Here is a 43,627-nt window from a genome sequence, read left to right on the forward strand (position 1 = left end):
AGTAGAATTATACAAAGACGGAATAGCCACCGGTACTGTAAAAGAGCTGACCCAAGCCAATAATTGGACAGTTACCTTTGAGCAATTGCCAGTCTCTGCGACACTCGGCGGCGCAAACCATGAGTATAGCATCAAGGAAGTTGGAGAAAGTTCAAACACCATTCAACTTGCAGGAAAATGGTATGGAGTCAGTTACGAAGGAAGCATGCAAGATGGCTTCACGCTCACCAACCAAGAAAAGACTGCATGGACCCCAATGATCCCACCGACCCGAGATGTCAAAGTAACAAAAGAGTGGAAAGGATCAGACGGCAACAAGACAGCAGCACCTGTGGACAGCGTCACAGTAGAATTATACAAAGACGGAGCCGCAACCGGTACTGTAAAAGAGTTGACCCAAGCCAACAATTGGACAGTTACATTTGAGGCATTACCAGTCTCAGCGATACTCGGTGGCGCAAACCATGAGTATAGCATCAAAGAAGTTGGAGAAAGTTCAAATACCATTCAACTTGCAGGAAAATGGTATGGAGTCAGTTACGAAGGAAGCATGCAAGATGGCTTCACGCTCACCAACCAAGAAAAGACTCCATGGACCCCGATGATCCCACCAACCAGAGCTGTCAAAGTAACAAAAGACTGGAAAGGATCAGACGGCAACAAGACAGCAGCACCTGTGGACAGCGTCAAAGTAGAATTATACAAAGACGGAGCCGCAACCGGTACTGTAAAAGAGTTGACCCAAGCCAACAATTGGACAGTTACCTTTGAGCAATTGCCAGTCTCAGCGATACTCGGCGGCGCAAACCATGAGTATAGCATCAAGGAAGTTGGAGAAAGTTCAAACACCATTCAACTTGCAGGAAAATGGTATGGAGTCAGTTACGAAGGAAGCATGCAAGATGGCTTCACGCTCACCAACCAAGAAAAGACTCCATGGACCCCAATGATCCCACCGACCCGAGATGTAAAAGTAACAAAAGAGTGGAAAGGATCAGACGGCAACAAGACAGCAGCACCTGTGGACAGCGTCACAGTAGAATTATACAAAGACGGAGCCGCAACCGGTACTGTAAAAGAGTTGACCCAAGCCAACAATTGGACAGTTACATTTGAGGCATTACCAGTCTCAGCGATACTCGGTGGCGCAAACCATGAGTATAGCATCAAAGAAGTTGGAGAAAGTTCAAATACCATTCAACTTGCAGGAAAATGGTATGGAGTCAGTTACGAAGGAAGCATGCAAGATGGCTTCACGCTCACCAACCAAGAAAAGACTCCAACAAAACCTTCTACACCAACACCGAATGATCCAGGATCTAATAAACCAGGGGCACCAAATAAAAGTAATAACAAGCCATTACCTAAAACGGGAGATGGAAGTAGCATATCCCAATATGCATGGATAATGTTAACCTCAGGAGTATTACTGATGTTCATAGAATATAGACGTAAAATCAAGTATAGTAGAAATAAGGAATAACTACACTACTGTAAAGTATAGTGCTTAGAAGTCATTGAGTTAACTTACTTGAATAAATTTTATAAGTTTATAGTCGCAAGGGAGAACTAAAGGCTCTTTGTCAACTGTAGTGGGTTGATGTCAGCTAACATCTGGAGAGGACCGAATTGGTTCTCTCCTTTTTGATATTCAAAGTGATGAGAATGCGTTTTTTGAAGTTGTCAAAGTTCCTAAAACCAAAAGCGTTGCGCTTGATGACCTTGATAAGGTTGTTAGTAGCCTACGGTTTTGCGTTAGAATAGGGTAATTCCATAGCGTTGATAATTTTATCTTTGTCCTTGAGAAAGGTTTTAAAAACAGTCTGAAAGATAGGATTTATACAAGAAATTGATTCTTCAATGAGTCCAAAGAAATGGTCAGCTTGTTTCTCTTGAAAATGAAAAAGCAAGAGTTGGTAGAGGTCATAGTGTTCTCTGAGTTCTTGAGAGTAAGGGAGTAGCTTTTCAAGAATCTCTTGATTTGTCAAGTGCATGCGAAAAGTCGGACGATAAAAGCGTTTATCGCTGAGTTTACGGCTATCTTGTTGAATCAGTTTCCAGTAGCGTTTCAATGCTTTGTATTCATGCGATTTTCGATCCAATTGATTCATGATTTGAACACGAACACGACTCATAGCCCGGCTGAGATGTTGCACAATGTGAAAGCGATCGAGGACGATTTTAGCGCATGGAAAAAGTTGTCTAGCCAAGTCATAGTAGGGACTAAACATGTCCATGGTAATGACTTTAACGCCGGTTCGGACCTGTCTGGAATAGCGCAGAAAGTGATTGCGAATCGTTGCTTGGGTCCGTCCATCTAAGATAGCTACGATTTTTCTGGAATCAAAATCCTGTGCAATGAAGCTCATCTTTCCTTTCTTGAAGCTGTATTCATCCCAGCTCATGTGTTCTGGAAGGTAGCTAAGGTCAGTCTTGAACTTGAATTCTTTCAATTTACGAATGACGGTGGAAGTAGAGACAGCCAAGTTTTCAGCGATAGCTGTCATAGGGACTTTGTCAATTAGTTTTTGAGCAATTTTCTGGTTGACGATGGTTGCGATTTGGTGATTCTTCTTGACTAAGGACTATGGTAATAGCGGAAAATATGTTATACTTATTGACAAAATCTGTCTGTGGAGGAATGCTTATGAAACAGTTCTATGATAAATTAATAAAAACGCGTCATTATCTTCATCAGCATCCGGAGTTGTCTGGGCAAGAGTATGAAACGACGGCTTTTCTAAGTCGTTATTTGAGAGAGTTGGGGATTAAAATCTTGGACTCTGGTTTAGAAACGGGCTTGATTGCCGAAATCGGTCAGGGAGAGCCAGTGATCGCCCTTCGAGCAGATATTGATGCCCTGCCTATTTTAGAGCAGACAGGTCTGCCTTATGCCAGTCTGCATCCAGGTGTTATGCATGCCTGCGGTCATGATTTCCATCAGACCAGTCTTTTAGGGGCAGCGGAGTTGCTCAAGGCTATGGAAGAAGATTTACAGGGAACCATTCGGCTGATTTTTCAGCCAGCCGAGGAAACCTCTCAAGGAGCCAGTCAAGTTCTGGCTACGGGTTTGCTGGATGATGTGGTTGCGATTATCGGTTTTCACAATATGCCCCAGTTAAAATCTGGGCAAATGGCCTTGAAGTCGGGAGCCATGATGGCAGGTGTGGAAAAGTTTAAGGTAATTGTTGAAGGAGTCAGCAGCCACGCGGCTCGACCGGATTTGGGAGTGGATACGGTTCTGACTCTGACCAGCATGATTCAAAATCTCCAAGCTCTGGTTTCTCGGACTGTCTCGCCCTTTGAGCCAGTTGTTTTGTCTGTGACTCATATTGAAGCTGGGGCGACTTGGAATGTCCTGCCGCAAAATGGCTTCTTTGAAGGAACCATTCGTTGTTTTAGTCCTGAGTTGCAAAAGCGTTTGAAAGCAGATTTTATCCGTATTGTGGAGCATACTGCGGAGAACTTCGGTGCTAAGGTCACTATTGTCTGGGATCAGACTCCGCCAGTGACCTACAATGATCCAGAATTGGCCGAGCTTGTTTTTGAAAACTCCCAGAATATTGGGGAGCTATTGCCTGCCCAGCCGTCTTCTGCTGGAGAAGACTTTGCCTTTTATCAAGAAAAAATTCCTGGTGTTTTTGCTTTTATCGGCTCAAATGGTGCAGCAGATGCACCTGACCTGCACCATGATAGCATGACGATTGACGATACAGCCTTTCAGGTCTCTGTTCCTTACTATGTCGAAAACGCCCTTTTTCTCCTTCAGCACTATAAGAAATAACTATAGTCTTCTATAGAAAATAAGAACTAGGCAAGGTCACTTTCTTTTGTTATTATAGAAAAGCAGGATTTCTATCGCCTGAAAATAGTTTGAACTATCGAATCAGTGATAAAGAAAATCTATCGCCCTGATAAAAAACATATAATGGTCAAGATTTTCTAAATCTGGTATGATAGAATCAAGCTTTTAGGAGAAAATAGGAATATGAATATTAAAAAACTATTGAAACATACTGCCACAGCAGCGGTAGGAAGTCTTGCGTTGGGCTTGCTGGTGGCTTGCTCATCCTCATCAAGTAATGACAGTGCTTCAAAGAAAACGACGGTCGAAGTAGGAACGGTTGGAACGACCAAGCCCTTCTCTTATGAAGATAAGGACGGGAAACTGACAGGTTACGAAATTGAAGTACTTCGGGAAATCTTTAAAGATTCAGACAAGTACGAAGTCAACTTCAATAAGACCAAATGGGCTTCCATTTTTTCTGGTTTGGACAGTGATCGTTACCAAATCGGTGCCAATAATATCAGTTATTCTGAAGAACGTGCTGGCAAATACCTTTATACCAATCCATACGCCAAAAACCCAACGGTCTTGGTGGTTCGTAAAGGGGTGAACATCAAGTCGCTAGATGATATCGGTGGCAAGTCTACTGAAGTTGTTCAAGGTACTTCAACAGCCAAACAGCTGGAAAAGTACAATGAAGAGCACAGTGCTAATCCGACAACCATCAATTATACAGATGGAACGATTCAGCAGATTCTAGCCAATCTGAACGACGGCCGCTCAGACTACAAGATCTTTGAGCGTATCACGGTGGATACGATTATTAAAGAACAAGGCCTGGATAATGTTGAAGTGATCGAACTTCCAAGTGACCAACAGCCCTATGTCTATCCGCTCCTTGCCTCCGGACAGGAAGAGCTCCAAACCTTCGTGAACAAACGAATCAAGGAACTCTATGAGGATGGGACGCTTGAAAAATTATCAAAAGAATTCTTTGGGGGCACCTATTTGCCAGATGCCAAGGATATCAAATAAGTAACGATTCTCTCTTCCGTGAGGTATAAGAGATTGGTTCCTTTCATTCATCATCAATAAAAAATATATATTAAGGAGATTTTCTTATGAAATTGAAAAAATGGTTTGGCGCAACAGCACTTTTCGCTGCTGCAGCATTTGGTTTGGCAGCTTGCTCGTCTTCAACATCACAAGGTGACGATAGCACAGTGACTGTAAAAGTCGGGGTGATGAGCCTCAGCGATACAGAAGAAGCGCGTTGGAACAAGGTTCAGGAAATCCTTGATAAGGATAAAGCGGGAGTTAAATTAAACTTTACTCAATTTACAGACTATTCTCAACCTAACCAAGCGGTTCGTGATGGTGATGTGGATATCAACGCCTTCCAGCATTACTACTACCTGCAAAACTGGAATAAAGAGAACAATGCAGATTTGGTTTCTGTAGCGGATACTTATATCGCACCAATTCGTCTTTACTCTGGTACCAAAGATGGCAAAAATAAATATACTGATGTGAAAGACATTCCAGAAAACGGCAGCATTGCTGTGCCAAATGATGCGACAAACGAAAGCCGTGCCTTGAACCTTCTTCAAGCAGCTGGTTTGATTAAGTTGGATGTGGATTCGACTGAGCTTGCGACTGTTGCCAATATCAAAGAAAACAAGAAAAACTTGAAAATTTCTGAATTGGATGCTTCTCAAACAGCAGCTTCTCTTACTTCTGTAGATGCAGCGGTTGTCAATAATACCTTCGTTCGCGAAGCTGGTATTGACTACAAGAGCGCTCTTTACAAAGAACAGACTGATGAAAACTCTAAACTTTGGTACAACCTGATTGCTGCTAAGAAAGACTGGGAAAAATCTGACAAGGCAGATGCTATCAAGAAAATTATCAAGGCTTATCAGACTGACGAAGTCAAAAAAGTCATTGAAGAGTCTTCAGACGGTATGGATCAACCAGTTTGGTAAGATTTTATAGAAAATAATTGAAGATAGAAAGGGCGGGGAATGGATTTCTCCAGCCCTTTATCTGCTATTAGTTAGAGTTTTTATCGGCAGAGATGATTTGGCCATTTTTAAAAGCAGAGCCATGGGCTTACAGGACGGTCAGTCTTTGCTCTTTACTAAATCATAGCGGATAATCTTTAGACAAATGCGATTAGTAGGAGTTATACATGCCTTTCTCAACTGAGAGTGAACAAATTAAAAAGTTTGAAAATGATGAGGTAGCCCAACACTATTTTGAGGTGTTGCGGACCTTGATTTCTAAAAAGTCTATCTTTGCCCAGCAAATTGGGCTCAAGGAGGTAGCTGCCTATCTGGGAGAAATTTTCACTGCTGCGGGTGCTAAAGTGATGATTGATGATAGCTACACGGCTCCCTTTGTATTGGCAGAGTTTCAGTCAGACAATCCTGAGGCCAAGACCATCATTTTCTATAACCACTATGATACGGTGCCAGCTGATAATGACCAGCCTTGGACCAACGATCCCTTTACTCTGTCGGTTCAATATGGTGTCATGTACGGCCGCGGGGTCGATGATGATAAGGGGCACATTACTGCCCGTTTGACAGCGGTGCGCAAGTATATCCGAGAGCATGGTTCTCTGCCAGTCAACATCATCTTTATGATGGAGGGAGCAGAGGAGTCAGCTTCGACAGACTTGGATAAATACCTGGCCAAGCATAAGAAACGTTTGCGGGGAGCAGATTTGCTGGTCTGGGAGCAGGGCACGCGTAATAATCTAGGCCAGTTGGAAATTTCTGGTGGGAATAAGGGCATTGTCACCTTTGATATGTCTGTTCACAGTGCAGAAGTCGATATTCATTCTAGCTACGGCGGTGTTATCAATTCTGCTTCTTGGTATTTGATGAATGCCATTTCCAGCCTACGAAGTGCTGACGGTCGAATTTTAGTTGAGGGCATTTATGAGCAAGTACAGGAGCCCAATGAGCGAGAGCTGGCTTTGATTGCCCAGTATGCTTTGAAGACACCAGAAGAATTGAAGGAAATCTACGGCCTCCAGCTTCCAGTCTTGAAGGAGGAAAGGCAGGAATTTCTCCGTCGCTTCTATTTTGAGCCAGCCATTAACATTGAAGGTTTTGGTTCGGGCTATCAGGGACAGGGGGTTAAAACCATCCTACCAGCACATGCATCTGCCAAGATGGAAGTGCGCTTGGTGCCAGGCTTAGAGCCCCGTGATGTCTTGGACAAGATTCGCAAGCAACTGGACAAAAATGGCTATGATAAGGTAGAATTAACCTATACACTGGGAGAAATGAGCTATCGTAGCGATATGAGTGCTCCATCTATCCTGAATGTAATTGAACTGGCCAAGGATTTTTATCCAGAAGGCATCTCGGTGCTTCCAACCTCGGCAGGAACAGGACCCATGCATACAGTCTTTGAGGCTTTGGAAGTTCCGATGGCTGCCTTTGGCTTGGGAAATGCCAACAGTCGGGATCATGGTGGCGATGAAAATGTCAAGATTGCCGATTATTATACCCATATTGAATTAATCAAGGAGTTAATCAGAAGTTATGAGCAATGAAATTATCAAATTAGACCACATTGATGTCACTTTCACTCAGAAAAATCGTGTCATCAAAGCGGTTGAAGATGTGACCATCCACATTAATCAGGGAGATATTTATGGTATCGTAGGTTATTCCGGTGCTGGAAAGTCCACTCTGGTGCGGGTTATCAATTTATTACAGAAACCATCCGACGGGAAAATTACCGTTGATGGGACAGTGCTGTATGATAAGGGCAGTGTCCAGCTGAATGCGGCTCAACTGCGGGAAAAGCGAAAAGATATTGGGATGATTTTCCAGCATTTTAATTTGATGGCCCAGATGACAGCCAAGGAAAATGTCGCATTTGCCTTGAAGCACTCCTCCCTGTCTGCTACTGAAAAAGAGGAGAAGGTTCACAGGCTTTTAGAATTGGTAGGTCTGGAAGATCGAGCGGATAATTATCCGTCTCAACTATCTGGCGGGCAGAAGCAGCGTGTGGCGATTGCTAGAGCCTTGGCCAATGACCCGAAAATCTTGATTTCAGATGAAGCGACTTCGGCTCTGGATCCTAAAACAACTAAGCAAATTTTGGCCTTGCTTCAGGATTTGAACCAAAAGTTGGGGCTGACGATTGTACTCATCACGCATGAAATGCAGATTGTCAAAGATATTGCCAATCGTGTGGCTGTTATGCAGAACGGGAAATTGATCGAGGAAGGCTCGGTCTTGGATATTTTTACCAATCCGCAGAACGAATTGACCAAAGATTTTATCACCACGGCAACAGGCATCACTGAAGCGATGGTTAAAATCAATCAGCAGAAGATTGTCCAAAATCTGCCGGCAGATTCGGTTTTGGCGCATTTGAAATATTCCGGTACGGTGACAGATACAGCCATTATCAATGATATATACAAGCAGTATCAGGTGTCGGCCAATATTTTACACGCCAATATTGAGATTTTAGACCATGTACCTGTCGGGGAGATGGTAGTTATTTTATCAGGAAATACTGAAAATCTTGCGGCAGTTCAGAGCAATTTACAAGCTGCTGGCGTAGAATTAAAGGTGCTTAAGGGAGGAATTTAGATTGATAGACTTTATTAAAACATTTTTGCCCAATGTCTATAAAATGGGCTGGTCGGGTCAGGCTGGCTGGGGAACAGCGATTTATCTGACCTTTTATATGACAATTATTTCCTTTCTGATTGGTGGGATTCTAGGCTTGGTGGCTGGACTTTTCCTTGTATTGACAGCGCCGGGTGGCATTTTAGAAAATAAAACAGCCTTTTTCATCTTGGACAAGGTAACGTCCATCTTTCGGGCGATTCCTTTTATCATTCTCCTAGCTTTGATTAATCCTTTTACACGGATGATTGTGGGGACAGGGATTGGGCCAACAGCAGCTCTGGTGCCTTTATCTCTGGCAGTCTTTCCTTTCTTTGCCCGTCAGGTACAGGTGGTTCTATCTGAATTAGACCGCGGTGTGATTGAAGCGGCGCAGGCAGTTGGTGCCAACTCATGGGATATTATCGGGGTTTATCTACGCGAGGGCTTACCAGATTTGATTCGGGTGACAACAGTGACCTTAATCTCGCTAGTCGGTGAAACAGCCATGGCAGGAGCGATTGGTGCAGGCGGTCTTGGAAATGTAGCGATTGCCTATGGTTATCAGCGTTTCAATCAAGACGTGACCATTTTAGCAACTGTTTTGCTCTTGCTCCTCATTTTCTTTATCCAGTTTTTAGGAGATTTCCTAACTAGAAAAATCAGTCATCGCTAGACAAGACTTCCATTTGGAAGTCTTTTTTGCCATCATAATAGATTAAAAAGTCTGAAAATTTAATTTACATTCTTTTTCCAGAATGCTATAATGATTAAATGCAGGTAAATAAAAGTAGGATAGTTGCTTAATCTATTCTGTAATTTGCTTCAATTAGGCAGGTTGTCTTTCTAGACTATGGGAGTGGAAGGTAACTTGTATCAAGAATTTTATTTGCAACTGACTAAAATGAATGAAGACTTCTATCAGGGGGAAACATGACACAACAAAAAGAAAAAATTTCTAGGGCGCGAAGGAAAGAACTGACAGGGCGCTTAAAAGAACAAATTCGACCCAAGCTGAAACTGGTCTATTTGTCAGCTTTTTTGTCTTGGGGGCAGTTTTTGATGCGGATTCTGAGTTTTGCCTTGATTGCGAAAGTTTTGGCTGACTTGTATGATGGGATTGTCATCTCTCTTCCTCAGGTGTTTTGCTGGCTGGTGTTTTTCAACGGACTAGGCTTTGCCATCTCTCTTTTGGCTAAACGCTATCAAGGATTGGCTTCGCAATTTGCCAGAGACAGACTTAAAGCAGCTTTTTTTCAGGCTTTTATAGACAAGGATGGGGAATTTAAGGACGGCCGGACAGCTGCGGATATTTTAACAGTGGCTTCGCAAGGGATTGACAGCTTAGATACTTACTATTCCTACTACTTATCGCTCAATTTGCGAACTTATTTTAATTGTCTGACAGTACTAATCATTGTTTTCTTTCTTTTTCCTTTGGGAGGCCTGATTTTTATCCTATCTTTGCCTTTCATACCTGTTTCCATCATGCTGATGCAGAAACGTTCGCGCAGGATCATGGCTCGCTATTGGGCTTCTTATATGGATGTGGGGAATCTATTTTTAGATGATCTGCAAGGACTCAATACGCTTTATTCTTATCAGGCAGATGGTAAATATGAGCGAGAGTTTGCTGAACAGGCAGAGGATTTTCGTGATGCAACGATGGAGCTTTTGGGTTTTCAGTTGCAGTCTGTTGGCTATATGGATGCAGTCATGTATTTGGGGATTGGGATTTCTGGCTTTGTTGCAGCAGGTATGTTGGCTGCGGGAAACTTATCGCTCTTTACCATGATTTTCTTTGTGTTGATAGCGACTGAATTTTTCGCACCGATTCGTGAGGCAGGATATGGGATGCATCTGGTCATGATGACGACCCAAATGGCAGATCGGATTTTCAGTTTTCTCGATTCGGTAGAAAAAAGACCTCAGGAGTCTGCTGTGGAGCTGCCAGCCTTTGACCGACTTAGAGTGGACAAGCTGACATTCGGCTTTGACGGCCAGTTCCTATTTAAAAATCTGTCTTTTGAGCTTAGTCGCGGACAGGTTTTTGCTATTGCAGGTGAGAGTGGTCGAGGAAAGACGACCTTGGCTAAGCTGTTGTTGGGAAAACTCCGAGCGAGTTCGGGCAATATTTTCTTTGGTTCTAAGTCTCTAGAAGGCATATCGCAGCAGTCTCTTTATCCACAAGTCATGTATGTATCATCAAATAGTACTCTCCTGAATAGCAGCATTTTAGAAAATTTGCAGTTAGCAACGGACTTGTCTCAGTCAGAGATTGAAACTTGGCTGGCTGAAAAAAAACTACTATCCTTTATTGATAAACTGCCTCAGGGACTGGCTACTCCAGTGGGGGAAAATGGGAATCAACTGTCGCCTGGACAGCGTCAGCAGCTTATTTGTGTACGGGCCATGTTAGCCAAACGTTCTCTTTATATTTTTGATGAGATCACTTCCAATGTGGATCAGGAAAATGAGTCTCTCATCTACGAACTGCTGGATTTATTGGCTCAAGAAGCTCTGGTTATCGAAATCACTCATAAAATGAAGCAAGTGGGGAAAGCATCGGAAGTACTCTTTTTAGGAAAGGGAAACCTTGCTTTAGGACGGCCAGAAGACTTATATGCCAATAATAAGGAATACCATCAGCTAGTTGACACGCAGAAAGAATTGGAGGAATTGACAAATGGGAAATAAAAGAATTTATCCAACACGTGAAATCCTCACTCGACTCTTGCAGGTCATGAGGCATTTGGTCCCCTTTATTGGGTTGGCTGTGCTTTTTGCAGTGCTGGGTTTTGTCACAACGCTGGCAATTCCAAGTTTGTTGATCATTTTGGGCTTTTCTGCTCTTAAGAATCAGGCGCCGTCTGCTTGGTACGTGCTAGTCTTGATAGGATTGGCTTTAGCCAGAGGGCTCTTCCGCTATGGAGAGCATTATTTTGGTCATTATGTGGCATTTCATTCCTTGGCGGATCTGCGGAAGCTAATTTTTGCCAAGCTTCGTCGGTTGGCACCGGCAAAACTGGATCGGCAGGACAGGGGGAAACTGCTCAAAATGATTGGAGAGGATATCGAGGCCTTAGAAATCTTCTTTGCTCATACGCTGGCTCCGATTTGTACAGGTATCTTATCAGCTCTTTTAATAGCGACATATTTTGCTGGCTTTTCTCTTTGGTTTACTCTGATAGCTCTAGCGACTTACTTTCTGCTAGCTGTGGCTCTGCCTCGGAAATTTGCTCTTGACTTAGAGCATTTTCTGCAGGAGCAACATCAAAGACGCACATCTTATATTTCCTTCTTTTTGGAGAGCTTGAAGGCTATGGGGGATTTGGTCCAGTTTGGCAAAGTTCAGGAACGCTTTAAGTTTTTATCTCAAAAAAGTCAGCAGGTCAATCAGTTAGAGCGCCAGATTGCACAAAAACAATTTCTTCAACAGGCTCTAACATTTTTAGTCGTGGGTATGGCGGTCATGCTTTTTGCCCTTACTGCTCTCTATCAGGTTCAGGAGAGGCATCTGCTTCTAGAAAGGGCTGTCCTAGCTTTGGTTGCTTTCTCTAGCTCTTTTGCTCCCTTTTTGGAACTGGGGCGTTTGCCCCTTGGTTTTAAAAGAGCCATGAATGCGGGCAGCAATGTCTTTGGTCTTTTGGATGAAAAAGAGCCTACTCAGACTGGGCAAGCATCAACCGTCAGCTTAGAGCAGATTTCGACGGAAGATATACATTTTGCTTATGACAATCGCAATGTTCCAATTTTCGAGCACCTTTCAGCTCATTTTGAAAAAGGAAAAATTATCGGCTTGGTCGGATCTAGTGGTTGCGGGAAATCTACTTTGATGAAACTGCTCATGCGTTGGTATGACCCACAAGCTGGCAGGATTGTCTTCACTGGTCAGGATTCACGAGATATTGGCCGCCAGCATTTGCAAGCTTCCTTTGCCTATGTGCCTCAAACTGCTCAGCTCTTTCATCAGTCTTTGCGGGAAAATCTGCTTTTGGGGAAATCCGACATCAGCGATGAAGCAATTTGGGACTTGGCAGCAAAATGTCGGATCAAAGAGCGCTTGGAAGGTTTGCCTGAGGGATTGGATACGATTGTTGATGGAGAAAGGGATTTTTCTGCTGGGGAGCGTCAGCGGTTGGAACTCATGCGAGCCCTGCTCAAGAAAGCAAATTGCTATATTTTTGATGAGCCAACCAGCAACCTAGACTCCCTCAATGAAGCAGCTTTTCTCTCCATTGTTAAGGAAGAATGCCAAGGGATGGTATTTCTGATCTCCCATCGCTTGTCAACAGTAGCTTTTGCGGATGAGGTTTATGAACTAACACCTTCTCAGTTAAAAAGGATTAGATAAATGAAAAAATTAAAAGTCAAAGATATTATGCTGACGGGAGCTTTTGCTGCCCTCTACATTCTCTGCGTCGGGCTAGGCGTACTTGTTGGAAGCTTTTTTGATCGCTCTGGCAATATGATGTTCGCTCCAGCTTTCGCTGCAGTTTTTGGAGGAACAGTCTATATGCTTCTGCAAAGCAAGATTAAAAAATTTGGGGCAATCAGTCTCTTGGGGATGGTGATGGGAGCCTTTTTCCTCCTTTCGGGCCATTTCTTTATCGCTTTTCTGCCGGGTCTGGTTTTTGGACTTTTGGCGGATTGGGTTGCGGGATTGGGGAGGTATGAAAATAAATCCCTGAGCCTCCTGTCGTTTGTTGTCTTCTCTTTTGCTAATTCAGGCCCCATTATTTTCATGTGGCTGGCGCGTCAGACCTATATTGATAGCTTGATAGCGCGTGGAAAGACAGAGGAATATATCAATCGGATTCTGCTGCCTGTAGACTTCCCAACGATAGCTGGTTTTGTTGGAATGGTTGCTGTCGGTGCTCTAGTTGGTGGACTTTTTGGTCAGTATCTAGTGAAGAAACACTTTGTTAAAGCAGGGATGGCTTCATGAAATTAGACGTCCGTAGCAAGGTTCTGCTGGTCTTATTTGCTAATCTGGCTTTTCTGCTTAGAGTTACGGGCTGGCCTGAAACTGTGCTAGTTTTAGGGCTGGCTCTAATCACTGCTCTTGTGGATAAAAAGAAAATGTCCCTCTATTATCTGAGTATCTATCTGCTCTTGTTGGCAGTTGATACTTTTTTACTGGATTTGCTGCCGTTTCTGCCCATTCGTATGCTGACAACGATTGCGACAGCTGGGCGTTTTATGTTGCCCTCTATCATGGCTGGAAGCTTGCTTTTGACAACCTCCAGCGCCTACGATATGATACATGGACTCAGAAAATGGTACTTGGCAGAGAGTCTACTCTTGACTTTAGCTGTAATGCTACGATTTTTACCAGCGATTAAGGCAGATGTCAAAATGGTCAGCCGTAGTTTGCGGCTAAGAGGGATGTTTCTACAAAAACGAAGCATCTTCCTGCATCCTGTTCGCTATTTTGAGTATATGATTGTTCCGCTTCTAATGTCTCTCTTGCGGACGGTACAGGACTTGACTATAGCCTCTCTGACCAAGGGATTAGCCCTAAAAAGAGGTAGCACAGAAACCTTTGTTTCTCGCTTCAGACTGTTAGATTGGAGTATTTGCCTATGGATGCTAGGTATGCTAGTTTGGATGATTCACCCTTGATTGCTGCAGATTCTTTGACTTTTTCTTATGAGAATAGCAGAGCAGACAGTCTGCAAGTAGACCGCTTACAGCTTCCTAAAGGGAGTTTGACAGTGCTCTGTGGGGTCAGTGGCAGCGGCAAGTCAACTTTCCTGCATCTCTTAAATGGCTTGATTCCGGATTACTATAGAGGTGATCTAAACGGAAAACTGTGAGTTGCAGATCTGGAAGCAGGTCAGCAATCGGTCGAAGATTTATCTGTGGCGGTAGCCTCGGTCTTTCAAAATCCAGCCAATCAATTTTTCCACAAAATGGTCAAGCATGAGTTGGTCTTTCCTAGTGAGAATCAGGGGAAGCCGAGCCAGCAGATTTTGGCACAATTGAGTAGGCTGACTCAGGACTTTGCTTTGGAAGGCTATCTGGAGCGGGATTTATTTAGCCTGTCAGGAGGAGAACAGCAGCGTGTAGCCTTATTGACAGCTATCATGCAGGACACTCCGATTATGGTCTTGGATGAACCGACGGCCAATCTGGATCGGCGGGGAATTGAGCAAGTGAGAGAGCACCTAATAGACTTGAAGGCCCAGGGCAAGACTATCTTGGTGGCCGAGCATAGGCTGGATTATCTGCGAGATTTTGCTGATAGTTATCTCTATTTTGATCAGGGGCGGTTGCAGCGTATCTTTTCTCAAGCAGAGTTTCTGGGCTTGTCGGATCAGGAAAGGTGTGCTCTTAGTCTGAGAAGTATTCGTTTGCCAGAATTCAAGGCAGCAACTGGTTTCCCCTTCTCTGATGGACTGACAGTTGAAAATTTACAGCTAAGAGCTGGTACTCAAAATCTATCTTTTATCCCCAGATTTAGTTTTCCGACTGGTCAGATTACGGCAATTATAGGACCGAACGGAGCTGGTAAATCTACCTTAGCTGCCTATCTAGCTGGTCTTTTAGACGATGATGATACCCGCTATGAGCTCAATGGTTCAGCCTTGTCTGCAAAAGACCGTCTGCAAAAAACAGCTTTGGTCATGCAAGTAGTGCAGCTCCAGCTTTTTGCGGATAGTGTCGAAAATGAGCTGAAATTGGGGAATCACAGCTCACCGGAAGAGCGGGCAGAAATCTTATCTCAGCTGGGTCTGGCGGGGATGGAAGAGAGCCATCCGATGACTCTGTCAGGCGGAGAACAGCAGCGCTTATTGATTGCTAGCCAGATCTTGTCTGATAAGGAGATTTTCATTTTTGATGAGCCAAGTTCGGGTCTGGACTATCGCCAAATGCGAGCAGTCGCGGAAGTCTTACAAGATTTAAAAAGGGCTGGCAGGATTGTTATCCTCATCTCTCATGACGAGGAATTGCTGAATCTGACAGCGGATCAGCTGCTCGAATTGACCGATGAGCAGAAGCAGATATTTTCAGAATAATTCATCCAATAAGACTTTTTCTATAGCGAAAGGGTCTTATTTTTGGTAAAATTAAGAGGTTAAACATTGAGATATTAAGGACACTTGTCATCTCAAGAACAGGGCATGTTTGGTAGCTTAAAGTTTAGTTTTGAGCTTGGAAATAAAGCGTCCGATGGGAAGCAGCAACAGTAGGTCAAGCTGAGGTCAATCTTGTTTGCTCTATTTGCAACCTTTTACACTCCCACAGGGCTGTTGAAGCCAGTATTTTCCTTAGCTTTGGGAAAACTTCTCAACCTGAACCTAGAAATACAGGATTGAGGGAGCTAAAAATCTTTGATTGTCTGAGTTTTGCCCAGCCTCGCTAACGACGTAATAAAAGCTAGGCTGAATACTTACACTAAGCCAGGAGTGATTTTTTTTGAAAGGCAGGAGAATGAAGAAAAAAGTGATTTTTGCTGTTGTATTCTTATTTTTAATGGTAGCTATTGCCCTCTCTATCCATCGTTCTGTAGATAGGAGGACGTTTTCTTATTCAGCAGCAGCTGTTGGGAATCCTTTGATGGGCTATGCACCTTCTGCGCAAGAATCAGATCTTTCAGATGACATCAGCCTGCTATATGTTGAGGTTACTTGGAGAGAGTTGGAGCCTGAGAAAGGCATTTATAGATGGGATGCTATTGAAAAGGCAAACCAGTTTAAAAAATGGCGAGCAGAAGGCAAGCATTTTGTGCTGCGTTTTGTGCTGGATTATCCTGGGGAAAAGCAGCATAAGGATATTCCAGACTGGCTCTATGATGAATTAGCGGATCCAGGTGACTGGTACGATTCATCATATGGCAAAGGCTTTTCTCCAAATTATCATGATAAAAAGTTAGTCAGCTACTATCAAAAAGCTGTTAAAGCATTGGGAGAACGCTGGGGGCAAGACAGTTTTATCAGCTATATTGAGCTGGGAGGATTGGGGCATTGGGGAGAATGGCATGTTAATCTGGAGGCTGGAATCCGTCCACTGCCAAATGACAGCATCCGAGAGCAATATGTGACGCCTTGGCTGACGGCTTTTCCAGAAGCCAGTTTCTTGATGCGACGCCCCTTCTCGACAGCGAAAAAATATGGTTTCGGTATTTACAATGATATGGCTGGTGATGCAGCAAGCACGCAGGAATGGTTGGACTGGATAAAGCTAGGTGGAATCTACGACCAAACAAATGAAAAATCTCTGACAGCCATGCCTGACAGTTGGAAAACAGCGCCAATCGGCGGAGAATTGACCAGCAGTCTGTCTATGGAGCAACTCTTGGTTTCTGATTTGCAGCAGACAGTTGATTTGGTAAAGACCTCTCATACAAGCTTTTTAGGTCCTAAAATTGCTGAGGCAGTTGATGGGGATAAAAAGGGATATGACAAGCTTTTGCAACATATGGGTTATCGTTTGTGGATTTCGTCTGCAAAGCTTCAAAGATATGGGGGCGCTATAAAACTGATTACTACTTGGGAAAATGCCGGTGTTGCCCCTTTTTATAAAAACTGGAAAGTCTATGTATATGTGCAAGATAATTCGGGGACAGAGATTGAAAAGACAGAACTGCCGATTGAGCTGCCAAAGGTCCTTCCAGGCGAGCAGGTAACGGTTGCTGTCAATCTTTCAAAGCTAAAATCAGCAGAAGCAGTGTGGCAAAAGTATCAAATTTCTGTCGGAATTGTCGATCCCATGACAGGAGAGAATGCTATTCACTTTGCCGTCGCTGGTCAAGAAAATCAGAAGCGGCTCATCTTATTCACAAAAAATTGGGATGCAGGTTGACTAATACTGAAAGAGAATCTATTTTAGACGAGATAAATCGACGAAGGTAGAACTGGAGTTCATCAAGGATATTTAACACCGTCAAAATAGATTTTTTTTGGACATCAGAGGAGTTCTGCTCATTTTTCGATAGCAGTACGTCATTTTTTTCTTGATTTTTAAAAACGACAAGTGTAGAATATATTACGAACTACAGTTGTAGAAAAAACGACAATATTGCATGGAATGAGGAGAGAAACAAAGATTATAAAAACGCTAATAAAACTCATTCAACTTCTATTTTTAACAAATTCTTATTCGGAATTGAATGCAACGATATCAGTCACAAATCTTGTGATCAATTCGATATGTAGTTTAAATTAACATAGAGAGTCTGAGACAAAATAGTTCTCAGTCACAAAAAAGCTAGAGATTCCCAATTATGGAACTCTAGCTTTTTAAATTTGAACCGTTCTCTTATTGTATTTAAGGAGATTATTGGCCATGAGCACTAAACCCATGTCAATTTTCACCTGACGCTTGCCTCTTAGGTTACATCTCTTGTAACCCAAATAAGCCTTTATCTGCCCAAAGACAGGTTCCACATCAATCTTACGTTGATTGAAAATCTGTCTACCTTCGGGAGATAAAAGCGCTTGGCATTCTTTAGCTTTTAAGTGTTGATAACGTTCGTTGATATATAGTCCCTTTTGAGGGGCTGATTTAGGTTCATCAGCGTAGTAAACCTTGATTTCCTGTTGAAAGTCCGTCTGTGTTTTCTGATGTTTGATATGATGAAAACGATAGCACCAGCCATCAGGATGTGTATAGCTATCCTCCTTGTCACACATATATATGTGTGTCATGTATTGAAAATATACAAAATGTCAAAAAAATACAATGAGTAGAAAATATTATAATTTTAATTTGGTAAATTATTTTATTATTGAAATCAGTTTGTTATAATGTTCTGATAAAATTTTCTACAGAGTCAAATTGGAGTAAAAAATGACACTGTTATTAACAGGAGACCTAAATTATTTTTCCGAAGAAAGTCTGTTAGAGGCTTTTCCTGAGGAGCGCTTGTTTATACTGGGCAATCTGGCCAAGCCTTTAAAGAAGATTAGACACCTTCCATTGGATGATTCGACGGACTTGCAGCTCCTTTTTAGAACATACGATATTAATCAGATTATCTATTTTTCAGCTTCTCTAAATGCTATTTCTGAAATGAACACTGAAATGTATCAGCTAAGAAGGATTTTGGATAATCTCAAAGCGTCCGCTTCTCTTCGTTTCCTTTATGTAACGGGACCGGATCGCCATTATCAGAATGATAGCAGTCGGCGGATTATCCTGTCCAGTGCGGAGGAACTTTGTCAGTATTATGCGAGGACCTATCACTTTTCTTTTAAAATTATTCATTCACTGCACCTGTATAATCTTTTAGATGAAGAGGATAGTCTTGGACAGCTGCTTTCCAAGCTCAAGCATGGGAAAGCAGTTGATTTCAAAGTGAATCCGAATCAAAGAGCTTATTATATCTATCCCAAAGATTTACTGGTGCTCTGTTATCGTGTACTAGACTGCTGGGATGATGAATTTGAATGTCTTTTGATTTCGGATTCATTTCATATCACCTATGCTGAGTTGTTCTCAAAACTAGATTTGGCTGGGGCTGATATCTTTTCTGATGCTTTGCCCATCAGGGAATTGCAGGTGGCGGATACTTCTTTGAGAGAGCACTATGGCTGGTTCCCGAAAGTTACGATTTTAGATGATCTGGAAGATTTTGTCTACCAGACCCAGGAAAAGAAGGACCTACCCAGGTGGCGGCAGCTACTGATGCTCCTTCATTCTCAGAATATCTATGGCCGCTTCCTTCAATTTTTCTTGCTGTTTGCTATGAGTGAAGTTCTTTCTTATACCTTGGGACAGCAGGTTTACTTTAAAACAGTTGATTATCGTCTATTTTTTATCATGGCAACGGCTTTTATCCTCGGGACAAAAATGGGCTTGCTGGCAGCTGTCTTGGCAACCGTTGGCCTCCTTACTCAAAATGTTATTAGCGGATCCAGTAATTTGTCTACTCTTTTCTTTGAACCATCCAATTGGATTCCCTACATGGTTTACTTCATTTCTGCCATGATTAGTGGCTATGTCAAAGAGAAGGGGCAAGATGAGTTTGCTTCCTTGAAGTCTGAAAATACGGATCTGCGTCAGCAGCTGGAAGCGGAAAAGTATTATATAGATGACTTGCTGACAGAAAAGGCGGAGTTGTCCTATCAGATTTTGGGACGGCAGGATAGCTATGGGAAAATCTATCGCTTCTTGGAGCACTTGGATACGCCTTATTTGGATATCTTTGTCGTGCGTCTACTGCAGTATCTGTCAGAAATCTTCCAAACAGAGTCGATTTCGATTTATTCTGTGCAGCAAGGTCGGCTGGATAAACTGCAATTTTCATTGGCTGTTTCACCTGCTCAACCGGGAGACATGGATAAAGTAGCTGCCATTTTTACCCATATCGAAGAAGAAGGTATCTGGTCAATCAGCATTTAAGAAAAGCTTATCCTATGTACATGTCAGCTTTAACAGCAAACGGTAACAGGAACTACTGTATCTTCATTGAGGATGTTTCTGCGGAGCGATTAAATCTATACCATAAAAACCTCTTTAAAGTTTTGATGGGCCTTGCTAATCGCAGTTACCAGCAGCAGTTAACAAATCATCGCTTGCTAGAAAATAATGGCCGGCAGTCAGAGCTTGTTTTGAGCGAAAGTGATTTTTATCGCAAATTGCTACAGATAAAAGAAATGGACAGTCCTTATTTTAATGCTCAGATTTTACACCTAGCAGTAGCTGACAACTTGCCTTCTGCCCTTGTCCAGCTTTTGGTCTCAAAATGGTCCATGTTTGTCACCATAGGTCTGATCCGTGACGATTATTATCTCTTATACAATGCCCGTGCAGCCGAGTCTTTATTGGACTGGCGCGAATATTTGACTCAGCGTGGAGTAGAAATCGTAGGGATTCAAAATCTTGAGGAAACCATTGAAATCATCCAGTTTTCACAGGATTTGTCTTAAAGAAGAGGAGTATGTTTTACATGCTGATACCTATTTTTTTATTTTTGCATTTGCTCATTGTTTTCTTGGTTTTGAAGGAAGAAAAGAAAGGTAAACTGTTTTTGAATCCTTTTTTGCTAGTGCTTCTCTGCATGTTTCCAGTTTTGGGAGTCATTACAGTGTTGGCTATCAACTTAGAAAACGCTAAGGCAGAATCAAGGCAGGAACTGAGTTTTGAAGAAGTCATTCCCTGGCTGTCAGATGAAGCTTTTGATGGGGAGATGGATACAAAAGGTGCAACAGATATGGAAGTCAAGGAAATCATTCCTTTTCAGGAAGCCTTGCTGCTGAATCATGCCAGTATCAAACGCGCCTTAATTATTGACCTTATCTTTGAAAAACCGGATCAATTTGTTCCCTTGCTACACCAAGCCCGTTTGAATGATGATATTGAGGTGGTTCATTATGCCACGACAATTTTATCAGAATTAACGGCTAAATATGACACAAAATTGCATAGCTTAGAAAAGAAGATGCGGCAAGATCCGGACTCTCTGCAGGCAAAGAAAGCCTATATCTCCTTCCTACAGCAGTACATGGACAGTCAGTTGGCAGAGGGGTATTATGAAAATACACTGCGACACCGCTATGCTGAGTTGGTTTCTCGTCTGCAGAAAGAAAATATCATGCTGGAGAAGTCTTGTTTTGTCAGGTTGGGAGAAATGTATCTAAAATTTCAAGATATGCAGCGCTTTTCAAAGCTCTTAAATCAGATGCAGCAGCTCTTTCCTGAAGAAGAGGAGACCTGGATGCTGAGGCTGAAAGCGATTGTGACTTGGAAATCTCAGCAGGAATTGTCCGATTTTTTCCATGAATTAAAGGAAAATCATATTTATCTGTCTGCGAAAAATCGAGAATTCTTAGCGGTTTGGCAGCAAGAAAGAGAAGAAAATGTTTAAAAAGAAAAGGATTCGTTTTACAAGTATAAGGACTATTTTTATCGTTCTTGTACTCATATCAGTCGGTCTGTTCATTGAGAGAAATGGAATTCGTTATCAGACGAAAAATGACCAGTCGTACTACTTGAAGAATTCACAGATAAAAACGAAAAAAGCTGCGCTTTCCGAGGTTGCAGTTACGAATTTACTGATTTATGATTCGAGAAACCAGACTTCCGCAAGTGCGATTGATAATTTTAAACAGATTTTTGAAGATATGAAGGTGGGAACAACCTATGTTGACATTGCCACAGAAGAACTTCCTGATTATTCTGCTTTTCAATCTGTTACAGTTTTAACGCCTGACTTGGAACCCTTGGGAGAAAAAGTAATGCAGTTAATGGAATGGGTGGAAAATGGCGGTAATGTCATGTTTGCAATGACTCTTCAGAAAGACAACATCAGCTCGATTATTGAGCATAAGCTAGGCATTACTTCTTCTTCCTATGATTATGCTGTTGTGGACAAAGTCTATATTGAAAAAGGTTTTATGATAGGAGATCGACAAAGTTACACAATTGATGAAGCCTTTGAATCAGCCTGGGCGGTTGAATTGGATGACAAGGCCCAAGTGTATATGACAACGGCAGATAAGGCTAAAGTTCCGCTTGTGTGGACCTACAACTTAGGATATGGACGGATGTGTCGTAGATAATTTTGGGCTCTATGTCAAGGCTATGCGTGGCTTTTATTCAGCCTCCTACTCTTTGTTGGGTGATGTAGGGGGTTATCCTGTCATCAATTCTTCCTCCTTTACCCTGGACGACTTTCCTTCCCCTGTCCCAAACAGAAATGCGGAATATATCACACGTGATTATCAGATGAGTGTTTCTGATTTTTATATCAACATCTGGTGGCCTAACATGGTTAAGCTGGCCGATAAATACGGTCTCAAATATACAGGTGTAGTCATCGAAAACTATGAAAATGACACCAGTGGCCAGGTCGAAAGGCAAGCTGATACCTCTCGTTTTACCTATTTTGGCAATATGTTGTTGCAAATGGGAGGAGAGATTGGCTATCATGGCTACAACCACCAGCCTTATAGTTTATCCAATGTTGATTACGGAGATGCGTTTGAGTACCATGTTTGGCCCGATACCAAGGCCGTTGCCAATTCTTTAAACGAGTTAATAGACTTCACGGATAATCTCTTCCCAACCGTTGAAAAATCAGTCTATGTTCCACCATCAAATATCCTCTCTCCTGAAGCTAGAAAATTTGTAGCTGCCAAATATCCACAGATCAAAGTCATTGCTAGCTCTTATTTCTCTAAGGATTTTGAATACGAGCAGGAGTTTGAGGTTGCCGAAGACGGCATCATTGAGGAGCCGCGAATCAGTTCGGGAACGATTATTGATGATTACATCAAACTGACCATGGTGTCCGAGCTCAATATGCACTATGTCAGTCATCATTTTATTCATCCAGATGACCCTTTGGATGAGGACCGTGGGGCAAAGATGGGTTGGGAAAAAATGTTTAGCAATTTGTCTAAACAGATGGCCTGGCTCTATAAAACAGCTCCCGTCATTCGCAATCTGACAGAATCTCAGATGGGCGGAGCCATTCAGCGCTATTCCGGTATTACCGTCAGGAAGGAAGTGGCGGATAATCAGTTCACTTTCCATCTAGGGAACTTTGTGGATGAAGCCTACCTGATGGTGCGGATAAATGAAGGGAAAATCGGAACCGTCAAAGGAGGTCAAGTAGAGCATCTGACAGGAAATGTCTATCTGCTTCATGCAACCAGCGACAAGGTGACCATTCAGCGCAAGTAAGCTACACATTCTGAAGGATTGAAAGGAAAAAATGTGAGAATTTGTTTGATCTTAGAAGGGTGTTATCCCTATGTCAATGGGGGCGTTTCCTCATGGATGCACCAGTATATCACAGAAATGACCGAGCATGAGTTTGTACTACTTACACTAGGAGCCTACTCAAAAGATCGCGGGAAATTTAAGTATCAGCTACCAGAAAATGTAGTCGAAATTAAGGAAATGTTTCTAGATGGAATCACTGATTTGGACGAAGCTCAGCTAGAACTGCCAAGGAGTTTAAACGACAGGGAAAAAGGGGCTTTGAAAAACCTCATTGCCTGTCAGTCTCCGGATTGGGCTGTGTTATTTGAACTTTTCCATGTCGGTCAGCTCCAACCGCTGGCATTTCTGCAGAGTCAGGTATTTTTAGATCTGCTGACAGAAATCGTTGCAGAAAACCATCACCATCAAGCTTTTGCGGAATTTTTCCATTCGACGCGTTCTATGCTCTTGCCGGTGCTTTATCTGATGACTCAAGAACTGCCCAAGGCGGATATCTATCATTCCATCGCAACAGGCTATGCGGGACTCTTGGCTAGTCTGGGCAGTTATCTCTATCAGGTGCCCCTCTTCTTGACCGAACATGGGATTTACACGCGCGAACGGGAAGAAGAAATTCTACGTTCTGATTGGGTCTTGCCGACTATGAAAAAGCGTTGGATACAGTTCTTTTATATGCTGTCCAATCTCATTTACGATCGGGCAGTCCGTGTGACCAGTCTCTACACCAAGGCCAAATTCATCCAAGAAGAAGTGGGCTGCGATCTTGAGAAATGCCAAGTCATCTCGAATGGCATCCATTACGATCGCTTTGCCAATATCCCTCTGAAAAAAGAAGATGGCTGGATTGATATTGGAGCCGTTGTCCGCATCGCTCCTATCAAGGATATCAAGACCATGCTTTATGTCTTTTTTGAGTTATCACAGAGGGTACCCAAGGTACGGCTGCATATTTTAGGTGCTGTAGGCGATGAAAGCTACTATCAGGAATGCCTTCAGCTCATGAAACAATTGGACATAAAAAATGTCGTGTTCACTGGTCAGGTAGATGTTATTCGTTATATGGAGAAGCTGGATTTTACCATTTTAACCAGCATCTCAGAAGCCCAGCCCTTGTCGGTCATCGAATCAATGGCGGCCAGACGCCCTTGTGTGACAACCGATGTTGGCTGTTGTCGCGAATTGCTGGAAGGCAACAAGGAGGACAAACTTGGAAGGGCTGGTTATTGTGTTCCGCCTACCTATTGCTGCTTTTAAGGCTGTTGGGGAATCTGTAGAGCAACCTCTGAGATATTACCATAACAATATTTCTGGTACCCTTTCTTTGCTGGAAGTAATGGTCAAGCATCATGTGAAAAACATTGTTTTTAGTTCCAGTGCTACGGTTTATGGCATGAATAATCAATCCCCTTTAACAGAGGATTTACCCACATCAGCGACCAATCCTTATGGACAAACCAAGCTGATGATCGAGCAAATCTTAAATGATATAGCGCAGTCAGATCCAGAATGGTCAGTGACCATTCTCCGTTACTTTAATCCCATAGGAGCTCATTCCAGTGGTTTGATTGGAGAAGCACCAACAGGAATTCCTAATAATCTAGTTCCCTATATTACACAGGTTGCGGCTGGAAAATTAAAGGAAGTGAAGGTGTTTGGTGATGACTATGATACACCCGACGGGACAGGCGTACGTGATTATATTCATGTTGTTGACCTAGCAAAAGGCCATGTCTTAGCCCTCAAACAAAATCTAATAAGCCAAGGAAGTGCAATTTATAATCTTGGTACAGGTAAGGGCTATAGTGTGCTAGATCTGATTAAAGTCTTTGAAAAGGTCAATCAGGTAATAGTTCCCTATAGTATCACATCGCGTCGTTCTGGCGACATTGCGACTTGCTTTGCTGATGCCAGTCGAGCTCGAAAAGAACTGGGCTGGATAGCTGAAAAAAGCTTGGAAGACATGATGCGGGATTCCTGGAAGTGGCAAATCAGTTTGCACGATTGAGTAGATAAATCGACAAAAGCTGTGGGACAAACGTGGTTTAAAAAGCTTTGGCAATAGCAGCATATCATATCCTAGGTGCGACATTTGTCTTTAGCCAGGAGCAGGTCTTAAAGTAAAGGGCAGTCGTTCTCCTATGACGGAGAATCACTGGGCCGGATAGCAGACGATGTTCTTTCTTTTAGGGGGAAGTTGGCAATTGGAAGGCTATATCTTTCGGAAATGTTCTCTTATAAAAAATTTTTATGGCTGAAGCTATAGCAAAAAGAGCCTAATTTTGGTAAGATTAAAGGACTTGGAAAAGATAGGCGAGTAAGCCTAGGAGGAATAAAATGAACAATCTATTAGTTCTACAATCGGACTTCGGTCTGGTAGATGGGGCTGTGTCAGCTATGATTGGAGTGGCTTTAGAGGAATCGCCGACGCTAAAAATCCATCATTTGACCCATGACATCACCCCTTACAACATCTTTGAAGGAAGTTATCGGCTCTTTCAGACAGTGGACTACTGGCCAGAAGGAACGACTTTTGTCTCGGTCGTAGATCCAGGTGTTGGTTCCAAACGTAAAAGTGTGGTTGCCAAGACCAGTAAAAATCAATATATCGTGACCCCTGACAATGGAACGCTATCCTTTATCAAAAAGCATGTCGGCATCGTAGCCATTCGTGAGATTTCTGAAGTGAAGAACCGCCGTAAGAATACCGAGCATTCTTATACCTTCCATGGTCGAGATGTTTATGCTTATACTGGAGCTAAGCTGGCCAGTGGGCATATCCGCTTTGAAGAAGTTGGACCTGAGTTGAGCGTTGAGGGAATTGTGGAAATCCCTGTTGTGGAGACAGGAATAGCTGATAACTTTGTCAGCGGAGCTATTGATATTTTAGATGTTCGCTTTGGCTCGCTTTGGACTTCGATTACTCGTGAGGAATTCTGCACGTTGGAACCGAACTTTGGCGACCGTTTTGAAGTCACTATTTACAACAATGACATGCTGGTCTATCAAAACCAAGTGACCTATGGCAAATCTTTTGCAGATGTCCGAATCGGTCAGCCGATTCTCTATATCAATTCACTTTATCGGGTTGGTTTGGCTATCAACCAAGGTTCCTTTGCCAAGGCCTATAATGTTGGAGTTGGTGCCTCTTGGCACATTGAGATTAAGCGCATAGAAAATTAAAGGAGAAGAAAATGAATAAGAAATTTTTAGATACAAAGTTTACCATTAAGGAAGTTGTTGCAACAGGAATTGGAGCTGCACTTTTCGCAGTCATTGGTATGATCAGTGTTCCGACACCAGTGCCCAATACGAGTATTCAGCTGCAGTATGCCGTTCAGGCACTCTTTAGCGTCGTCTTTGGTCCACTTGTCGGCCTCCTGATGGGCTTGATTGGCCACGTTATCAAAGATGCCATGGCTGGCTATGGTCTCTGGTGGTCTTGGATTATCGCCAGTGCACTCTTTGGTTTCATTGTTGGTTTATTTAAAAAACGGATTCGAGTGGCAGAAGGTGTCTTTGAAGTTAAAGATATCATTAGTTTCAATATCATCCAGTTTTTGGCGAATGCCTTTGTCTGGCTCTTGGTCGCTCCAATCGGGGATGTATTGATTTATAGCGAACCAGTCAATAAGGTTTTTGTTCAAGGCTTTGTAGCAACTCTGTCCAATGGTTTGACCGTTGCTGTGGCGGGAACCTTGCTGTTACTGGCTTATGCTCGCACTCAGACAAAATCAGGAAGTCTCAAAAAAGATTAATCATAGTAGTTTCTATCTAAGAATAGCTGCCTTTATGACTGGGCAGCTTTTTTATTTGCGAGTGGTGAATCATACAATTGTCCACTAGGAACTGGAAAATTTAAGAAATTCATGACATACTAAAAACGATTACAAGATAAGATGATATATTTATGCCAGCTCAAAGACAAGAACAGATTTTAGAATGAGTCTTGCCAATCTGACCCTTGTAGATTCCTCCAGCCTTTTTTGAAAACGCTTTAATTTTGTGCTTTTGTGCTATAATGGAAAAGAGGAATTGATAATCTGTAAAGAGCATCTCTTTATCGTTCGGCTTTCGCTAAGTTTCTTGATGGAGAGGTTGTTTTTTCATAATCTTTGAAGTAGATAACTGGAAATGATGACGTTGTCATAGGAAAACTGCTTATGTAGTAACAGGGTGAGTCGGTAAGTTAGCTACTGACGAATCAACATCAACCGAAGATTTGAATAGTTTAAAGTCCTTTGGTCTCTTATGTGACTCCGCTATTTCGAACGTGTCTACAGTATTTTAGCATTAGTAGCAAGTGCTCTGACGGCTGGATTTCTTAACCTCTAAGGTCTACGTATGGTTTGGGTCCAAATTGTTTCAGTTGAGTTGGTTGTGACTTGCAATTTTTTTATTTCTTGATTCTTAAAACAGAACCCTTTTAATTTTTAGGCTCAGGGATTATCGAATTCCAATGTATATTTTAGGTGAAATTAGTCAGTTTGGCAGAATGGCCTTCATGATGACCGTTGTTGTGTTTGTTCTACTTGTTGTTATGGCAAGTGCTATGTTTAATAAACGCTTAAATAAAAAAGCGGAGGAGGGCATGTAGTATGAAATTTTTCTTAGATACAGCTGATGTAGCGGCTATCAAAGCGATTAATGAATTAGGTGTTGTGGATGGCGTAACAACTAACCCAACAATTATTTCACGTGAAGGACGCGATTTTAAAACGGTTATTCAAGAAATCTGTAATATTATAAGTGGTCCTGTTAGTGCAGAGGTTACTGGCTTGACAGCGCCTGAAATGATTGCGGAAGCACGTGATATTGCTAAATGGGCTGATAACGTTGTTGTCAAAATTCCAATGACAACGGAAGGCCTAAAAGCTGTCTCCGTCCTTTCAAAAGAGGGAATCAAAACGAATGTTACTTTGATTTTTACAGTTTCACAAGGACTCATGGCTATGAAAGCTGGCGCTACTTTCATCAGTCCTTTTGTTGGGCGTTTGGAAGATATTGGAACAGATGCCTATCAACTGATTGAAGATTTGCGCACGATTATTGATATTTATGATTTTGAAACTGAAATCATCGCAGCTAGTATTCGTAATTCAGCACATGTTGAAGCTGTTGCAAAACTTGGTGCTCACATTGCAACCATTCCGGATAATTTATTTGAAAAAATGACGCAGCACCCACTGACTACCAATGGAATAGCACAGTTTATGAAGGACTGGGAAACATTTAAAAAATAAGTTTTGGGGTAGGTATGGGAAATAGCAGTCTCTGCCTCTGGCTAAATTTCAAGCAAGCCTTAGCAACCTAGAAGACATTGGCTCTTTGTCAACAGAGCTAGGTTGCTGTTAAGCTAAGATTTGGAGAAGACCAAACTGGTCTTCTCTTTTTGATGTTTAGAACTATGAAAATTACTTTTGAAATAATGTTAAAAATAAAAGACAAAATGACATTTATATATTGCAATTTTTAAAATATATTGTATAATGGACTTATGAAGATGAAAGGAGCATAGATATGAATAAGAAAGTGAATGATCTGCTTATACTGCTTATTTGTCTTGTATCGGCGACAATTCTACTATTTGTTGGCATGATTCAGAAAATTCAAACCTTTATCATACTTGCTTTTAGTGATGTCGCCCTTGGCTGCACTTTCTACGCTATAGGCGGGCAAAAGAAAGATGATAAGGATGGTGACCATGGCAAAAAATCTTAAGCTCAAGATGGCACGGGCTGAGCATGACATGACCCAAGGCGATTTGGCTGATGCTATTGGCGTGACTCGTCAGACTATTGGCCTGATTGAGGCAGGCAAGTACAATCCCAGTCTCAGTTTATGCTTGGCCATTTGCAAATGCCTCAATAGAACGCTGGATCAGTTGTTTTGGGAAGAATAGTAAGAAAGTGAGAAAGAAGATGAAGGACAGAATACAAAAAGTCTATACAGATGAACGGACTGTACAGCTTGAGAGAAAATTAGGAAATGAAATAGCTTTTTTTGCTATCATTTTGCTCGTTATTTCTATTTTTATCAAAATCATGATTTGGCATGTGCCAGTAGAAGGCTACTTACCAGAAATCTTGATTATTTTAGGGATGGAGCTATATGCAGGAATTCGGAGCTGGCAGCTGGGGCTAGACATCAGACGCCATCATCCAACTAGTAGTGTTCGCACACTCAGAAGTCGTTTGGCTAACGGAGCTAACCTAGCGATTGTAATCGTGGCTGTTCAGATGTTAGGTGGAAATTCAGCTCTTCGACCATTCTTTCGCCATTATCCATTTTTACAATTTGTTTTTATTATTGCGCTGATACTGGTTCTCTCTAGTATTTTAGACAAGGGAGTCAATTATTTTTATCAGAAGAGACAGGTTTTATTAGACCAAGAACTAGAAAATGATGAGAATTAGAATCAATGAATCTTCAACTTATAAATAAGAAAGTGAGTAAAAAAATGAAGAAGCAGCCTGTTATAAAAGATGAACGAACAGAGAAATTGGACGGCAAAGTTGCGGGAGAGTTAGTACTAGGAATGTTCCTCTTCTTAGCTATCTCTGTATTTTTCAAAGCCTATGTCCTCCATCTAAACTTACTGGCCTATCTGCCAGAAGGTATTCTGCTTACCCTAGTAGGTCTATATGCATTGCTTCGTCGCTTAAGTCTAGGGATTGATGTTCGTGATATGGTGAGAGAGGAAAAATGGCCAGAGCGTTTTGGCGGTGGAATTGTCTTTGTTCTCATCGTTATAAGCATTGATTTCTTTGGTCAGCGAGAAAATCTGGCTAGCATGTTAAGCATTTTGTATCTGCTCAAGCTGGCTCTTGCAATGATACTGTTTATGCTTGGGAGCTTGACCATGGACAAGATCAGCCTTTACCTAAACGGCAAAGGTCAGGCAAAGCTCAATCAGGAATTGGAGGATGAAGAATGACTTGGTGGAGACGATTGATCTGGGTTGGCTGTGTTTTCTTAGCCTTGGCCTTGTATATGCTCCCTATGCTGTTTCAGCAGCTAGCAGTAACTTATCAATTTCCCAAACAGTGGAGCATTGGTCTCGGGCTTTTGCTGATTTTCCTCACTTTGCTGGTCTTTGTCGTGGTAGCAAAGAAGGCTGGAATCTTATCCCAGTCTGGAAAATTCTTTCAACAAGGAGACGGGAGGCGAATTGCTCTAGGCCTCTTAGGCATGTTGCTCATATCTGTCCTTGGGACGGTATTACTCCGGTGGCTGCATGGAGAAGTGACAACGGCTAATCAGGCATCTTTGATAGAGGAGTTCCGAAGAGGAGATATGATTTCGTTTCCCATCATACTTGGAGTTTTAGCGCCTATCGCAGAAGAAATTATTTTCCGTGGCATCATTCCTCTAAAAATTTTTAAAGGCTATGAAAGCTGGGGCTATATCATAGGCGGGCTGCTCTTTGCGCTTTTTCATGGCCCAACCAATATCATGTCTTTTGTGATTTATGGTGGTGCCTCTGTGATTTTGACCTTGCTGGCTTATCGAACTCGGCGCTTGGAAGTCAGTATTGCAGTTCACATGATAAATAATGGGATTGCTGCAATTATCATGTTGTTGATAGGCATTTTTGGAATACCTAGATAGGAGTTAGAGATGAAAATCAAACTTATTAAACGTCAAATCTTAGACGAACGCGAAGAACAACTGGTCAACAAGGCTGGTATGGAGAGTTTCAGTCTCATGCTATGTGGCAGTTTAGCTTTATATATGGGTTCTGTAGCTATGAATGGGGGAGTCGTTCACTATCAGCCCTTCTTGCTGCTGATTCTCATCACCAGTTTTTATTTCATGTGTCGAACTCAGTATCTGGGAGCTAACTATTACAATAGTTTCAGTCTGACTATCTGGGGTGTGCTGACTGCGACAGGCTTTCTGACTCTTTTGATTGCCTGCCAGAATTTCCAACTGAATCACGCTATTTATCATAACAGTGTTTTTCACCCCATGTTTCTTTTTGTTATTTTAATTACTTTTGTCATTCACTTTCCTTTTATGCTAATGGTCAATATTTTCTTGGAGACTCTCAGCAAGTGGCAGAAGAAGCGCTTTGAAAAGTATTTAGAAGAATTGGAAGAGGAGTGAGTTATCTCTTCTTCAACTGCTCAGCTCAGCTATTTTTCAAACAAATAAATTGCTCAGCTTTTCTTCTCGCGATATAATGAAAGAACTGGATTAAAAATTCAGATAATTTAAGAATAGAAAAGAGAAGAAAATCTGATGGCAAAAGATATTCGCGTCCTACTTTACTACAAATATGTTCCGATTGAGAATGCTGAGAAATTTGCAGCTGATCATCTGGCTTTCTGTAAATCTATTGGTCTGAAAGGTCGTATCTTGGTGGCAGATGAGGGTATCAATGGAACGGTTTCTGGTGATTATGAAACCACTCAAAAATACATGGATTATGTGCACAGCCTTCCGGGCATGGAAGACCTTTGGTTCAAGATTGATGAAGAAAACGAGCAAGCTTTCAAGAAAATGTTTGTTCGCTACAAGAAAGAAATCGTCCACTTGGGCTTGGAAGACAATGATTTTGACAACGACATCAATCCGTTAGAGACGACAGGGGCTTACCTGTCACCTAAGGAATTTAAGGAAGCTCTGCTGGATGAAGACACGGTTGTCCTAGACACTCGTAACGATTATGAGTATGATCTGGGGCATTTTCGTGGGGCCGTCCGTCCAGACATCCGCAACTTCCGTGAATTGCCGCAGTGGGTTCGTGATAACAAAGAGAAGTTCATGGACAAGCGCGTGGTTGTTTACTGTACCGGTGGTGTTCGCTGTGAGAAATTCTCAGGCTGGATGGTGCGGGAAGGCTATAAGGATGTCGGCCAGTTGCATGGCGGTATCGCGACTTACGGCAAGGACCCAGAAGTTCAAGGGGAGCTTTGGGACGGCAAGATGTATGTCTTTGATGAGCGTATCTCAGTTGACATCAACCATGTTGACCCAGTCGTGATTGGGAAAGACTGGTTTGATGGGACTCCTTGTGAGCGCTATGTCAACTGTGGCAATCCAGAGTGCAATCGCCGCATCCTGACTTCAGAAGAAAATGAAGACAAATACCTCCGTGGTTGCTCTCACGAATGCCGTATTCACCCTCGCAACCGCTATGTGACTGAAAACGGCCTGAGTCAAACAGAAGTGATGGAGCGCTTGGCTGCGATTGGAGAATCTTTAAATGAAGTAGCTCCTGCATAAAGAGCACGAAACAGTCCAATTGGGCTGTTTTTTTGGAAATTTTTTCATATTCCTTAAATAACAAAGTTCAAACTATAGATGTGATTTGATAACTGACTTTTGGAGATGAAACTCTTCAATACGTGCTATAACCTAATTATGAATAGCAAGAAGGGGAGGTAGAAAATGACTAAGAAAATTGATGTTTTTGCTCATGTGCTTCTGCCTAATTTTTATCGGCAGATGCTGGAAATTGAACCCAAGCTGCCGGAGAGGTTTCCCTTTATCCAGCATCCTCAGCTGACTGATATAGAGTTGCGGCGCAGTTTTTGGGATAAGGAGACCCAGCAGATTATTTCTTTTGTCAATATCAATCCCGAGGACTATGTTAGTCCGGAGGTGGCAGCTGTTCTCTGCCGTCGAGCTAATGCCGAGCTGTCTCAGGCAGTGGCGGACAATGCTGATATCTTTGCGGCAGGCGTTGCTATGATTCCTATGAATCATGTGTAAGAAGCAGTGAAAATCCTCCAAGAAATAGCTGTTAATCCTCATCTGGCTGGTGTTCAGCTCTTTACTCGGGCTCTGGGATTGTCCATTGCTGACCCAGAATTTCACCTGATTTTTGAAGCCTGCTCCCGACTGGATCTGCCCATTTGGCTGCATCCCATCTTTGATGAGCGCAAGCCGGACAATAATATCATCTTTTCTTGGGAATATGAGCTGACTCAAGCCATGCTGCAGCTGTTTCAGACAGGGATTTTTCAGGAGTTCCCAAATCTGAAAATCATTGTCCACCATGCAGGAGCTATGGTTCCTTTCTTCAGTGAGCGGATTCGCTATATTCTGCCGGAGGACCAGGAAAAGGATTTTCACAAGTTTTATGTGGATACGGCGATTCTGGGTAATCCTAAGGCTTTGGAGCTTACTATTGAGTATTTTGGGGTGGATCGAGTGCTCTTGGGTACCGACCTGCCTTTAGGCATCCAGCCAGCCGGCGCGACCCAGGTCATTCTCTAAGCTATCGAAGATCTGCCCCTCTCGTCCGCAAATAAGGAGCAGATTCTGGCCGCCAATGCTCAGAAGATCATTTTCAAAGACTAAGGGAGGTTTAAGATGACAACACCCATCATCCATCTTTTTTGTCTGACAGTAGCAGACGGGAACCAGAGTCGTTTTCAAGCAATCGGTCTCAAGAATTTGACGACTTCTCAGGAACAGGAGCCTGGCACCCTAGCTATGTATGTTAGCCCCATCAAGGGTCAGGAGACTGTTTCCTATGTATTTGAGGTTTATCGCAGTGAAGAGGATTATCAGATTCACCGAGCTTCGCCCCAATACCGGTATTTTGTGACAGAAACAGGGCCGCTCATGGAAGAACGCCAAGCCTATGAGGTTCAGCCGATATTTTTGCAGGAAAAGCTGCCTGCTGGCCAATGGACCCAGCCGAATGATTTTTATCTGAAATTTGCTCAGCTTGAGGTGAAGGAAGAGGGAATTGGTGATTTCCAAGCTATCGTGACCGAGGAAATGGTGGCTTCTATGGAGAAGGAAACGGGAGTCTTGGCCATGTATGCCATGGCAGATACTCAGAAATCGAATCATTTTTATTTCTTTGAAGTCTATGCGGATGAGGCAGCTTATCTGAACCATCGAGAAACCCCGCATTTCAAAGACTATATCGAAGGTACAGCTGACCTTGTTTGCGATAAACAGCTTTATGATTTGTACAATGGCACCGCCATCAGTCAGGGAGAGCTCAAGACTTACAAGCGCTGACTCTATCTTATTTCATAAAAAATACTAAAGAATTTGGGATGAAAAAATCTCAGATTTTTTAATATTATAGTAACTTTTGGTGAGGTAGCTGATTGTCTTTTGCAAGGCTAATCACGCATTTTCATTAGCTTAAGAGTTCGTTTTTAGCTCCTCTTCGGTTCGTCTTTCGAACTCACAAAAACTTTCTTGCTGCAACTCTCATCTTCCTTCTCCATTGCCTCGACACTTGAGCCCGCTCGTGAGGCTGAGACTAGGAACAAAAATAGAATTTTTGTTCTGCCCCTTGCTTTTTTATGGTACAATAAAACAATAAGGAAGGTAGTAGGAACAGAACTCAAACTCTATTAGTAGAGCGTCCCACTCCTTTAGTTCGTTGAAAGAGGACCCTATGATTCTTGAAGAATTTGACCAAAATCGCAAGGCTATCATTAATCCAGAGGACTTAATAGAGCCAATCGAGGGCTTTCCAGAGACGGCGGTTTCCTGTTTTGCTCGTGAAACCTTCGCCCGAATGCTGGCAGATTTTGACCATGAGTTGATTACGGCGACTTCTATGGCGAATATTGAAATTCCTATTTATCGAGTTTTTGCGGATGGACGGGAGCTGGCCCTTTTCAATGCGCCAGTTGGTGCTTCAGCTTGCGTAGCTATTCTGGAAGACTTGATAGCTTTTGGGATGAAACAGTTGGTTCTCTTTGGGACTTGTGGTGTGCTGGACGAGGAGATTAAAGAAACATCTATCATTATCCCGACGGCGGCTTTGCGAGATGAGGGGACTAGCTATCATTATCAGCCGGCTAGCTCAGAGCTGGCAGTCAACGCCGGCTTACAGGATTTTCTGTTGAATTTTCTGGACCAGCGAGGGATTTCCCATAGTCTAGGCAAGGTCTGGACGACGGATGGCATTTATCGAGAGACAGCGGACAAGCTCCGCAAGCGAAAAGAAGCTGGGGCTGTCTGTGTGGACATGGAGTGCTCAGCTGTTGCAGCTCTGGCAGCCTTTCGCAGTATTAATGTCTGCCACTTCTTCTATGCGGCAGATCATCTGTCTGAGGAAGCTTGGGATATGCGAAATTTAGCCAATCATGCGGACTTAGACGAGAAAGACAAGGTGGCCAATCTAGCGATTCAAATCGCTTTGGCTTTATAAAAATGACTATGAAAAAACCAATTATCCAATTTCAAGATTTCACCTTTCAGTATCAGACCCAGTCTGATCCGACCTTAAAGAATATCAATCTGACCATCTATGAGGGCGAGAAGGTTCTTTTAATAGGCCCTTCAGGATCTGGGAAATCAACCTTAGGCCATTGTTTGAACGGCATTATTCCCAATATTTATAAGGGGCAGGCCAGTGGCCAGTTCTTGATTCAGGGGGAGCCAGCTTTTGACAGCAGTATTTATGACAAGTCAAATCTGGTCAGTACCGTTTTGCAAGATACGGATGGTCAATTTATCGGTCTCAGTGTGGCCGAAGATTTAGCTTTTGCGCTTGAAAATGATATGGTAGATCTACCAACCATGAAAAGTAAAGTGTATTCTTGGGCGGAAAAATTAGATTTATTGAACCTGCTGGATCATCGGCCTCAGGACTTGTCCGGCGGTCAGAAGCAACGGGTCAGTCTGGCTGGCGTTCTAATTGATGAGAGTCCTATCCTGCTTTTTGATGAACCTTTGGCCAATCTAGACCCCAAGTCTGGTCAGGATACTATTGATTTGATTGATCAGATTCATAAGGAAGCTGGAACCACGACGATTATTATCGAGCACCGCTTAGAGGATGTTCTTTACCGAGCAGTGGATCGGGTTGTTCTGGTCAATAATGGACAAATCCTCTTTAATGGCAGTCCGGATGACTTGTTAAAAACGCAGCTCTTGGCGGAAAATGGTATCCGCGAGCCGCTCTATATTACTACTTTACGTCAGCTGGGTTTTGATGTGGCTAGTGTTTCAAGCTTGTCAGATTTAGGAAATATGGATCTGTCGGAGCTCTCTGTCAGTCTGCCTTCGCTAACACTTGAGTTCGACAGCCATCAGCAGCCTCTTTTGGAATTGGACCACGTTTCCTTTGCTTACCAGAGTGGCAGACCTATTCTGCGGGATATCAATCTGACTATTCCCAAAGGTCAGCGGCTAGCTATTGTTGGCAAGAATGGAGCAGGGAAATCAACCCTAGCAAAGGCTCTCTGTTGTTTTATCAATACGGAGGGAGATTATCGCTGGCAGAGTCAAGATATCAAGGGAGATTCGATCAAGGAGCGGGCTGAGCGTATCGGCTATGTCCTGCAAAATCCTAATCAGATGATTTCGACGACCATGATTTTTGATGAAGTAGCTCTGGGGTTGCGACTGCGTGGCTTCTCTGAAGAAGAGATTCAAGAAAAAGTCTTTGCAGTTCTCAAAACCTGTGGTCTGCATGAGTTTCGTAATTGGCCGATTTCTGCTCTTTCTTTCGGTCAAAAGAAGCGGGTGACTATTGCTTCAATCTTAGTGCTGAATCCAGAGATTATTCTCTTGGATGAACCGACAGCTGGTCAGGATCAGCGAAATTATACGGAAATCATGAATTTCTTGGATGAGCTTCATCATCAGGGACACACTATTATCATGATTACTCATGATATGCAGCTTATGCTGGATTATTCTGATCGAGCTCTAGTTATCGTAGATGGCCAGATTTTGGCAAATAAAAGTCCAGCCGAGATATTGACAGATCAGGAGCTGATTAAGCTTGCCAATCTTAAGGAAACCTCTATTTTTGCTTTAGCTGAGAAGCTGGGGGTTGATCCCTTGGCCTTGACAGAATATTATATGCAGCGAAAAGAGGAAAGCCATGTTTAACCAGCAGAAATTGATTGGCTACCATACAGGTACAAGCTTTATTCACAGCTTATCTGGTGCCAGCAAACTTTTATTTTTCATTTTGGTATCAATAACTGCCATGATTAGTTATGATACGCGTTTTCTGCTCTTTGTGGCAGTGGCTTCTCTGGCCTTATTTAAATTATCTGGTATTCGGCTGAAGGATATTTCTTTTGTATTGGTGTTTGCCGGTAGCTTTGCCTTCTTAAATCTGAGCATGGTTTATCTTTTTTCTCCGCAGTATGCAGTAGAAATCTACCAGAGTAAGAATGTGTTGTGGACGGGATTCGGAGCATATAATCTGACCAGTCAGGAGCTTTTTTACCTCTTTAATCTTTTGGTGAAATATTTTTGCACGATTCCTTTAGCCCTGATTTTCCTGATGACGACTCATCCTAGTCAGTTTGCTTCCAGTCTAAATCAGATTGGGGTGCCCTACAAGGTAGCTTATGCTGTCAGTTTGACTATGCGCTATATCCCAGATTTGCAGGAGGAATTTTACCTCATCAAGATGTCCCAAGAGGCGCGTGGTTTGGAATTGTCAGCCAAAGCCAAGGTGAGCCAGCGAATCAAGGGCAATCTGCAAATTGTCATTCCTTTGATTTTTAGCTCATTAGAGCGAATCAATACGATTGCCACAGCTATGGAATTGCGCCGCTTCGGTAAAAATAAAAAGCGGACCTGGTATACTCAACAAGAATTCAGTAAGCTAGACAAGCTGGTAATCTTCTTGTCAGTGCTCTTATTAGGTATTGGCCTCGGTCTTTTCTTAGTCAATCAGAGTCGTTTCTATAATCCTTGGAGATAAGGAGACGAGAGGTTGCATTTGTGAATGAATGATTGCCTATAGAAGCTTTTAATCGCAAAAAAATCAGGCAATGAGGGGCCTGATTTTGATTTATAGCGGTCTCTTATTTGGCATACCGGCTTTGCGGGGGTATTTATTAGGCGTTTCTTTCTTCTTCTCAACCACTGTGATAAAGCGGGGGTCCCCGTTTGGTAGGGCATAGCTGAGGTTGTCTTGAACCTTGCTAAAAAGCAGACTCAAGGCATTTTTGGCTTCTTCCAGTTCTTCTGGGGCATTGGAAGCCTTGAGGGCCAGCAGCTTGCCCCCAACCTTGAGGTAGGGAATGGTCAACTCAGACAGAACCTGCATCCGAGCGACTGCACGGGCAGTAACTAGGTCAAATTGCGCTCGAAAAGCTTTATCCTGAGCAAAGTCTTCCGCACGGCCGTGGTAGAAGTGAACCTTGTCCAGTCCCAGCTCCTCTGCCAGCAGCTTGAGGAAGTTGATTCGTTTGTTGAGCGAGTCGATGATGGTCACATCCAGCTGAGGATAGATGATTTTCATGGGGAGGCTAGGAAAGCCAGCTCCAGCTCCAATGTCCAGCAGCTTAAGGTCTTGATTGTCAATCAGGCCTTGCAAAACGGGTGCGATTGAATCATAGAAATGCTTGAGATAGACTTCGTTTTTCTCCGTGATAGCTGTCAGATTGATTTTTTCATTCCATTCGACCAAAAGCTCAAAATAACGCTCAAACTGGTCTTTCTGGCGGTCAGTCAGCTCAACGCCCTCTTGAGCCAAGAGCCGGTAAAATTCTTGCGGTGTCATAGTTTCATCCTTGTCTATCAGTATTCATCCTATTATATCATAAAAAGGAGACCCTGGCATTGTTGCCAAAGGGCCTCTTTTTCTATGTGCCAATCTGATTTAGCTCCGCTAAGATTAGCTGGTGATGCTCAGCTTGACTAGTGACTGGGTCAAACAGAACTTCTATTTTAACTTGCCATCTAAAATAAGCAACACCTTGTCTGTATAGATGGTAAGGCTGGCATCGTGTGTCACCAGAAAAATGCTTGCGCCCTTCTGATGGAAGCGCTGCATGAGCTCTATAGTTTGCTTCCCAGGCTGAGAGTTGAGAGCCCCTGTCGGCTCGTCAGTGAAAATAATTTGGGCTGGTTCATGAGAGTCTGTCTCTATCAATAGAGCCGCTAGGTATTGTAAGCAAGTGCGGGATTTTTAGCCGTTTGCACGAGCTATTCGCCAGAAGTCAGCCAATCGCTACTGAGCTGAGTCGTAGAAATATGCGAGGTCATGCTAAAAAATAGAAAGGGAAAATGACGAGGAAGCTGATTTTATTGGCTTTTATATCATTTTTGACTAATCTGAGGAAGATGTTCGAGCTCCTTTATTGCAGATTGGCGGTAGAGAAGAAGAGCACTAAAACTGATACAAATTCCTGCTAGGATAAGAAGGAGACCATACCCACGACTGCTTCCTACTCCGATGATAGAGCCGATAGAAGAAGCTAATGCCCCTTTAGGGAGTAGGAGCGGTTTGAAAAAGGTATCTGCTACCCAGCCCATGCTTGCATAAGCAATAACATAGCCAAACTGGGAGATGATACTGATTGTTCCCCAAGCTTTCCCTTGTTCCCTCTTATCGATATTCAAGCGAATTAAATAATCAATGGCCGTATTGGCAAAAGGAAGAGAAGAAAATAGGAGAAAACCAAAAGAGCAAATCCAGATTAAGTTTTCTTTACTTCCCATCCCAGCCATAAAGATACCCAGCAATCCCAATGAAAGGCTGAGGATTAAGTGAAAATGATTCTTTATAGCAAAGGTGCTTAAGAAAAGTCCGCCAAAGAGTATGCCACTGCTGGAAATAGCCATGATCCAACCGACTTCTTGGCTGGAAGCAAAACCTAAAATCATAGGAGAAAGCAAGATTTCAACGGTACCTAGAAAGAAGGAAAAAGCTGTTCCTAGCAGAACTAAGAGCCAAATTCCCTTTTTTTCATGGATGATTTGAAATCCTCGTTTGAATCCCCTCCAGAAAGAATGAGATGCACCCTTAAATGAATTTTTGATATGACGACGAGCGACTAGACTGCAAATGACAGTCACAAAAATTGTTGAAAAATCAATTAAGAGGATCTGACCAATATGGCCGTGAGCCAGAATGAGCCCAGCAAGGGTAGGAGAAATGAGATAACGGGCAATCCCGTTAATCTGTGATAGTCCAGTAGCTTTGGAAATTTGATCCTCAGACACTAGGTCAGAAATCGTAGCCCGAAAAGCTGGGCTAACTAAAGCTGAAAAGACAGAGCTGAGAGCAGCACCCAAACAAATGAGCGGTATGGAAGGCTGGCTAGCTTGTAAACTAAAGTAAATCCAGAGCACTCCCAGACCAGATAGCCCATCCCCCAAAGCCATCAGGAGGCGACGGTCATAACGATCTGCTAGAATTCCGGCCCAAGGAGTCATTAAAAGCCCTGGCAAAAAAGCCCAAAGGGTCACCAAGGCAGAAGAAGAGGCCTGGCTAGTCAGCTGGTAGATATAAATCCCCAAGGCAAAAGATGTCATGCCTGTTCCAATTTCAGAAATAAAGGTTCCCAGCCATATCAGAAGATAGATTTTAAAGCCAGTGTTTTTCATAAGCAAACTCCTTTAGTGGATTAACTGTGTCAAAGGGCTGAAATATCCCTCTTTTGTCTGAAAAATTTTTTCTAGCAAGTAGATAAAAGCCTGAACTTTTTGCTCTTGTTCCTGTCTATTTAAGGTCTGGAAAGATGTATTAAAAATTTGTAAGGAATAAGTCAACATCATTTCGATACTTTCGTAAGGGTAGGCAGTTTGCATTTCACCTGCTTGAATCGCTTCTTGCAGAAGGGGAGAGAGAATTTCAGGTGCCTTACTCAATAAGATTTGATTTGTTTTTTCATGCAAGAGAGCATTTTGGGGGGCATGTAAGTGGTCCAAAATCTCTTGTCCCTCTTCTTTCATATTTAAGGCAGCTAGGGCACCCATTAATCGTTCGAGAATTGAAAGTTCTTTCCTTTCCACCCAGGTGTACATCTGCTCAAAAGCACGGCTAATCCAGCGCTCGATAATAGCATCCATGATTTCCTCTTTTGATGTGAAGTAGTAATAAAGGGTTCCGCGTGCAATCTGGGTTGCATCTAAGATTTGAGCAATTGAGGTTTGATCAAATCCCTGTTCGACAAACAGTTTTTCTGCTGTGTCTAAGATAAATTCTTTTTTATTAGCCATGATACCTTCCTTTTTGTTGGTAAAATTTTATTCGACCGACGGTCGGTTTTTCTGATTTTATGATACATCTTTTTCAAATCCCTGTCAAGAATAAAGACAGTCTCACTATTTTTTGATATAATAAGTCTAATCCAAATTGAAGGAGTATATCATGACTTTTATTATTATTCTTATCGTTGTCGTATTTTTGGCTTTCTTTGTCATTGGCGCTTACAATACACTGGTCAAAAGCCGTATGCAGACTCAGGAAGCCTGGAGTCAGATTGATGTGCAGCTCAAACGCCGTAATGACCTGATTCCCAACCTTTTGGAAACGGTCAAAGGTTATGGCAAATACGAGCAGGCAACCTTGGAAAAGGTGACCCAGCTGCGCAACCAAGTAGCTTCAGCCACTTCACCAGCCCAAGCCATGCAAGCCAGCGATGCCCTTTCTCGCCAGATTTCTGGAATCTTTGCAGTAGCTGAAAGCTATCCAGATCTGAAAGCCAACACCAACTATCTGAAGTTACAGGAAGAGCTAACGAATACAGAAAATAAAATCGCTTATTCTCGTCAGCTTTATAATTCAGTTACCAGCAACTACAATGTGAAACTGGAAACCTTCCCGAGCAACATTATTGCAGGTATGTTTGGTTTTAAAGCTGCGGCTTTCTTACAGACACCAGAAGAGGAAAAGGCTGTCCCAAAAGTTGATTTTGGCAGTACTGGGCTAGGTGACTAAGATGCTATTTGATCAAATTGCCAGCAATAAAAGGAGGACTTGGTTCCTCCTTATCGCCTTCTTTGGTCTCCTGGCCCTCATCGGGGCGGCTGTCGGCTATCTTTGGCTAGATTCTGCCTTTGGTGGCCTGATCCTTGCCTTTATCATTGGTGGCATTTATGCTATCAGTATGATTTTTCAGTCTACAGAGGTGGTCATGGCTATGAATGGTGCAAGGGAAGTTTCCGAACAGGAAGCCCCTGAGCTTTATCATGTTGTGCAGGATATGGCTATGGTGGCGCAGATTCCCATGCCTCGGGTCTATATTGTAGAAGATGCGTCGCCCAATGCTTTTGCGACTGGATCAAAGCCTGAGAATGCAGCGGTTGCTGCGACAACAGGCTTGCTTGCTATCATGAACCGAGAGGAGCTTGAAGGTGTCATGGGCCATGAGGTCAGTCACATTCGAAATTATGATATCCGCATTTCAACGATTGCGGTGGCTCTGGCTAGTGCCATCACTATGCTGTCTAGCCTAGCTGGCCGGATGATGTGGTTTGGTGGCGGACGGCGCAGTAGTAATGATCGAGATAACGATAGCGGAATAGGAATTATTCTCCTTATCGTATCACTGATTGCCATCATTCTGGCACCTTTGGCAGCTACCTTGGTGCAATTGGCCATTTCCCGTCAACGGGAATTTCTGGCGGATGCTTCTAGTGTGGAGTTGACTCGCAATCCCCAAGGGATGATCAATGCTCTGCTGAAACTGGAGCATAGTCAGCCTATGGAACATGACGTCGATAATGCCAGTGCGGCGCTCTACATCAATGACCCCCAAAAAGAAGGCGGGCTAAAGAAACTTTTCTATACGCACCCTCCTATTTCAGAGCGGGTAGAGCGATTGAGAAAGATGTAAAAAGACTGAGAATTTTATGAACTGCACCCCAAAAGTTAGACACGAAAAAGCTAACTTTTGGGGTGTTTTCATATGAAATTAACTTATGAGGACAAAATCCAAATCTATCGTCTCAGAAAACAAGGTCTCAGCTTCAAGCAACTTTAAAAAAGAGATGAGGTAACTATTTCTAATCTTCAGTACTTAATCAGATTGATTGACCGCTATGGAATAGAACATGTCAAAAAAAGGAAGAATAGTTATTATCCTCCAAAATGAAAGAAAAAAATAATTGATGAAGTTTTAATTGCAGGTCGTTCGCAATTAAGTGTGTCTCTGGATTATGCTCTACCAAATCGTGGAATGCTTCCAAATTGGCTGGCACAATACAAGAAGAATGGGTATACGATTGTTGAGAAACCAAGAGGGAGGCCGCCTAAAATGGGACGTAAACCAAAGAAAAACCTGAAGAAATGACAGAACTAGAGCGCCTTCAAGCAGAAAATGAATATCTAAGAGCGGAGAATGCCGTTCAGCGTCAGTTTGAAGCCTCTAAACCGATGGAAAATGCTATACGGATGTGACAGAGTTTGCCATTCCAAGCAGCAGTCAAAAATTGTATTTATCGCCCATTTTAGATGGTTTAAACAGCGAAATTATCGCTTATAATCTTTCTCGTTCACCGAATTTGGAACAAGTGGAAACCATGTTAGAACAGGCCTTCACCGCTGAATATTATGAGAATACGATTCTTCATAGTGACCAGGTTTGGCAGTACCAACACGCTTCTTATCATCAATTTTTAGAGAACAAGGGAATTCAGCCATCTATGTCACGAAAGGGGAACAGTCCGGATAATAGCATGATGGAATCCTTCTTGGGCATGTTGAAATCCGAAATGTTTTATGGCTTTGAACATGAATTTAGGTCATTATAAGACTTTAAAAAAGCCATTATAGACTACATTGATTACTACAACAACAAATGAATTAAAGTCAAACTAAAACATACTAAGATTAGTAGTG

35 protein-coding genes and 9 pseudogenes are annotated in these 43,627 nt (G+C 42.7%); 38 read left to right on the top strand and 6 right to left on the bottom strand.

The features are described 5' to 3' along the window. The coding region (locus tag FZ952_RS08690; RefSeq protein WP_148881378.1) for a Cna B-type domain-containing protein at positions 1–1,483 on the top strand (1,483 nt) is incomplete at its 5' end. 124 nt (positions 1,484–1,607) lie between these two features. Here the strand turns inward: FZ952_RS08690 and FZ952_RS08695 are convergent. Beyond that, positions 1,608–2,585 (bottom strand): annotated as a pseudogene (locus FZ952_RS08695) (ISL3 family transposase); the annotation flags it as partial. A gap of 62 nt (positions 2,586–2,647) precedes the next feature. On the opposite strand from FZ952_RS08695, the gene FZ952_RS08700 reads away from it, so the two are divergent. The 12 genes and pseudogenes from FZ952_RS08700 (at position 2,648) to FZ952_RS08755 (ending at position 17,235) form a co-directional block, all read left to right on the top strand. After that, the gene (locus FZ952_RS08700; protein WP_148881379.1) at positions 2,648–3,784 is read left to right on the top strand and encodes an amidohydrolase; all 1,137 of its coding nucleotides are present in this window, start codon (positions 2,648–2,650) and stop codon (positions 3,782–3,784) included. 204 nt (positions 3,785–3,988) lie between these two features. Continuing rightward, positions 3,989–4,822, top strand: coding sequence for an amino acid ABC transporter substrate-binding protein (locus FZ952_RS08705; protein WP_148881380.1), 834 nt, complete (start codon positions 3,989–3,991; stop codon positions 4,820–4,822). 86 nt (positions 4,823–4,908) lie between these two features. After that, entirely contained in the window at positions 4,909–5,772 is an 864-nt protein-coding gene (locus FZ952_RS08710; protein ID WP_148881381.1) for a MetQ/NlpA family ABC transporter substrate-binding protein, read from the top strand. A gap of 206 nt (positions 5,773–5,978) precedes the next feature. Continuing rightward, a complete protein-coding gene (locus FZ952_RS08715; protein WP_148881382.1) occupies positions 5,979–7,355 on the top strand; it encodes a M20/M25/M40 family metallo-hydrolase in 1,377 nt (458 codons plus the stop codon). Beyond that, positions 7,345–8,409, top strand: coding sequence for a methionine ABC transporter ATP-binding protein (locus tag FZ952_RS08720; RefSeq protein ID WP_148881383.1), 1,065 nt, complete (start codon positions 7,345–7,347; stop codon positions 8,407–8,409). The genes FZ952_RS08715 and FZ952_RS08720 overlap by 11 nt, the downstream gene beginning before the upstream one ends. Before the next feature lie 43 nt (positions 8,410–8,452). After that, positions 8,453–9,103 carry a methionine ABC transporter permease gene (locus FZ952_RS08725; protein ID WP_410468293.1) on the top strand — a complete coding sequence of 217 codons (651 nt, stop codon included), beginning with the start codon at positions 8,453–8,455 and terminating at the stop codon, positions 9,101–9,103. 257 nt (positions 9,104–9,360) lie between these two features. Next, positions 9,361–11,124: an ABC transporter ATP-binding protein/permease gene (locus FZ952_RS08730; protein ID WP_148881385.1), complete on the top strand. Its 1,764-nt coding sequence runs from the start codon at positions 9,361–9,363 to the stop codon at positions 11,122–11,124. Next, positions 11,114–12,781 (top strand): amino acid ABC transporter ATP-binding/permease protein, encoded by a 1,668-nt coding sequence (locus FZ952_RS08735; RefSeq protein ID WP_148881386.1) that lies wholly within the window; start codon positions 11,114–11,116, stop codon positions 12,779–12,781. Before FZ952_RS08730 ends, FZ952_RS08735 begins: the two co-directional genes overlap by 11 nt. Beyond that, positions 12,782–13,375, top strand: coding sequence for an MptD family putative ECF transporter S component (locus FZ952_RS08740; protein WP_148881387.1), 594 nt, complete (start codon positions 12,782–12,784; stop codon positions 13,373–13,375). It abuts the gene before it with no gap. Continuing rightward, positions 13,372–14,052, top strand: a complete 681-nt coding sequence (locus tag FZ952_RS08745) for an energy-coupling factor transporter transmembrane component T (protein WP_148881388.1) — start codon at positions 13,372–13,374, stop codon at positions 14,050–14,052. Before FZ952_RS08740 ends, FZ952_RS08745 begins: the two co-directional genes overlap by 4 nt. After that, positions 14,013–15,449, top strand: a pseudogene (locus FZ952_RS08750) (ATP-binding cassette domain-containing protein). The gene FZ952_RS08745 and the pseudogene FZ952_RS08750 overlap by 40 nt, the downstream one beginning before the upstream one ends. Positions 15,450–15,864: 415 nt before the next feature. Continuing rightward, positions 15,865–17,235, top strand: coding sequence for a DUF4832 domain-containing protein (locus tag FZ952_RS08755; protein WP_148881389.1), 1,371 nt, complete (start codon positions 15,865–15,867; stop codon positions 17,233–17,235). Between the two features lie 437 nt (positions 17,236–17,672). Here the strand turns inward: FZ952_RS08755 and FZ952_RS08760 are convergent, their stop codons facing one another. Then, on the bottom strand, positions 17,673–18,080 hold the full coding sequence (locus tag FZ952_RS08760) for a transposase (RefSeq protein WP_262366352.1): 408 nt from the start codon (positions 18,078–18,080) through the stop codon (positions 17,673–17,675). 142 nt (positions 18,081–18,222) lie between these two features. Between FZ952_RS08760 and FZ952_RS08765 the strand changes: the two genes are divergently transcribed. The 22 genes and pseudogenes from FZ952_RS08765 (at position 18,223) to FZ952_RS08865 (ending at position 37,756) form a co-directional block, all read left to right on the top strand. Continuing rightward, positions 18,223–19,776: a hypothetical protein gene (locus FZ952_RS08765; protein WP_148881390.1), complete on the top strand. Its 1,554-nt coding sequence runs from the start codon at positions 18,223–18,225 to the stop codon at positions 19,774–19,776. Between the two features lie 20 nt (positions 19,777–19,796). Continuing rightward, a complete protein-coding gene (locus tag FZ952_RS08770; protein ID WP_148881391.1) occupies positions 19,797–20,303 on the top strand; it encodes a hypothetical protein in 507 nt (168 codons plus the stop codon). A 20-nt stretch (positions 20,304–20,323) separates the two neighbouring features. Further along, positions 20,324–21,241 carry a hypothetical protein gene (locus FZ952_RS08775; RefSeq protein WP_148881392.1) on the top strand — a complete coding sequence of 306 codons (918 nt, stop codon included), beginning with the start codon at positions 20,324–20,326 and terminating at the stop codon, positions 21,239–21,241. Further along, positions 21,234–23,061, top strand: a pseudogene (locus FZ952_RS08780) (DUF2194 domain-containing protein). Before FZ952_RS08775 ends, FZ952_RS08780 begins: the two are co-directional and overlap by 8 nt. 33 nt (positions 23,062–23,094) lie before the next feature. Next, entirely contained in the window at positions 23,095–24,357 is a 1,263-nt protein-coding gene (gene pelF / locus FZ952_RS08785) for a GT4 family glycosyltransferase PelF (protein ID WP_148881393.1), read from the top strand. Next, positions 24,347–25,108: pseudogene (gene galE / locus FZ952_RS08790) on the top strand (UDP-glucose 4-epimerase GalE); the annotation flags it as partial. The gene pelF and the pseudogene galE, both read left to right, overlap by 11 nt. Before the next feature lie 329 nt (positions 25,109–25,437). Next, on the top strand, positions 25,438–26,283 hold the full coding sequence (locus FZ952_RS08795; RefSeq protein WP_148881395.1) for an S-adenosyl-l-methionine hydroxide adenosyltransferase family protein: 846 nt from the start codon (positions 25,438–25,440) through the stop codon (positions 26,281–26,283). 11 nt (positions 26,284–26,294) lie between these two features. Beyond that, on the top strand, positions 26,295–26,858 hold the full coding sequence (locus tag FZ952_RS08800) for an ECF-type riboflavin transporter substrate-binding protein (RefSeq protein ID WP_062200483.1): 564 nt from the start codon (positions 26,295–26,297) through the stop codon (positions 26,856–26,858). Positions 26,859–27,698: 840 nt separating this feature from the next. Continuing rightward, on the top strand, positions 27,699–28,343 hold the full coding sequence (fsa, locus tag FZ952_RS08805) for a fructose-6-phosphate aldolase (RefSeq protein ID WP_148881396.1): 645 nt from the start codon (positions 27,699–27,701) through the stop codon (positions 28,341–28,343). Between the two features lie 277 nt (positions 28,344–28,620). Continuing rightward, positions 28,621–28,821, top strand: coding sequence for a hypothetical protein (locus tag FZ952_RS08810; RefSeq protein ID WP_062200489.1), 201 nt, complete (start codon positions 28,621–28,623; stop codon positions 28,819–28,821). Further along, positions 28,805–29,002, top strand: a complete 198-nt coding sequence (locus tag FZ952_RS08815) for a helix-turn-helix transcriptional regulator (RefSeq protein WP_148881397.1) — start codon at positions 28,805–28,807, stop codon at positions 29,000–29,002. Before FZ952_RS08810 ends, FZ952_RS08815 begins: the two co-directional genes overlap by 17 nt. A 19-nt stretch (positions 29,003–29,021) precedes the next feature. After that, positions 29,022–29,516, top strand: coding sequence for a DUF6773 family protein (locus FZ952_RS08820; protein WP_062200493.1), 495 nt, complete (start codon positions 29,022–29,024; stop codon positions 29,514–29,516). Positions 29,517–29,560: 44 nt separating this feature from the next. After that, on the top strand, positions 29,561–30,037 hold the full coding sequence (locus FZ952_RS08825; RefSeq protein WP_148881398.1) for a DUF6773 family protein: 477 nt from the start codon (positions 29,561–29,563) through the stop codon (positions 30,035–30,037). Continuing rightward, complete coding sequence (locus FZ952_RS08830; protein ID WP_148881399.1) at positions 30,034–30,711, top strand: CPBP family intramembrane glutamic endopeptidase; 678 nt, start codon at positions 30,034–30,036, stop codon at positions 30,709–30,711. The genes FZ952_RS08825 and FZ952_RS08830 overlap by 4 nt, the downstream gene beginning before the upstream one ends. A gap of 9 nt (positions 30,712–30,720) precedes the next feature. Then, positions 30,721–31,209, top strand: a complete 489-nt coding sequence (locus FZ952_RS08835) for a DUF6773 family protein (RefSeq protein WP_148881400.1) — start codon at positions 30,721–30,723, stop codon at positions 31,207–31,209. Positions 31,210–31,344: 135 nt separating this feature from the next. Further along, positions 31,345–32,331: a rhodanese-related sulfurtransferase gene (locus FZ952_RS08840; protein ID WP_148881401.1), complete on the top strand. Its 987-nt coding sequence runs from the start codon at positions 31,345–31,347 to the stop codon at positions 32,329–32,331. 165 nt (positions 32,332–32,496) lie between these two features. Then, positions 32,497–33,411 (top strand): annotated as a pseudogene (locus tag FZ952_RS08845) (amidohydrolase family protein). A 12-nt stretch (positions 33,412–33,423) separates the two neighbouring features. Next, a complete protein-coding gene (locus FZ952_RS08850; protein ID WP_148881402.1) occupies positions 33,424–34,086 on the top strand; it encodes a putative quinol monooxygenase in 663 nt (220 codons plus the stop codon). Positions 34,087–34,474: 388 nt separating this feature from the next. Beyond that, complete coding sequence (locus FZ952_RS08855; protein WP_148881403.1) at positions 34,475–35,236, top strand: nucleoside phosphorylase; 762 nt, start codon at positions 34,475–34,477, stop codon at positions 35,234–35,236. An 8-nt stretch (positions 35,237–35,244) separates the two neighbouring features. Continuing rightward, positions 35,245–36,096, top strand: a pseudogene (locus FZ952_RS11960) (DUF3744 domain-containing protein); the annotation flags it as partial. A gap of 24 nt (positions 36,097–36,120) precedes the next feature. Further along, positions 36,121–36,927, top strand: a pseudogene (locus FZ952_RS11965) (energy-coupling factor ABC transporter ATP-binding protein); the annotation flags it as partial. Beyond that, positions 36,920–37,756 carry an energy-coupling factor transporter transmembrane component T family protein gene (locus tag FZ952_RS08865; RefSeq protein ID WP_148881405.1) on the top strand — a complete coding sequence of 279 codons (837 nt, stop codon included), beginning with the start codon at positions 36,920–36,922 and terminating at the stop codon, positions 37,754–37,756. The pseudogene FZ952_RS11965 and the gene FZ952_RS08865, both read left to right, overlap by 8 nt. A 90-nt stretch (positions 37,757–37,846) precedes the next feature. Here the strand turns inward: FZ952_RS08865 and rsmG are convergent, their stop codons facing one another. The 4 genes and pseudogenes from rsmG to FZ952_RS08885 form a co-directional block, all read right to left on the bottom strand. Beyond that, positions 37,847–38,560, bottom strand: a complete 714-nt coding sequence (rsmG, locus tag FZ952_RS08870; protein WP_148881406.1) for a 16S rRNA (guanine(527)-N(7))-methyltransferase RsmG — start codon at positions 38,558–38,560, stop codon at positions 37,847–37,849. An 82-nt stretch (positions 38,561–38,642) separates the two neighbouring features. Beyond that, positions 38,643–38,922, bottom strand: a pseudogene (locus FZ952_RS08875) (ABC transporter ATP-binding protein); the annotation flags it as partial. Between the two features lie 177 nt (positions 38,923–39,099). Continuing rightward, a complete protein-coding gene (locus tag FZ952_RS08880; protein WP_148881407.1) occupies positions 39,100–40,389 on the bottom strand; it encodes an MFS transporter in 1,290 nt (429 codons plus the stop codon). 12 nt (positions 40,390–40,401) lie between these two features. Continuing rightward, positions 40,402–41,004, bottom strand: a complete 603-nt coding sequence (locus tag FZ952_RS08885) for a TetR/AcrR family transcriptional regulator (RefSeq protein WP_148881408.1) — start codon at positions 41,002–41,004, stop codon at positions 40,402–40,404. A gap of 151 nt (positions 41,005–41,155) precedes the next feature. On the opposite strand from FZ952_RS08885, the gene FZ952_RS08890 reads away from it, so the two are divergent. From FZ952_RS08890 to FZ952_RS08905, 3 genes and pseudogenes are all read left to right on the top strand, one after another. After that, positions 41,156–41,725, top strand: a complete 570-nt coding sequence (locus FZ952_RS08890; RefSeq protein WP_037615272.1) for a LemA family protein — start codon at positions 41,156–41,158, stop codon at positions 41,723–41,725. A gap of 1 nt (position 41,726) precedes the next feature. Then, a complete protein-coding gene (gene htpX, locus FZ952_RS08895; RefSeq protein ID WP_148881410.1) occupies positions 41,727–42,623 on the top strand; it encodes a zinc metalloprotease HtpX in 897 nt (298 codons plus the stop codon). A gap of 72 nt (positions 42,624–42,695) precedes the next feature. After that, positions 42,696–43,590: pseudogene (locus FZ952_RS08905) on the top strand (IS3 family transposase). Positions 43,591–43,627 lie beyond the last annotated feature (37 nt).

Origin of the sequence: Streptococcus sp. Marseille-P7376, from assembly GCF_902460385.1 — a bacterium.
GTDB lineage: Bacteria > Bacillota > Bacilli > Lactobacillales > Streptococcaceae > Streptococcus > Streptococcus sinensis.

What these genes read in the sequence shown, in the direction of transcription:
- FZ952_RS08700 (WP_148881379.1), top strand. Translation starts at nt 2,648, where the DNA reads ATGAAACAGTTCTATGATAAATTAATAAAAACGCGTCATTATCTTCAT.
- FZ952_RS08705 (WP_148881380.1), top strand. Translation starts at nt 3,989, where the DNA reads ATGAATATTAAAAAACTATTGAAACATACTGCCACAGCAGCGGTAGGA.
- FZ952_RS08710 (WP_148881381.1), top strand. Translation starts at nt 4,909, where the DNA reads ATGAAATTGAAAAAATGGTTTGGCGCAACAGCACTTTTCGCTGCTGCA.
- FZ952_RS08715 (WP_148881382.1), top strand. Translation starts at nt 5,979, where the DNA reads ATGCCTTTCTCAACTGAGAGTGAACAAATTAAAAAGTTTGAAAATGAT.
- FZ952_RS08720 (WP_148881383.1), top strand. Translation starts at nt 7,345, where the DNA reads ATGAGCAATGAAATTATCAAATTAGACCACATTGATGTCACTTTCACT.
- FZ952_RS08725 (WP_410468293.1), top strand. Translation starts at nt 8,453, where the DNA reads ATGGGCTGGTCGGGTCAGGCTGGCTGGGGAACAGCGATTTATCTGACC.
- FZ952_RS08730 (WP_148881385.1), top strand. Translation starts at nt 9,361, where the DNA reads ATGACACAACAAAAAGAAAAAATTTCTAGGGCGCGAAGGAAAGAACTG.
- FZ952_RS08735 (WP_148881386.1), top strand. Translation starts at nt 11,114, where the DNA reads ATGGGAAATAAAAGAATTTATCCAACACGTGAAATCCTCACTCGACTC.
- FZ952_RS08740 (WP_148881387.1), top strand. Translation starts at nt 12,782, where the DNA reads ATGAAAAAATTAAAAGTCAAAGATATTATGCTGACGGGAGCTTTTGCT.
- FZ952_RS08745 (WP_148881388.1), top strand. Translation starts at nt 13,372, where the DNA reads ATGAAATTAGACGTCCGTAGCAAGGTTCTGCTGGTCTTATTTGCTAAT.
- FZ952_RS08755 (WP_148881389.1), top strand. Translation starts at nt 15,865, where the DNA reads ATGAAGAAAAAAGTGATTTTTGCTGTTGTATTCTTATTTTTAATGGTA.
- FZ952_RS08760 (WP_262366352.1), bottom strand. Translation starts at nt 18,080, where the DNA reads ATGACACACATATATATGTGTGACAAGGAGGATAGCTATACACATCCT.
- FZ952_RS08765 (WP_148881390.1), top strand. Translation starts at nt 18,223, where the DNA reads ATGACACTGTTATTAACAGGAGACCTAAATTATTTTTCCGAAGAAAGT.
- FZ952_RS08770 (WP_148881391.1), top strand. Translation starts at nt 19,797, where the DNA reads ATGTCAGCTTTAACAGCAAACGGTAACAGGAACTACTGTATCTTCATT.
- FZ952_RS08775 (WP_148881392.1), top strand. Translation starts at nt 20,324, where the DNA reads ATGCTGATACCTATTTTTTTATTTTTGCATTTGCTCATTGTTTTCTTG.
- FZ952_RS08795 (WP_148881395.1), top strand. Translation starts at nt 25,438, where the DNA reads ATGAACAATCTATTAGTTCTACAATCGGACTTCGGTCTGGTAGATGGG.
- FZ952_RS08800 (WP_062200483.1), top strand. Translation starts at nt 26,295, where the DNA reads ATGAATAAGAAATTTTTAGATACAAAGTTTACCATTAAGGAAGTTGTT.
- fsa (WP_148881396.1), top strand. Translation starts at nt 27,699, where the DNA reads ATGAAATTTTTCTTAGATACAGCTGATGTAGCGGCTATCAAAGCGATT.
- FZ952_RS08810 (WP_062200489.1), top strand. Translation starts at nt 28,621, where the DNA reads ATGAATAAGAAAGTGAATGATCTGCTTATACTGCTTATTTGTCTTGTA.
- FZ952_RS08815 (WP_148881397.1), top strand. Translation starts at nt 28,805, where the DNA reads ATGGCAAAAAATCTTAAGCTCAAGATGGCACGGGCTGAGCATGACATG.
- FZ952_RS08820 (WP_062200493.1), top strand. Translation starts at nt 29,022, where the DNA reads ATGAAGGACAGAATACAAAAAGTCTATACAGATGAACGGACTGTACAG.
- FZ952_RS08825 (WP_148881398.1), top strand. Translation starts at nt 29,561, where the DNA reads ATGAAGAAGCAGCCTGTTATAAAAGATGAACGAACAGAGAAATTGGAC.
- FZ952_RS08830 (WP_148881399.1), top strand. Translation starts at nt 30,034, where the DNA reads ATGACTTGGTGGAGACGATTGATCTGGGTTGGCTGTGTTTTCTTAGCC.
- FZ952_RS08835 (WP_148881400.1), top strand. Translation starts at nt 30,721, where the DNA reads ATGAAAATCAAACTTATTAAACGTCAAATCTTAGACGAACGCGAAGAA.
- FZ952_RS08840 (WP_148881401.1), top strand. Translation starts at nt 31,345, where the DNA reads ATGGCAAAAGATATTCGCGTCCTACTTTACTACAAATATGTTCCGATT.
- FZ952_RS08850 (WP_148881402.1), top strand. Translation starts at nt 33,424, where the DNA reads ATGACAACACCCATCATCCATCTTTTTTGTCTGACAGTAGCAGACGGG.
- FZ952_RS08855 (WP_148881403.1), top strand. Translation starts at nt 34,475, where the DNA reads ATGATTCTTGAAGAATTTGACCAAAATCGCAAGGCTATCATTAATCCA.
- FZ952_RS08865 (WP_148881405.1), top strand. Translation starts at nt 36,920, where the DNA reads ATGTTTAACCAGCAGAAATTGATTGGCTACCATACAGGTACAAGCTTT.
- rsmG (WP_148881406.1), bottom strand. Translation starts at nt 38,560, where the DNA reads ATGACACCGCAAGAATTTTACCGGCTCTTGGCTCAAGAGGGCGTTGAG.
- FZ952_RS08880 (WP_148881407.1), bottom strand. Translation starts at nt 40,389, where the DNA reads ATGAAAAACACTGGCTTTAAAATCTATCTTCTGATATGGCTGGGAACC.
- FZ952_RS08885 (WP_148881408.1), bottom strand. Translation starts at nt 41,004, where the DNA reads ATGGCTAATAAAAAAGAATTTATCTTAGACACAGCAGAAAAACTGTTT.
- FZ952_RS08890 (WP_037615272.1), top strand. Translation starts at nt 41,156, where the DNA reads ATGACTTTTATTATTATTCTTATCGTTGTCGTATTTTTGGCTTTCTTT.
- htpX (WP_148881410.1), top strand. Translation starts at nt 41,727, where the DNA reads ATGCTATTTGATCAAATTGCCAGCAATAAAAGGAGGACTTGGTTCCTC.